The sequence below is a fragment of the Nocardia takedensis NBRC 100417 genome (assembly GCF_000308695.1).
In the GTDB taxonomy this organism is placed as follows: Bacteria; Actinomycetota; Actinomycetes; order Mycobacteriales; family Mycobacteriaceae; genus Nocardia; species Nocardia takedensis.
Genome location: NZ_BAGG01000255.1, coordinates 1 through 51,225, shown reverse-complemented (window position 1 = coordinate 51,225; position 51,225 = coordinate 1). Strand labels below are relative to the sequence as shown.

The following is a 51,225-nucleotide window of genomic DNA, read 5'->3' as shown; positions in this document are numbered from 1 at the left end:
TCATCGGATACCCGTCGGCCGCGTCCGCGGACAAGGGAGCCGCGGCACTGGACGCACTCACCACAGCCTTCGCCCCGCACTACGCCCTGTTCACCACCTACGCCGACAGCAACACGGGCGAGGCCCGCGGCCGCGCTACACCCCGCTGACTTCTCGCCGAGGCGGCCTACCGAGGTTGTGCGGCAGTTGACGGCCGAGCAGATCGGAGACCATCCGACGATGTTCGCGGCCGAACCCTCTCAGTGCATCGGACACCACCCGCAGTCGCATCTCGAGCGAACTCACGACCTGATCGGGGCCGAGGTCGAGTAGCCCGCGCAGCACACGGCAGGCCGCGTCGGGGTCACGGCTGGCGATGTGGGCGAGGGCGATGTCGATGCGGGCGTGGGCGTCATCGAGGTAGTGACCCAGCGGGGCAGCGGTCCAACCAAAATTTTCGACCGCGCAGCGTGCCCAGGCAACGCCTCGTCGGTGGTCGCCGGTGAGGCAGTGGATGCTGGACATGTAGGCGGCCACGCGCGCCGGGGGGAACTGGAAAGCTCCGCCGAAACGGGTCAACGAGTCGTGGTGGCCGGCGGTCCGCAATGCGTCCTCGATCGCTGTGGAGGCCAGGACGCGGCCCCCGGTTCCGGCCGCGCACCGTGCCCGCAGCAATGCGTGCCGGACCCGATGGTCTCCGTGCGTCGACGGCCGGGCGCGATGCAGGAGGGGCAGCGCCGCCCAGGGACCGGTGTGGTTTTCGGTGATGAGCGCCTGGGTGCTCAGGGTCCAGACCTGTAGTGGTTCGTGTTCGGCGCGCACGGCCAGGGTGTGAGCGGCGTGGGCGTGCTGGAGTGCTGCGCTGGGGTGGGCGAGGTCGTTGCCGAGTTGGGCGAGCAGGTCTGTGGTGACCGCGGCGAGAACGAGGAGGTCTCGTGCGCGTCGGGGTGGGGGTCCCGACCGCAGGGCTCGGCGGATGCGTGCGCGTACGGCATCGAGCTCTGCGGCCAGCCCGCGGGGGCCGTGTCGGGCGTATCTGGTGGACAGGGCGGCGATCTCGGTGGTGAGGGAGTCGATGGTGACGCTGGAGTGGTCGTCGGTGCTGATCCATTCGGCCAACGCCAGCGATTCCTCGGCCGAGGCGTCCAGGGGTGTGGGGTTGTGTTCGCGGGCGAGGGTGATCAGGGTGCCGTTGGCGTGGAGTGCGGCGTCGAGTGCGGCGGCGACCTGCTGCGTCGGTAGGCGTTTGCCGGTTTCGATCCTGGACAGCATGCCGGGGTCGAGGTGGATGGCGGCGGCTATCGCGCGCAGTGATCGGCCGTCGGCCAGGCGGAGCCGCCGGGCGGCGGCGCCGAAGTTGTCGGGGATCATCGTGCGGCCGTACTGAGGGTGATGGTGTTGTCGGGCGTTGGCTTCGGTTCGGCAACATCGCAACACTGTCGGGCGCGCCCCGGGTGTTGGCAGAGTGGTGTGTGGCACCCGGCGACGCCACGACGACCGAGCGACCTGATTCCTCGCCGGTCGGAACGGACTGCCACACGGTCGGTCTCGGGTTCGATCCAACCCGAGGCGATGGCGGGTCCCCTTTCGACGCCGGGTGCCGCCCCCACCGCCATCAGTAGAAGGACCCTGCTCGTGTTGTCTGCCGACTCGGCCTGCCGCCGTCGTGCCGGTGCCTGCCGCCGGTCGGAGGCGTGATCGTGGAAACAATTGTTGGGGAGCATGATTCGCCCCGTCGGCGTTGCGAGTTCTATCGGCGGGTGTGTCTGCTGCCCGCGGTGTTCGAGCCGCGGAGCGGGGCCATCACGATGAACGCGGGCCTCGTGTGGGCGGTGGTGTTCGACGCGGCGTTGGGCAGTGCGGTCCGAGACGAACTGCGCGACCGGGATGTGTCGGGGCCGATCATCTCTCATCCCGACACCGCGACCTGGACGTTGCTGACCCGATCCGATATTCCCGTGCCGTTGCTGGTGGAGATCGAGCAGTGGGATACCCGAGTGCGGGTGCTGCGCGGCGGCAGCAGACCACCGCCACCGCCGACTCGACGCCGCGAACCCGTGCGCCTGGACGACGTTGTCGAGCCCGCGCCGGTCGCGGATGTGATCACGCTGCCATCGCCCACCGACCAGGGCCATCGGCTGCGGCAGTGGATCGTGGAGGCAAACGACGACGTCCGGCCTTCGGGCGTCGTGGTCGTCGACGCGGTCCGGGCCGCGATCCGCCGTGCCGATACCACCGCGGATCGCGCGCGGGCGGGCACGCCCTGAACTACCTCCGAAGCGGGTGCGGATGTCGCGGGCGGGGGATGGCGTTTCGGAGGGGAAGCGCCATCCTCCCGCCCGCGCGGGCCGGTGGTGTTCGCGGGTGGTCGACGGGAAGGCCGGGGTAGCGGGATCGGCAGCGTGGCAGTGTTTCCGGTGGTGGCTGCGGTGTTGGGTGGTCATGGTTTGCGGGCGGTTCCGGCGAGGACGAGTCCTTGCAAGGGGGAGCGGTTGTTGGGTGTTCGGGGTGTGTCGGTGTGGCGGTCGAGGTAGGTCAGGCCGGGGGAGGTCAGCGGCCATCCGGTGAAGTAGCGGTGGATCTGGTCGCGGGTACGGAACCATCCACTGCCGAAGTGCGTCAGGAACCCGTTCTGGAGGTCGACGGCGAGGCGGTGGGCGGCCCGGTCCTGAGCGGGTGGGCGATGGTAGTGGCTGATCGCCAGGGCCGATCCGGGGGCGAGCAGGTCACCGTATCCGGCGGTGACGGCGGCGATCTCGCCCGGAGCGAGGTGCAGGTGGTGCACGATGCCGCCGGCCAAGACCGCGACGGGGCGGCGCAGGTCGAGTCCGCCGTGGCGTTGGGCCAGCCGTAGCACGGTGGCGGGGTCGGTGAGGTCGGTGTGGATCGTGCGGCAGGCCGGGAACGCGACCTGGAGGTGCCGCACGCAGACCAGGTCGTTGTCGACGTGTACGACCCGCGGCCGTGGTTGGTGGCGTGCGGCGACGGCGCGCAGATCGTGGCCGGGTTCGGGCAGGCCCGCCCCGAGGTCGAGGAACTGATCGATCCCGGCGCGGGCCAGCTCGGCGACCACGTGGTGGAGCCAGGCGCGGGTGGCGCGGGTCAGCGCGGGCAGCTCGGGCGCGATCGCGAGCAGGTCGTCGAGCGCGGCGCGGTCGACGGCGAAGTTCGCCTCACCACCGAGGAGGTGGTTGGTGGCGCGCGCGACCGACGGTCGGGTCCGGTCGAGTCCGACCGGGAGGTGCGGAGGGTGGTGGGTCATGGGGGTCGACATGTGTCCTTGGTCATCGGGGATAAAGTGCGGCCGTCGGGCGCGGTGTGTGGCAGGGCGGGGATTCGGGGGAGGGTGATCGGGCGTCGGAGGCACGCGTGGTCGATGTCGACTTTCGGTGCGCGCGGGTGGGCCGAAGGCACTGACCGTGTACCGGCCCCTGCCGGCGGGCAGGGGCTTGCGCAGTGGAGCGTCGCGCGGCGGAGAACGTCCGATGTGGTGGCCGCGCGGGGGTCAGAGTGGTTGGACGTCGTGGGCGACGAGTCCTTCGCGTTGGGTCACCACGCGGAATCGGACACGTCGACCACGCGAGAGCGGGGTATCGCCTTTCACCGAGAGTTGGCGAACGAAGATCTCCTGCCCGTTGGAGGCGGTGATGAACCCGAAGCCTTTCTCGGTGTTGAACCAGCGCACGGAACCCACCATCGTCGACGATGCGGGGTTCGTGGTCACCATGTGCTCACCAGGTGATTCATCCAGTCCAGGAAGCCGGGGTAGTCGACCGCGGTGGACACCTGGACCGGGCGCCCGTGTGGGTCGCGATGGATCCGCCCGTCCGCGCCGATGCGGATCGTTTCGGACCCGAACGTCACGAACGGCAGCCCCAAGCTCGCCGACAGGGTCAGTGGATCGTGCATCCAGCTACCGCCTTTCACCCGGAACCAGCGATCGAGCTGGATGCTCAACGTGCGTGCCCAGGTCGGGGCGCAGTCCGCGGCGAGGGCCTCGACCAGCGGCGAGTCGTTCGTGATGCGGATGGCGTCATTGTTCGTGTGTTCGGAGAGCACCAGACGCGGCCGCGGGACGAGTCGCAACGCCAACCCTGCCGAGACCTGATCGATGTGGAAATTGTGGGAGGCGCGGGTGGGGTCGCGGTAGTGATCGAGCCAACCGCCCATCTGGGTGAGGATCAACTTGTCGCCGAGGTCGGGGGAGGCCGACAGCAGCGCCGCCAGCTCGGTCATCGACGCGCACCCGACGCAGCGCACCGGCCCGTTCGCGTTCAGGATCAGTGTGGTCAGCGTCTCGACCATCGCGGACTCGCGCTCGAGGCGTTCCTCGAGGCCGGGATGGACGTAGTCGGGCACGACTTGTCCGGGGTCGGCCAGGTAACGGCGCTTCCCGCCGAGGTCGATGCCCTGCACCACCTGCACGTCCGTACGACCGAGAGAATCGAGGAACCCGCGCGCCCCCTGCGCGCGCAGGCCCCCGACCTCATCGGAGGTCACCACCACGAACCGGGACACCACCCGGGCCAGGATGACCAGCATCACGAGATCGTCGGGGTCGAAGAACAGGTCGGTGAAAGCCAGCGTCAACCCGTCGCCTTCGGGTTCGGCGCGTCCAGGATCGGCGGATGTCAACAGATGCGGCATCGGATAGTTCCTTCATATAGGAGAACGGGTTCTGGTCCCGGGGGTCAGCCGAGTCCGAGGATGCGGGTGATCCACTGCGTGATCGTGGAGTGGTCGGCCGTGTGGAGGATCTGGACGAAGTGACCGTCGAGATCGGTGTGCAGGTGCGCGTCTCGGTCGATGTAGACCCGGGCGGGGATGTCGGTGGGGTCCGGAAGGTTCAGCGCGGCGGCGACGGTGGCGGGGATGTCCACGGGGACCGAGCGGTGGCCGAGGTGCAGCCAGCGGTCGATGTGAACCGTGATGAGTTGCGCCCAGCGCGGCGCGGCGGGGTCGCTCAGCGCGGTGTAGAGCGGGGACGCGCGGGTGAGCCCGTCGTGGTCGTCGCTGTGGGTGTCGAGGACCAGGCGCGGGGTGGTGGACAGGGCGCGCAGCACGAGTCCGGCGGCGGTGGGGTCCAGGCGGAAGTCGTTGATGGGTCGGTGGTTCTGTGGGGCGGTGTCGATCCATCCGGTCCGCATCGTGACGTGCAGTTCGTCGAGGAGATGGGGGTGGGTCGCGGTGAGGGTGGCCAGGGTGGTGGCGGGCCCGGCGTTGATCCAGATGACCGGGCCGGTGCTGTTCTCGCAGAGGCGGGCGAGTTCGGTTTCGGTGTCGACGTGAGGATCGGCGAGGGCGGCGACCAGATCCGAGATCAGGAAACGGTCGTGGCTGCCGTGGAGTTGATGTCCGGGGATCACCGGGACCTCGGGACGGCCGAGCGCGGTCAGCAGAAGGCGCGCGTGACTCGCGCCGGGGCGGTGGGTTGGCTCGTCGCTGGTCGCGACCACCAGATTCGGCACCGTGCGGGCCAGGACCGCCAGCGCGATACCGGCGGCGGGGTCGTAGCCGAGGTTGGCCTCGAACACGACGGTCGAATCCATGATCGGGGGTTCGGGGACAGTGGACTGATCGGGCATCGACGCTCCTAGCGGGGTGACGGAGTGGACGAGGTGGAGGGCATCGGTGCGGCCGCGGGATCGGTGCTCGGCCTGTGGGGTAGCCGGGCGAGCCCGGTGTTGAGGTTGTCGGCGAGCTGGTTGTAGAGCACGGCTTGGCCGCCAAGTGATTGACGGGCCTCGGAGTCGACCGGTGATGCCGGGATGGGGTCGGTGACGGCGATCCAGCATCGACACAGCCGCGACACCTCCTCGCCGAGTCCGGTGCGGTGGCACGCCACCACGTGCGATCCGGTAGCTGGAAGGATCTCGGCGACGTGGTCGTCAATGGCCCGGGCCAGTACTTCGAGGTCACGATGGGCGGCGTGCAAGGCGTCGGTGACGACCTCGATGCCGTGGTGTTCGCCGGATTCGTTGGCGGGGTAGAGGAACTGGCGCAGCGCGTCACGATGTCGACGATGGGCGTCGAGCATGCCCGCCGTGAGCCGCACGAACGTCGACAGTGCGGGGTCGACGTCGGGAGCGGGCGGTGTGCTCCATGCCCGGAACAGTGTGAGCGCGAGCGGGATGGGATCGACCGGCGGCGGGTCGCCGGCGGGTTCCGAGGCTGCGGGGTGGGTCCGGGTTTCCGGCTCGGTGGCGGTGGTGTGCTCGGTCATCGGGGCGCTCCGATCCCTCGCCACCCGAGGGGCAGCAGGATACGGCGCGCTTCGATCGCGGTGACCAGGTCGGCGTAGCCCTGGTAGGTCTGGGCCATGTGCAGGGCGGCTTCGCGGCGGTGCTCGGCGCTGGTGGTGTGGCGGTCGGCCCAGCTGGTGTGGGCGTAGACCCGCGCGAAATGGCTGATCGTCGCGCCGAGGGAATGGGTGTGGCGCGGCACGTTGACCGGGCGCGGAAGACGGAAGATCGCCCAGCCGTCGATCCGTGCGATCGTCTCGGCGACATCGTCGCGCAGGACGCGTTCATCGAAATCCGCAGGGCGACGGGCCGTCGACACCGCGCCGGTCAACAGTGTCGCGTGCAGATCCGCCAACTCCCGCGCCCACTCCGACAGCGGTGAACCCGCCTCCACACGGCTTCCGTTGATCGCCTGCAACAGTCGCTGCGCGTCCAAGAGTCCCTCGATGCCGTCCACGGCCGGGGCAGTGGTCGTCGGGTCGGTGGCCGGGTGGGGTGACGGTGAAGCGACGGCCTCGAGGGGCCCGGTCCGGCGGTTCATCGCGCGCACCTGTCGAGGCCGTCGGTCACCGCGACCGTGGTGGGCAGAGTGGCGCGAGTGACGGTGTGGCCGCCGCTGGGGATCCGCTCGACGTGCGCGCACAACGCCAACAACTGTTGCGGTGGCTGGCCGGTCAGGACGTGGGGCTCGTCGAGTTCCACCACCACCCGCCCGTTCGAGGTGTCGATCAGCGTGCGGATCACCGCGTCGACGGTCGTGGTCGGTTCATCCCACACCGAAGCGGGCGTGACCCGGTGACGGGTGTTGATTAGCACCATGTAGACCGCGTCGACCTGTTCCATCAGGTGCGGTGGCCAACTGCGACTGCTCAGCGCCGTCGCGGCGTCGAGTTGGGCCGCGGCGGGGATCGCGCCGATCCGGGACTCGACGATCACCAGTTCGTGGCCGGTCTCGGGAACCAGCGATCCGGAAGCCGTGTTGTCGGTTCGTTCGAGGAAGTGCATGGTCGCCGAGACTCTGTCGGTGAGGTGAGCCACGGCTGCGCGTCCGGCCGGATCGAGGTGACTCAGGTGTTCGCGAGACGGGACGATGACGTGCAGGTCGGCTCGGGTCGGGATCTCGCTGAGGATCTGCCAGAGCAGGTCAGCGCGACGTGCGGGTGGTGAGAAGATCCGAGCGAGGTCGACCCGCCACCCCTGCGCCAGGGCCTCGAGGCGGGGAACAACCGCCGGGACGGTGGTCCGGTCGAGTTCGCGCAGCATGTTCCGCACGACGATCTCGGGCGCGGGAGGCTCGAACCAGACACGGCCCGAACCCAACTCCCTCTCTCGCGCGAGAGCCTGGATAGCCTGATCCGCCGAAGCGGCGGCGGGTTGAGTCAGCAGGTCAGAGCGAGCGTATCCGATCCACATCGTGGCCCCTTACTGATTCTCCTAGGAAATGGTGGTGGTATTGGCGACCCGCACGCTGTTTCGGACCGAGGTCGCAGGACGCGGTGTTTCCCGTCGTTGCCGGCCGGTCGATCTCGGAATGGTCGGAGTGCGATGTCGAGACCGGTGCGATGCGTTCGGGTCGATCGAAGCGCGATCACGGTTGGAGATCGATGGCTTCGCAGACGGTTTATGTCCCCGCCGGCGGTGGCGGCGACGGCGGAGGGTGGCGTGGAATTCGAGTTGGATGCGTCTCAACTCCGGTCATAGAGAGAGTCAATCGCGATGCGAGATCGGTCACCATGACATCGGACCGGGCACAATCGGGCATTTGTGTATGCCCGCTCATGACAATCTCGGGCACGCGGCGAATTCCGCACGGCCGCCGCGTCTGTGAGCGCTGCATCGGCGATCCTGCTGCGCGGCGTCTACAGAACTAGGTGTAGAGATCCCAGCGTTGGTCGAGCCGGCCCGCTTTGAGTGTGGCGAGGCGGTGGGCGTTCTGGGCTGCCACGGTCGGGCGGTGTTGGAGGTCTGGTAGGACGCTGGTGACCATGACCAGTTCGCGGATGCGGGACAGGATCGGCCAGGCACGGTCTTCTCGGACGTCGCGTCCGTAGGCGGTGACGAACGCGCGGTAGAACTCTTCGCGGTCGAACCGTGTCGCTCCGACGGCCTGCGGGACGAGGTCGTATGCGATGGGGCCGATCCCGGTCTCGTCGAGATCGCACAGTACGACTTGATTCTCGCGCCGCAGCAGATTGCCCGTGTGGGGATCGCCGTGGATGATCCCGGTGGGAAGGTGGCCTTCGATACGGCGGTAGTCGTCTTCGATCTCACTCCACCGGTCGGTCAGCCACGCCAGGTCGGCCGGGGGCAACACGGTTGTGTCGGCCTCTTGCAACCGATTTCGTGCGGTGGAGAACGGGTCCCATTCCGGCAGTGTCGCGTGATCGGCGACTGTGAGGCCGACGGTGTGCAGGCGGCGAAGTGGAGCGGCGAGATCATCTGCGCTCCAGTCCGTTCGACGGATAAGTTCGTGCCAGAAGGTCACAGTGTTGCCGTCGATGGTCAGGGGCTGGTCGACCTCGAGCAGCGTCGCGACGGGCGCACCGTGGGCTCGGAGCCAGCGCCCCATGGTCACGACGCGTTGTCCTCGTTCGATCGCTACGGGGCCGGCGGCGACTCGCAGGACCATCTGTTCGGCAGGAAGTCGGTAGACGGCGTTGACGGTGTACTTGATCAGTTCGGCGCCGCGGGGATTCAACCCGACTCGTGCGCATGCGCGTTCGACGATGCGCTGTAGCTCGGCGGCTCGGTCGGCCGCGATCTCGGTCGCCACGAACACCAGCCTAAGCGGTGGTGGCCCGCTCGCCGGTCGGATGGGCTGCGGCGTTCGTCATCATCGGTTGCCATCGTCGGACCGTGTCGGCCAGGTCGTGAATGTCGGCGCGAGGCGAGACACTGGTGGCACATCGAACCATCTGCTGAAGGCGGTCCGCGACCCGCGCACTGCTGACCTGTTCTGCCCTCGCGATCGCGGCGCGCGCGTAGGGGAGTGCGGCATCTATCTCGCCGACCCGGAAGCAGGCGGTCGCGACGGTGATGTTGTCGAACAGAATGCTGCGGGCGGGGCGTGCAGGAGAGGAGGCTTGCAGCGAGGTTCGGGCGTTGTCGATGGCCGCCAAGCTGTACTGGTCGGAGGCGGGCCTGGGCGCGGTGATGGCGAATTCGTTGTAGATGACGGCCTGGATGCCGGTGAACTCCCCAGGGGTGAAGAAGACTCGGGTCCACGGGGCGACGATGTCGCCGACTCTGGTCATCTCGTCTTCGGCGCGGCTCAGAGCGATGTTCATGCGATTCTGGTCGCCCATCATCGCGTGTGCCCATGCCTCGTTGGCGTACAGGCGAGCGGATTCGCCGCTGTCGGAGGCGTCCTGAGCGGGAAGTTGACCGAGTTGGAACAGGCGAAGCGCGGTCCTGGGATCGCGGTCGCTGAGACTGATCCGACCCAGGACGTACAGGATCGAGGCGACCAAACTGTGCGCACCGGCACGGCGCGCGAACACCAGTGCCAGGGTGGCGAATCGCCGCGCACGGTATTGATCGCCGGCGTCGTGACAGGCCCAACCGACCAGCCTGGCAAGATCAGCCGAAGCGACCAGGATGCCGTGATCGGCGGACTCGTCGCGGCACAGCTTGCGCAGGTCCGCGATCGAACGCAACAGTTCCGTGGCGGGATCGGCCACCCGGAACCCGCCGTGGTGCTGGTCGAGGCTACGCAAGTGGCCGATCGCTGCCTGCACAAGATCTATATTCTTCGAGCCGTCCTGGCCGGGGTGCCACGCAGCGTGCGCCGTGTCTTCGAGGCGAGGAAGCCACGCGAACAACGATGTGGTCGACCCGACGACCGCCATGGCGAGAGCTTCCAGCAGAGTGGTTTCGTTTGCTTGCTCTGCGGCTGTCGTGACGGAACCGACGTAGGGCGCGGTCACCGGCGCGGTCGTCGTGTTCGTGACCGGGTGCGGCTTCGGCGCTTGGTGGGCGTCGAGGATGGGAGCGCCGATCGCGGTCAACAGTCGGCGGTAGTGTGCGGTCGGGCGCTGTACGTCACCGTCTTCCCAGCGGGCGACGTGTCGCTCCGAGCATGCGACATTCATACTCTGTTCGCGGCCTTGGGTGTTGATCAGTTCGGCGAAGTCCCTGCGGCTGATGCCGAGAGTCATCTCGCGGAACGACCGTAGACGCCGGCCCCAGGGCGTCGACGTTCCCGAGCACGCGGTGCCGTGAGCCGATTCCGTCACGAGGTCGCAATTGTCGATCGATGGGTCCACTGCCACCCCTAACGTTCGGTCACCCGCTTGTGGATCCCCAGGAGAGGCATCGTTCGCGGCGCGGAGCACCTCGCAGGGGGCGGTGGACTGACTTCCGACCGTTCCTACGACGTAGCAGATAATTATGCCTGATAATCTAACCTGATAATCGGCATTGAAGGCGGTAACGTCCGATCGGGCACAGACAACCGAATGGGTGGGAATGGCGAGGACCGCACGAAAAGTACTGCTCGGACGCGAAATCGATCACCTGCTCCGACAAGCTCGGGTCACCCAGGCCGAAGCCGGTGCCATGATCGGTGTCGGACAGTCCCGCATCGCCGCCGTCATCGCGGGCACCGGAACCCTCAGCGCTGACGCGCTCGGAAAACTCGTCACCGGCCTGCGCATCGGCGATGACGACTATCTGACGATGCTGCTCGAACTGCGCGAGGACAACCACCGGCGCGGATACTGGACCTCCGGCTACCGACGCGCCTACATCGAGGAACTGCGACTGCTGGTCGACCTCGAAGCAGTGGCCGATCGAGTCCGCGAAACCGCGGCCGAGATCATCCCCGGCCTGCTCCAACATGCCGACTACATCCGAGCTCTGCACCAGCCGTTCCAACCGGACGACCACGACCCCGACGCGATCACCGTCGATGACTACGTCGAAGCCCGCGTGGCACGACAGCAGATCCTCTTCACCGCTGACCCGCCCGAAATGCACGCCATTCTGTCCGAGTCGTGCCTGCGGCGAACCTACGGCGGCGACCAGGTGATGGTCGACCAGATCCGTCACCTCGTCGAGCTGTCCACACGACCGAACATCCAGATCCAGATCATGCCGTTCACCCACCAGGCCCCCGGCGCAGGCATGGAAGACCGCTACGTGCTGCTGCGCGCCCCCTCACCCGGCGCTGCCGGCGATCTGGAAATGGCCGTCGTCGAGGCACAGGGCGAGATCCGCTACATCGACGACAAACCCGCTGTCGCCATCCGCGACAAGATCTTCACCCGGCTGACGATGACAGCGCTCGGCCCCACCGATTCGAGGCAATTCATGCAACACCTACTGCGCGGACTACGCAGCAGACCGACCGTCTCGCGATAGCCGCCACAACAACCGAATAGGAACACCGTGATGTCCAGCCCCGACTTCGAACCGCGCCCGCTCGACACAACCAAACCCAGTTCGGCGCGTATCTACCACCACATGATCACCGGCGAAGTCATCTTCGAAACCGACCTGCCCTACATCCAGCAGCTCTACGACGCGATCCCCTTCTACCCGATCTGGGCCAGACACAACCGCGCCTTCCTCGCCCGGGCGGTACGTCACATGGCCGGCCACGGAATCCGCCAGTTCCTCGACATCGGCTCAGGGCTACCCACAGGCGGCAACACCCACGAAATCGCCCGCGAAATACTCCCCGATCCCCACGTCGTCTACGTCGACAACGACGAAGAAGCCATCAACCGCGCCCGCGACCTACTCGCCGAACAGCGCCTGCTCGACACCACCACGATGGTCGACGCCGACCTGCGGCAACCCGAACGAATACTCGAACACCCCGAGACCCGAAGACTGCTCGACCTCGCCCAACCCGTCGGCCTTCTGCTGATCTCGGTACTTCCCTGGATCAGCGACGCCGACCACCCCCAAGAACTTCTCGACCGCCTCCGCACGGGACTGCCATCCGGCAGCCGGCTCGCGATGACGCACGTCTCCCTCGAAGACGCCGGACCTGAAATAAAAGCACAGGTCGCTGCCGGAGCGTCGGTGTTCGCCGCGGCAAGCACCCCCGTCACACTGCGAACCCGGCAACAGTTCCACAGCTTCTTCAACGGGTGGGTACTGACCGAACCCGGCATCAGCTACGCCACCGACTGGCATGCCGACCACCCCACCGACACCGACGACAACTCCCGACCCTGCAACTTCGCCGCTATCGGAACCCTGCCGTAACGTGAAACGGTGCGCGCCCGGCCTGCCCCAGCCGGGCCCCGCACAGCTCGAAAGGAGTCACCCTATGCTGCCGACACCGACCGTGAGTCACTTCCGGAAGGCAGCCGCCAGCTCTCCCCAGCAGGCATGCGTCATGATCTATCGCGACGCCGAACACACCATGATCTGGGACGACAAACTCGCCGGCCCCGGCGACCACGAAGTACCACGCGACGAGTGCCTGGCATTCGACCACCACCAGTTCGACGCGATCCAACACGCCATTCGCGAAGGAAGAACCTTACCTGATTGGCTGGTGATCGACACACGTGCCGACGGGTTCTACGAATTCCGCGCCACCTCCGAGTACATGAACACCGTCGGCAGTGCGCGCCTGTACTTCGACCGCACCGAGTACGACACATTCACCAAGGCAGTCCACAAGCAAGAATTTGAGCGGTCGGCGTTCGGGAGTGATTGAGTGCGGGGGTTCAGAGCTCGTGGCGGAATCTCAGATTGTCTGGCGGTGGCCTGGCGGATCCGGTAACAATCTGAGATTGCTTGCCTACCGATCGGTGGCGTTCAGGTCGTGCGGCCACCGCAACAGCCGTCCGGTAGGCTGCGCTGACCCGCGCTCCAGTTTCCCGATATGTGGGCCGCAGCATCATCGTCGACTGCGCCTGAGTAGCCGACATCGCGCGCGGTTCAGAACAGCCCTTCGAACCACGGGGTCGGCCGACGCCGCTCTCCCCGTTCAGCTGTCCCCCACGTAGCCCAGCCAGCGAGCGCGGTGACCGGCACCATCCCACCGTAGCCGACTGTGAGTCTTCGTCCATTGCCGCATCTCTGCCGCTTACTAGGGGGCTGGCCAGGGCGCTCGCCGACCTCTAGAGACGACGGAAGAGGTGTCGATCGTCGCAGGGCGGTACCAATCGGTCAGTCGTCGCGTTCCATAGCCCGGTCGAGATGGGCGTCTACCGCCATCTGCTCGGCAACCAAGGCGGTGCGCTCGTACGAGCACACCCAGCAGTGCCCGACACCGATGGTCGCGGTCATGCCGTCGAGGCTGCGTGCCACGAACGCGGTCTGCCCGCATACAGGGCAAACCTCCACAGCCACTGGTTCATCGGGACGCTCGAACGCCTCTACCTCGTAATCCAGGGCAGTCCGCCGCTCGAATTCCGCCGAGTCATTGTGCGCTTCGAGGTAGCGACGCGCACGGTCTAATTCCATGTCGTCGTCGGTGCGGTTGCTCTCCCAGTCCCTATCGATCTGCACCCAGGTGATCCCACCCAGTTTCGGATGACGGTCCAGCGCGGCGAGCGCGGCCAGATGCTCAACGGTCAGCGCGGTGTCGGTGTCGGAACCGGTCTCACGTGCATGACGGATCGCCTGCGTCGCGACGACTGCGGCCTTCAACAACGCGACGTCGACCTCAGTGAACGGCAGCACCACAAGCGGGTCGTGTGTGTCGGGGAGGTCGGTGACCGGGTTGCCCGTGTCGTGCGGGACACGGCCGGTGCCGCCGGTCTTTTTCTTGATTACCTCTAGTAGCTCGCTCGCCGACTTGATCATCGCCATCCCGCGCACGGACTTCTTTTCCTCGCCCGGCCACGTATGCGCGACCAGGACGGTGAGCCCGTTGGTCAATGCCTGATCGAATACGGCCTCGCGACCGTCGAGATTGGGCTGGTGGGTCAACGTGTATGTGCACTTTGCATACTCGTGCGCCCGCCGGTCGGCGTCCATTTCATCGCTCCAGTTCATAGTCGGCCAGCAGCGGGTGCCGCCCCGGATCCTGTTCGCCCTTGCGCATTTGGCGCGTGAAAGCCTCTTTCCCAGGACCCTCCGCCACCAGGTTTCCGCCCTACCCCGCCGACCCCTTGGCGCGCCGCGCCGTACCCACGAAGTCCTCGAACCGAAAGCGTCTGCGCCAGATCGAATGTGAGACCAGCCTAGGGGGAGATCGCTGGGTCCACTGTCTGAGGCCGAATGTCACGATTACGTATTCCCGCAGGGACCGTCCCCCTACTATCGTGTTGCATGCGGATTCGCCCAGTGGGAGCGCTCATCCAATGCACGCATCAGGCTGGTCGCGACCATCACGGCCAAGACCGCGTTCTCCGGGGTGAAGTGATCTGGATGCGCCTGGTGCACGGTGACGTGGCGCGAGTACTCCGCTGGCCGCGGAAGCTGGCGGGGATCTTCGGGGCTCCAATCGGTCAGAGCGCGAACCACCGGCGCGACAGCCAGAACGTAGCGCAGCCGGTCCTTGGCTCCCGCGGAAGCCAAGTTCTGTACGCGACAGCGGGATCGCGCCTTGTTGTGCTTGCCGAAAGCCCCGCCAAGGAGGGTGTCGAAAACACATGTGGCGAGCGCCATCGCCGCGCTGTGGTGGCCCTCCCGCATCGTGGCGATGGACTCAAGCAGTAGAGGCGCGACCGCAGAAACGGCCGGAGCCAACTCCCAATCGAGGGCGTCGAAACAGTCGTCAAGGATGGCGTCGGTCCGGTTCACCAGAATCGCCGCACGCTCATGCCGGTTAGCGGCCTCCAACAGCTCGGCGACGATCGCGGCCCGGGGGACATAGACAATCGGGATGCCTTCGTCCTCCGCGATCTCGCGCGCCCGCTCCAAAGGGAGGGCCATCGCTTCGCTGTCCGGCCAATTGTCGGGGATCCGGCGGGACAGGGCCCGCAGGATGAGTTCGTCGAAATCTGGCGGCAACAGGTTGGGCGGCAGCGGGACGCCAATACCCCCCAGGGTTAGAGGTTCTTCCAATACTGGCAGGATCGACGTTATCGCCGACATGTCGATGAACCGAGTTGCATCAAAGGCACGAAACGCCGCCGCAGGATCGACTGCGGGTGTGAGCCATGAGGGTGGGGCGAGGTGAGCGAGCTGCGGTAACCCGTCGACGTACTGGCGGAATGCGGCTGTCGCGGCAAAGCTGTCGGCTGCTGGCAGCGCCCAATCCGGCGGAAGGTACCGCGTGAAGTCGGGGAGCATTCTGATGAATCGCCAGGTCTGGTTGGCCTGCCTCAGTACCTCAAGCCTCTGAGCACGGGTGATGGTAGTCATTGTATGAAGCGTAAGGCCAGGTCAGAACGACTTCGAACGATTTATCCGCGCTGCGAGCGCCCCTGAGAACCGGCGTGCGCCGGAACGACCGAGGTGCGCTGGCCCTGACCGACCTAGAATTCGGCACAGGTTGGGCCCGTGACGCTGTCGCTGGGAAGGTTTGCGGTCAGAACTCGACCTCAGGACCTACCTGTCGCTGGGATGGTTACTAGAGCTGCGGCTAAGTCCGTCGAAAGCTTCGCCATCTCCAGAAACAACCAGGAAACTGGGCCTACTCGAACCCCTCAATCGTGGTCGACCAGAGGTAACCGAACGCAGTACCCAGCGGACCGAAGCGGTTGATCGGCAGGTGTCGGTGAATCGCAGGACCTGTGCTCGGGGCGTCGGTGGGATCTGCGGCTCTCGGGGCGGGGTGTGTGACGATAGGGATGTTGCGCAACAAATGCTCGGAGCTGGCGAGGGCGTAGTCGCGGCCGGACGCCGGTGAGTGTTTCCTCCTCTCAGGATGGCCCAGCCGATGGCGGGTCTGAGCACAACGCGCCGTGACTGTTCGAGGCTCGCGTCAGGCTATGCCGACGCCGGGAATCGGAGCGTGAGGCTTTGCCCACGTGGCCGGTGACAACCAATCCCTATCCCACGAGGCGGCCGGATTTCGGCCGTCCGGGTTGGTGCCCGGCCGCCGCAATCCCTGAAAGGCCATGACGATGGGAAAAGAGTCCGGTACACCGATGGATCGCGAGTCCGCCGACCGCATCGGCGAGGCCGCCGAACGCGACCCCGACAGTCCCACCGCGGTCAGCGGGTTCGCTGACCGCGCGGACGAGGCCGCTAGTCGCAACGAGGCCGAGGACTGATCGAGTCGGATACGACCACCCCGCCGTGAGGAAAACGCTCCCGGCGGGGTGGGCTCTCTCGCAAACAGCGACGGCCTGGGAGTTCGGCTTCGCCGCGGCGCGGGAGCGCTAGTCGATCCCGAAGTCAGAGCTCGACGTCGGGACTGATCGTCGGACTGGGCGCGGCGGGATCGGTTTGGTCTGGGCCGGCGTGGTCCTCGGCTGTCGGGCGGTCGCCGTTGTGGCGAAGCGCGAGTTCGTGGTCCGCCTGGGCCGGAGTGAGGTCGCGTCGTCGTTGTTGTTCGGCGTGGAGTCGTGCGATGTCGCTGCGTGTTTCGGCGGCGAACCGTTCGGCAACGTCGCCGTTGGTGGAGGCGGCGCGGGTGGTGCTGGTGGCGAGGGCGTCGGGAGTGGTGTCGAGGATGTCGTCCCACGCCTCGGGTGTTCCGGCGTGGTTGACGGCGTTGCGGTGGGTGTCGCGGGCCTGGGTGCGGGCGCGGGTGTGTGCGCGTTCGAGGTCGGCTTGCCGGGTGATGAGTTCGTCGATGCGGGTTCGCAGGGCATGGCGGACGTGGCGTTTGTGGGTGGGGGTGGTGTCGAGGTTTCGGCGGTGGGTCGCGAGTTCGGTCCGGGTGGCGTGCAGCGCGCGCGTCGCTTCACCGAGCCGTTGTTGCGCCTCGACCGCCGCGCGGATCGTGGTTTGTGCGTCGCGGTGCCGCTGTCGCAGGTCCTCGATGTCGGTGCTGTCGGGTTGGTCGGTGGGGGCCGGGGCGTAGGCCGCGGCGTAGGTGTCGGTGAGGGCGAGCTGCTGGTGCAGTCCGTCGAGGCGGTCGGCGAGTTCGGTGTCGGTGAGCGCGAACAGCGGATCGGTGAGTGGTGGTTGGTGGTCGGGTTCGTCGGTCGGCACGACCAGTGGGTGGGCGGTGATCCACGCTTCGATCTGGGCACGGAGGTGGAGGTCGGTGACGGCTTTCCAGTCGCGGCGCAGGATGGCATGCACCGCGGGAAGGGGTTTGGTGGCCGCGAGATGGTCGGCGCGCGCGGTCAGGTGCCGGGTCGGGGCGTGGTCGGGGATCCCGGGATCGCCGTTGTCGCGGCACTCGCCGCAGAGCCCGTCATCGGAGTGACGCGGTGGTATCGGTGTCGCGTCGTGGGGGCGGCGTTCGATGCTGCACGCGACGCATTCCAGACCGCGGACGCGGCGGGTGGCGGCTTTGTCGTAGTCGAGCGAGTACGCGGCGGGGGTGGGGTCCGGGGCTTCGTCCCGTCGGTAACTGCGCCCGGCGAGATCCGTCTCGCGAGGCGTCGGTGTCGCACGGCCGGGGTGGGGTGGTAGGTGCGAGTGGGATAGTCGAGGGTCGTCGGTGAGGCCGCGGACCTCGTGCGCGTCGGGACGCGCCCAGGGCTGGTCGTCTGTTCCGGCGCGGGTGTCGTGGTAGTCCTGCTCGTGGCGGCGGGCGCGGACCTGCGGGTCGGGCAGTGGGTCGTGGACGAGGTCACGGTCGACGCGGGCCTCGTGGTCCCGAGGCGTTCGGTGGCGGTGTGTCCGGTCGAACACCGGGGTCGGTGGTGTGCGGTCGGGGCGGTCGTCGTGGACACCGGGATCGGTGGTCGGGGTGCAGGCGTCGATGAGCGCCCGATGTTGGGGAAAACGTTGTCCGGCATCGCGCAGGCGAGCGGTGGCGACGGGGTAGGCGTAGCGGTAGAGCGTCTCGGTGACCGCGCCCAGTACCCACCGTTGTTCGTCGGTGAGCTGGTTCTCGAACTGCCGGAATCGGTGGACCGCCGCCCGGATTCGACCGTCGCGATACAGCTGTGCGATGGCCTCGAGCTGTGGATCGAACCCGGACTCGGAGACGTCCGCGGGGGCGGCCGGGTCCGGGGCGGGTTGTTCATTCCGGTCGTCGGGCGGTTCGAGGTCGGGGGGATGCTCGCGGGAGGTCGACGCGGAGGGTGTCGGGCTGGGTGTGTTGTCGTTCATCGGTGGTCCGTTTTCGTTGGGGTTGGTGGTGGGGGTGTGGTGCAGGAGGGCGTCGATGCGCCACACGAGGGCGGAGGCGATCTGGTCGGGGCGTAGGCCGCTGCCGTCCTCGGGTGTGGCGGCGGTGAGCAGTTCGTAGGCGGTGGTGAGCAGTTCGCGCGGTGTCCAGGTGGTGTGGGTGGCGCGGTCGACCGCGGCGACGACGCGCGGCCAGGCGGGGTCGTCGACGACCCGGGCGGCGGTGTCGGGGCCAAGGATGTCGTGCAGGTCGGTGATCCAGTCCGGGCGCAGGTTGTGGTCGTGGCTGTCGAGGGCGGAGGGGTCGAGTTCCAGGCGGGACCAGAGCGCGGCGGCGGGCATCTCGTCCGGCAGCGGGCGCAGCGCGGCGGCGGCGCGTAGTCGGGTGGTGATGTCGATGCCGGCGCGGGCAGCGAGGTCGATCCGGTCGGCGATCACCGGCCAGTAGGGGTCGTCCACGACGCGGGGCTCGATCCCGGCGACGGTGTCGGCCCACTGGTTGACCGCGCGGGCGGGATCACCGAGCGCGGCTTCGACGCGGGTGTCGAGGTGTTCCTGGTGGGCGCGTTCGCGCACCGGATAGCGGGGTGCTCCGGTGGGGCGCGGGTCGGTGTCGGGAACGTGCAGACTCGCCCGCCACACCGCCAGATCGGCCAGCAGGTCGGGGGCGGCGGCGAGGAGCGGGCGCGCCCAGACCGGCGCGGTCTGCGGCGTCCATCTGGTGGTGTCTTCGCGGATCTGGGTGGCGAGGTCGGTGAGGATGCGGGCGCGCGCGTCGGCTTGGGTGCTGGTGGTGTCGAGTCCGGTGGGGATGGTGGGGGTCCAGGGCAGCGGCCCGGTCCCGGTCGAGTGTTCGCCGCTGGGGTCGAGGCGCCAGTCCAGCACGGCCGCGGGATCGGCGGCGGTGGAGAGTTCGCGTTCGTTGATCGCGTCGCGCAGGGCGGTGACGGGGTCGATGCCGGTGGCGGCGAGGGTGGCCAGGTGTAGGCGCAGGGTGGGGTAGGCGGGGCTGTCGGTGAGTCCGGGATGCAGTTCTTCGGCGGCGGCGTCGAGGTCGGCCAGCGCGGTGTCGCCGAGGGCGTGTTCGGCGGCCAGACCTACGGTGTCGAGGTAGATGTCGAGGGCGCGGCCGATGCGTCGGTGGGGGTCGAGGGCGTCGCGGAGTTGGGTGTGCGCGGATTTTTGGGTGCCGTCACGGCCCAGGATCGCCACCATGTTTTCCACGGCGGTGTGCGGGTTAAGGGCTTGTTCGGTGTAGAAGGAGCCTTCGTCTCCGCTCAATGCGGAGGGGATGTAGGCGTGGTTGGAGTGGATGCCGCGGGTCATCGCGACGTAGAGCTGTTCGCGGGATTCGCCGCCGGTGAGCGCGACATGACACGTGTCGGCGGTGATTCCCTGCGCGGAATCGATCGTCGCCGCGTACCCGAGACGCACATTCCGCGCGACGTAGTCGCCCGGCAACCGCACACTCGCACCGGTTCTACTGTGGTGTCGGGCGGTGATACTGCCGTCGGAATGGACAGCGGTGACGGTCCAGACGTAGCCGTTGCGCACCCAATCGTGGGCACCTGAACGCAGTTTCTTCGCGTTCTGTCGGGTGCGGATCGTGTCACCGACCGAGGCTGCGGTGCCGTCGTCGAGCACCACTTCCGGGCCGTCGAAGCCACCCTCGCGTAGCAGTCGGTCGGCGCGGGCGCGTTCGTTGAGCGCGGTGACGGTGTCGTGGGAGGCGGCCAACATGATCGCGTCGCGTCCGGCTGCGTGGTCGTGGGCCCAGGCGGTGTAGGCGTCGTCGTGGGTCGCGCCGGTGTGTCCGCCGTGGATGCGGTCGTTGTCCAGGTACCAGCCGAGCGCGGCCGGGTCGCCCTCGCGCAGCATCAGACTCGCCGACGCCTCCGAGGTGGAGGCGAAGCGTACGACGTGGGTCAGGGTGAGAGTCTGCTCGGGGGCCGCGGCGGCCATGTCGGCGTCGACGCCACCGGCCTCGATCGCGGGAAGCTGGCGGTCGTCGCCGAGGCAGCGGATCGTGGCGCCGCGATCAGCGAGGAAGCGCAGCAGTTTCAGGCGTTTGAGGGTGCCGATCTTGACGTGTTCGTCGACGATCACGAGCGTGTCGGCGTCGATATCGAGGACCCATTGCGGCAACGGCGGGGGATGCTCGCCTTCGCGAACCTCGGCTCGGCCGGGTGTGTGCAGGTCGATGACCGTGAGAAGCTGGTCGACGGTTTCGCAGCGCGCACCGATCGATTCGCCCAGCACGGCGGCGGCCTTGGCGGTGGGCGCGAGCCCGAGCACCGTCCCTCCGCTGGTGTGCCAGGCGGCCGTGAGCACCGCCATGGCGGTGGTCTTGCCCGTGCCGGCCGGGGCGTTGGCGGTGTGCACCCGCAGCCCCGAAGTCGCGAACGTTTCGACCAGGGTGCGCTGCCCGGCGTTCAACGGTCGGTCCGGGTGGGTGGTGTCGTTCTCGCGGATCGCCGCGCCCACCACCTCGGGTTGTAATCGGTGGGCCCCGGGCTGGACCGACAGCTCGATCAACGCTTCCTCCGCGGCGAGAACGCGAGTGCAGGTGTAGATCCGCGACCCGGCCGGGGTGTAGATGCTGGAGCGATCACGGCGCGCCAACGCCTCGGGAACGGTGGCGAGTTCGGGTTCGGCGGTCATGTCGGGGTCGCCCATCGCGATCGACCGCGACGGATCCAACGCCGCCCCCAGTACGGCCTCGGTGGCGGTGTCCCAGTCCCGGGCGTGGATTTGGCCGCGGATCTGGCGTTCGACTTCGGCGCGGATGTTGGCCGCCCGCCAGGTGGAGCGGTGCTCGGCGACCACCTCGAGCACCCGGTCCGCGGTCTCGGCGACCCATTCCGGGGTTACTCGAACCCGTCGTGCGCGTATCGGATTCAACGCCGCCGACACCATCGCAGCGACGGCGTCACGGCCTCCGAGCAGCGCGATGGCCTGCTCGCGCCAGCTGCGACGTTGCTCGGCGAACGAGCGTAGGTCGTGTTTGGCGGGCCGGGTTTGCAGGGTGGCTTGCTGGGCCAGGTGGCGCAGTTCGATCGCGGTCGGTTCGCGACCGTGCGTGTTCTGGAAGTCCGCGGCGAGTTCACCGACGCGGGAGCGGATCTCGGTTTCGCGCCGCGACCACGCCTCGATCAACCGCACCGGAACACCCAGGATCTCCCGGATGGGCCGCTTGGACGGGTCGGTGCCGGGGCGCTGCCCGAACTCCACACCCACCGTTTCCTCGAGATGGTGTTCCAGTCGGGTGTTGTATATCTCGGAAACTGTGACCACGACCCGATACAGCGCCGCCCCGTCGAGAGTGCGCCACCGCCCGTCCGCGGTGCGGACCCTGTTCGCGATCAGCACGTGCGTGTGCGGGTCGGGGTCTCCCGCACGCGAATCCCTGTGAAAAAAGCAGGCCGCCACGATGCCCTCGACGTCGACCTGCCGGATCCCGTTGCGCCCCAACCGGGTGTAGATCCCGTGGCCCTCCAACCACCCCAGAGCATCCGCGGCCGCGGCGCGGTGGGCGGCCTCGATCTTGTGCGCGACCGACAACGGCGCCACCGCCCAGAACGCCGACACCGACTTCACGGGGGAGAAGGTGATGTCGAAACCCGCCACCGCGACCGAGGCCGGGCGCGAGTTCTTCGCGATCCACCCCGACAACTCCCGCTCATTGATCGGTGCACGGCCGTACTCGTCGGTGAACATATCGAACGCGATATGCGTCCGAATCCGCGCACGATCCTCCTCCCCGATAGACGCGTCGGCAGGTAATCTGCGCTCGGTATTGTGGTCGGCGAAGGCGTGCGCGCACCGTTTATAAAATTCGGAGTCGGGGGCGTAGACGCGAAAAGGGCGACCCAGTCGAGACGCTTTTTCGGCCGCGTCGACGGCCTGTCTCGGTGTCTTCCCGGCCGCGATCGCGGCGTCGTAGGCGGCGTCCTCGAGCAGTTCGGCGTCCGGGTGTCGACCCATCCCGAACAGGGATTGCATCTGCGACTCGGTCACTTCAGTGCCGGTTTCCAGGCCGAGACCGGCCAGGCCGGCGCCGTGCCAGACCCCGGGAGCCTCCCCGTGCGCGGAGTAATAGTCCGACAACGACGAACGGCCGCGCGAGTCGGCGTCGTTCGCGGCGATGTTTCGCAGGTAGTACTGATATCCGGTACCGGCGGCGACTTTATGAATAGTCGCGGTCATAACTCCATCGAGCACTCGGAAACAGGAAAAGTCGAGGGGGTGGATTGCCTTCTTTTTCGTCACCTCTCGCGTTTTCCCTGGTCGTTACCCGACCGGAATGTGAAACTATCTGGGCTCAGATTCCTGAATGCAAGAGGTGTGCTGTAGAGAAGGAGGAGGAATGAGGGGGAGGAAGGGGGTGTGGGAGGGGGAGAAGGTGAGAAGGGGGTGGGAAGTGGAACAGGTGCGGTGGCAGAACTGGTGAGGGTGGAGAGAAGGTGCGGGTGGAGAACGGGTGGGACACCGTGTGGTGTCCCACCGTTCGGTGATGTCCGAGGGACGGTCAGGTGCTTCCCGGCTCGGGTCGGGTCGCGAGTGCGTCGAGCGGGGTGAGTCCCGGGTCACGAGTGAGCGCCGCGAGGGTGTGACCGTGGCAGCGCTGGGGTGCGCACCAGCAGCCCAGGACCCGGCCGGCGAGTTCGCCGCGACGCAGGCGGGCGAGCAGCTTTGGCCGGCGGGGCAGGTGTTCGGCGTGTAGGCGGATGACTTGTTCGCGGTTGCCGTGGCGGCCGAGGATGTAAGGGTTGCCCCACGCTGTGGTCCGGTCGATCGGGACGAACAGATCGTGGCGGCGCGCCCAGTCGATGAGTTGGGCGTGTCCGGCGGCGGCGCGCATGGACACCACGAGCGCGCGTCCTTCGGCGAGCAGGTGATGCGCGTCGGTGATGTTCAGGTGCGCGGGGTCGGTGTGCGGGTGGTGAGTCATGTTGACGGGTGGCCCCTTTCCGGTTCGGGTGGTGCGGATCGGGGGTGTCGTCGTCACGGGCGCGGTGTGGAGGTCGAGGGTGGGCGTCAGCCCATCACGTAGTGACGCCGCAGGCGCTCTCGACCTCCGCGCGGTGACCGTGCTACCCCTCGGGTCGGTTCGCGCCGGGCGAACCGGGGCGTGACTGTCGCGGCGGGGTTGGGGATAAGGCTGTGGATGGCCCGGCGGTTCTTGGGGATAACGTCGGCGCGGCGGGACAGAGGTTGTGGGGTGGGCGGGTTCGGATCAGAGGCTGGAGCTGGTCGGCGGTCGGCGGGGCGCGGAGCTCGGGGGAAGGGACAGCCAGCCGAAGGTGGAGCGGGCGTAGACGAGGTCGTCGTCGAGGACGATGACGTCGCCGACCGAGAGCGAGCGGTGGCCCTGGGAGTACCAGGCGCGGGTGTGGGCGTTGTCGAGGTCGGTGTCGGGGTGACCGTTGAAGGCGGCGTAGACCCGGTCGAGGAGTTCGATGGCGTCCGCGCCGTCGTCGGGGTCGATCAGCAGGCGGCAGTGGTAGGCCAGTGTCAGCGGTGCACCGGTGCGGTACCCGCGCAGCATGGCTCCGGGGTCGGCGTTGAGGTACACCCGGACATCGACATACGGAGGAAAGCGGCGGAGCAGGATCCGCCGCAGTGCCAGGGCGAGAGGGCGGATGATTCGGTGTCGCACGTTCGCGCTCCTGAGGGTCGGTGGGCGTTGGGGTCCGGTCCGCCGCGGGAGCGACACCGCGGCGGACCGGCGAACAGGGGTGGAGCGGGGCGAGAGGGTCAGGCCACCGCGGCGCTGCCGGTGCGGCGGGCGGGGACGAGTCCGAGTGCGAGACGGCAGTCGGTGCAGTAGTTGTCGGCGTGGACTACCCCGTTTCGGGCGCAGGCGTCGCAGCGCCCGATGCGCTGGCCGGCGCCGAGGGCGGACCCGCCCCGGCGCGGCCGTCGCGCGGTCGCGGGTCGGGGTGTGCGTTCGGGCTGGCCGAGGTTCATGGCCATCCAGCGGGTGATCAGCCGCCAGGTCGGTCCGGTGCACGCCGCGGCGGTGCGGACGCGGTCCAGCAACGCCCGCGCCTGGTCGGGATGGGTCGCGGCGATGTGCGCGCAGCGCGACTCGACGTAGGCGTAAGTGCGGTAGGCGTTGGTCACCACGACGGCGGGAATGGCGGGGACGGGAGGGATGCCGGGGTGGCCGTCGGCGCGGCAGACGTCGCAGAGCCCGTCGTCGCTGACGGTGTGTCCGTCGCGGGTGTGGCGGGGGCGGCGGTCGGTGGCGGGTCGGTCGATCCAGCAGCCCACGCACGGCCAGCCGAGGTAGGGAACCATCGCGGCGAGGTCGTAGTCCAATCCCGAGCCCTGCCAGGTCGGCTCGGGGACGTCGAGTTCGCTGTAGGGCAGGTAGATGTCGCGGTCGCTGGGGATCGGGATGCCGGTGCGTCGCGCGGCGAACCGCATCTGGTCGGCGGTGGTGAGTCGGCGCGGGAAGCGGCGGGGTGTGCGTGGCGCGCGCCGCTCGCGCTGCGGGCGGGTGTCGGTGTCGCGTTCGCGCAGGAACTCGGTCGCGGCGTCGTCGAGTCCGTCGTGGCGGGCGCTGGTGCTGATCCGGCGTTCGGGGGTCTCGGGTGCGAGCAGGTAGCGGTCGGCCTCGGTGTAGCAGCCGGCGACGTGCAGGAAGTAGGAGCGGTCCCACAACTCGGCCTGCACGTGCGCCCAGATCAGGTGCGCGGGCTTGCTCGGGTCGGGCACCGGCGGGGTGCGGTCGTCATCGTCGTCGACTGCGGTGTCGATGCCGTAGAGGCGGGTGCGCGCGTATCCGGCCCACAGGTCCTCGCGTCGACGTTGCACCGCGAGGTCGCGGCGACGATGCCGCAGGCTCACCTTCCCGACCTCGGGGGCAGGGATCAGGGTTCGGCGCGCGGCGATCGCCTCGGGGCGCAGGCGCGCGGTGTCGGTGGCGGCGCTGGGGCGGGCGGTGAGCCGGTCGCGGTCGTCGCGACGGTCGCGGATGGAGCGGCGCACCCATTCGGCGGCCTCGATCGAGGTGTCGGGTTCGCGGGGGATCTCGGGGCGGTACAGGCCGGGATCGCCGTCGGCGGTGGCGTCGAGGATCAGCGCGCGCAGTTCGGGGCGGCTCTTGGCCATCCACCCGATCTGGCGGGCGGCGACCTTCCACGGGGAGCGTTCCATCACCGCGGCGACGCGGTCGAGGAATCCGCGCTCGGCCTCGCTGGCCAGGGGCAGGATCGCGGCGAAGCGTTCGCGCGCGGTGTCGGGGTCGGTCGCGAGCAGGTATTCGATCTCGCCGAGCGCGGCGAGGAACGGCGAGTCGCCCGTGGCGGTGGAGTCGGTGTCGAGAACTGCGGCGGGAGAGTCGATGTCGGTATCGGTGGGTGCTGTCAACGTAGCGGTCATCGTCGAGTCCTGTTCTGTGTCTGGATACGGCACAGCCCCGTCCGGAACGCGCGCACGATGCACGCAACCCGATACGGGGCTGGGCGGCTGGTCGTCTGACCCGCCTGAGTGCGACCGACCAGGGTGGGCGCCCGACGCGGCGGGAGGGAACGCGCCGAAACGGCCGGCGCCGAATTCGCGGGCGCTGAGCACCTACCTGCCGCGTCTGAACGTGGCGGGGCGCGGGCGAATTCGGTGACGGACGGGCGCGGGCCCGGAGCCGTGGCGGGCGCCCACCCTGGTAGCACTCGGGAAGGCGGGGCAGATGACCGGACGCTCAGCCCTCACCCACCGCCACCCTTCCCACCTCGAGCGCCCCCGCCCACAACGAAAACCACGCGAGCCCGCGAAGGCTCGGTGGGCGGCAGTACTCAGTAGCCGGTCGCGGCGCGCAACGCGAGCATCAACTCCAGCGGGTCCGGGCGTCCGGAGTCGGTCCCGGCGCCGTCGCGGACCTTGCGCAGCTTCAGGTAGGGAACTCCGCGTATCAGGACTCGCGGTTCGGGTGGCTGGTCGAGGTCGGGGTCGGGGTGCGGGTCGGCGACGACGCGGTAGGCGGTGCGGCGCAGCCACATCTGGTACCAGGCGTCGGCGGGACGGCCCTGGCGGGCGGAGTCGGTCTGGGGGATCCAGAACCGGCACGCGCAGTCGGGATCCGCGCAACGGGTGTAGCGGGCGGCGGTGTTGGCGGCGTGGTGGTGTTGGGTGCCGTTGAGCATCGGGCACCCCCGCGTGCTGTAGTGGGCGCATTCGGGGTGGCACCCGGGTTCGGCGGCGTAGCCGTGCAGGTAGTCCAGGGGACGCACGAACACCACGACCGGGTCGGTCAGCGGGTCAGCGCAGATCTGACACAACTGTTCACGCCAGATCGCTTCCGCCCGCCGCGCGTCGTGCGCGCCCCAGATCGGACGCGACCGATCGCGGTGGGTCAGGGTGATCTCGGGTATGACCAGCCCCGCCGCGCGCGGAGGTCGGTCAACCGGGTGGGGACGGGGACACGGTCGGGCCTGTCGTTGATCAGGATCACCTCGCGGAAACTCGGGCCGCCCACGTGAGAGGGGCGGCGAGGACGGTGAGCACGAACCGGGCGCTCGCGGCGCTGCCGCGGTGGTGGTGTCACCGGTGGGCGGTGGCCGGTTCGTGCGGGTGAACGGATGCGATGAACCGCAGCGGCACCAGCACCGGCCGGTCGGCGGCGGTGCGCACGACGGTGTGACAGCGCCCGACAGCGCCGATGTGCACCGGTTCGTGGCGGTGTCCTCCGTGCAGGGTGAGGGTGGCCGCGGTCGCGACTCGTCGCAGCCGATGCAGCTCGACGGCGAGTAGACCGACCGTGCCCGTGTCGGGGTCGATCTGCTGGTCGGCTTCGGCGGTGGTGTCGTGCTCGGTCAGGACCGACAGGCGTGCGGCGATCACCGCGCGCAGCCGCCGTAGCCCGTCCCAGGGGGCGGACTGCTCGGCCAGGACGTCGAGGCGGGCGATCAGGTGGCCCAGGAACCGGGCTTGGAGCGTGTTCGCCTCCCGCGCTTCGGGTCCGCTCATCGCGACCCCCTTTCTCGGTCAGGCCGCGGCTTGACCGCGTTCGAGCGGGGACGCGACCGGGGCGCGGTGGGCCTGGATGGTGCGACGGTGGCGGGCGCGCCGGGCCAGGGCATCCGGGCTGGTGCGCCTGGCCTCGGTCTCCGCGCTCGGCTCGGCTTCCAGACGCAGGTCGTAGCCGGGCTCGCGCAGCGGCCGACGCGCCCACGCTTCGATCTCGACGCCGGCCTCGACGATGTCTTGGCCCGGCACCGGCTCTTCGGATGGGTGATGGAGTTCGGCGCGCGGGCAGGCGTCGCCGAGGGCCAACACCCGCGCCAGGGCGGCGACCGGGGAATGCGCGTGAGCGCGATACACCAATCCCAGATAGGCCCACTGCGCCGAGGACAGCCCGGACAGTCGCGCGGCCAGCTCGGCGCTCGCGCGACGCGGCTCGACCGCACCGAACGCCGACAACCCGATCGCCGCGACCGCGGACGGCAGGAGCTCGGACAGAGGGACCGGCGCGGGGCCGAAGGCGACTGGGGCAATGGTCATGTCGATCTCCAGGAGGGGTGAGGGCGGACAATGGGCGGCTTACGGGGAACGCGGCGGCGGAACTCGGTGCACGGCCGCGTGTTCGGCGCGGGGAGACGGGGCGCGGCGGTGGCGGTCGCCGGATCTACGGGGCCGGTGCTGCCGGGGCGGGGTTCACGCCGTTCGATTCAGGGAGTTTCTTCACTCATCACCGACACGTAGTGGATCCGCTGCCAGGTACGCGCGAGTCGATCTCCGGGTGCATCGCCTCTACGGCCTCCGCGGTCGCCGTCCTCGCGCCACAGCCGCCCGTCCGGACCGAGCACGGTGTACCAGCGGATCGGCTCCCAGTCGCCCTGCTCGAGGACATAGGTTAGGTCTCGGAATCGTCGACTCGACGGTCGACGTTTCGGGCATCGCGGGACCGCTGCCGGAGTCGGCATACCGGACCGGCGAAGGCCCGACGGTCGTGTCGGTGGACCTCGCCGAGGGAGCGACGCACGGACCGGGGTGTGACCGTGGGGACGCCCTCACCCGAGGGCTCTGTCCGCGAGGTGAGGTCATCGCCGGGGGCGGCTCCACGGTGTCCGCGCGCGCAGCCCGACCATCAAACGGGCGGAACGCGCCAATCCTCGGGCGAGGTCTCTAGAACGGGGGCTCGCCATCGCCGCCGAAACCGCTTCCGAAGCCGCCACCGAAGTTGCCGCCGAAACCGCCTCCGGATGCGCCCCAGGGATCGTCGCCGCCGCGGCTTCCGGCGGCAGCGCCGACCAGATCGCGGGAGCGATCACCGCTGCCGTTGTCGTTGCTCGTGGTGGCGTGGTTGGGCTTTCGCTTGTTGACCTTGGCGGTGGCGTAGCGCAGCGACGGACCGACCTCGTCGACCTCAAGTTCCACGACGGTGCGTTTCTCGCCCTCGCGGGTCTCGTAGGAGCGTTGTTTGAGCCGGCCGCTGACGAGCACCCGTGCGCCCCGGGTCAGCGACTCCGCGACGTTCTCCGCGGCCTCGCGCCAGACGCTGCACCGCAGGAACAGCGCCTCGCCGTCGCGCCATTCGTTGGTGTTGCGGTCGAAGAACCGCGGGGTCGAGGCGACGGTGAAATTCGCGACCGCCGCACCCGCCGGTGTGAACCTCAGCTCCGGGTCCGCGGTCAGGTTTCCTATCACGGTGATGACGGTGTCTCCGGCCATGGTGGCACTCCTTGCAGGTCGATGATCAACAGGGACAGAACAATTCGCGTGAGCATGTGTCGGCTCGCCGAACGCGGCCTTCGCGCTGACGGTCAGAGCACCGCTGGGCCGCGGTGTCGGAGGGGTTCGGGGTCGGCGGTTTCGTCGAGCGCGGTGAGCACGTCGGTGACCGAGTGGACAGGACGGGCGTGGCCGTCGGCGATGAGCCGATCGCAACCGCTGGAGGTCGCGCCGGGGCCGGGCACGGCCAGCACCGGGCGGTGCAACCGGTGCGCCCACCGCGCGGTGGACAGGGTGCCCGAGCGGATCCCGGCCTCGGGGATCACGAGCTGGCGCGACATGGCCGCGACCAGACGGTTGCGCGCGAGCAGGCGTGTCCGGTCGACGCCGAATCCGGGCGGGTACTCCGACACGACCGCCCCGCTCGCGGCGACGGCGTCGAACACCTCGGCGTGCGCGGCGGGATAGACGCGGTCGATCCCGGCCGCGGACACCAGCGTGGTCGCGACGCCGTGGTCCAGGGCGGCGCGGTGAGCGAAGACGTCCACCCCGAACGCGCCGCCGCTGACGATGTGCACACCTCGGGCGGCCAACGCGCCCGCGATCTCGCCGGTGATGCGGGCACCACGGGTGGAGACCGCTCGCGAGCCGACGACACCGACACGGGTCAGGACCGAGACCGCCTCGACCGTGCCGCGCACCCACACCGCCACCGGCGCGGCGGAACCCTCGGACCGATCGAGGTCGTGGAGCCCCAGTCCGGTCCAGCCGGGATCCTCACGGGTGAGCAACCACGCCCCGGCCTGGTCGGCGCGGTCGAGATCGCGGGCGGCGAGGTCGGCCACCGCCACCGTCGACCCCGATCCACCGGTGAGCGCCGCGATCCGGTCCGCGGCGTCCTCGATCCCGGGACCCGCTACGCGGGCGGCCGCGAGCGCGCGGGCGGCGGTGCTCTCGGTGAGCGCGGCGCGGGCCAGAATCGCCCACGCCCGCAACCGCCTATCGCTGAGTGTGGCGTGGGTGTTCATGGCAGCCTCCTCGAGGGGCGGGTGGGTGTGTGGTGGCCGGAGGGCGTCGCGGGCACCGGTGTTCGGACATGCGCGCCGCGGCGGGCCGCGACACCCGAGCGGTGGTGCTGGGTGTGCGGTCCGGGGTGATCGCGTGGTGCTCACACCTGCTCGGGCGTCCCGGTGTCGAACGGGCGCGCGGTGTTCGGTGCCCGGTGGTGTGTCAGGAGGCCCACGGCGTGGTCGTACACGGTGCGGGGGCTTCGCCGGTCGGAGCCGAGCAGGCGGGTCAGTGTCGGGTCGGCGGGGCGGTCGGCGCGGGCGATCCGTAGCCACCGGTGCGCGAAGAGCTCGCGGTTCTCGGCGATCTGGTCCAGGGCCAGCATCAGTGCGGGCAGTGCCCGGTGTCCGGCGGGCAGGCCGTCGACCAGTACCCGCCACAACGGCATCGTGATCGGGCCGGCGTTACCGAGGGTCGTGCGCAGCAGGTGAACGCGCAGGACCGGGTCGGTCAAAGCGACGGTGAGGTCGGCCGATTCGACCGCGGTCAGCTCACGACCGGAGCCGACCGCGACGATCGCCTTCTCCACCAACAGGGCACGCTCTGCGGTGGCGGCCGGGTGGTCGGCGGGGTGTGTGGCGGTGGCCCGGGTCGACAGGATGGCGGCGATCTCGGAGGCGCGCACGAGCTCACGCCTGGACCTGGTGGTGGCCCGGCCGGGCCGCGGAGGTGTGTCGGCGGGCAACAGGTCGGTGCGGCGGTCCACCTGGGTGGGGTCGGCCAGCAGCCAGCCGAGGGTGCATTCCCCGCCGGTGACGGCCAGGCGCAGCCGCAGCCGTTGCGCGAGGTCGCGGTACCAGGCCGAGCGATCCGGGTCCGCGGCAGCGGGATCGATGATGATCATCACCGCGAAGGCCGGCGTGATGTGGTGGTAGAGCTGTGCCATGTCCGCGACGTATTCGAAGGCGGTGGTCTCGTCGAACCCGGTCGGCAGCGCGGTCGCGAACTGTCCTTCGTCGCTGGTGTAGAGCACACCATCGCGTAGCTGGGTGCGCATCATCAACATCCGGATCTGCCCCTGCGGCGGACCCGGATTCGACGCCAGGACATCGGCGAGGAACAGGCCATGGTCTTGCGACATCGAATACTCCTCACTCGAGATGATCTACCGACATCCACCGCCCCAGTGGCCCGGTCCTCGGCGAGGACCGCCGATCCGGCCGGGGGTTCGACGGTCGCGGGTCAGGGCAGTGGCAGGTCGAGGCGTTCGGCGCTGAGCGGGCCGCGACGGCGGGTGATCTGTACGAGCAGGGCGGGGTCGTCGCCGAGACCGGCCAGCAGCAGCGCCGGGCCCGCAGACACGCAGCGGTCGGTGCGCGCCACGGCCAACGCGGCACGGGCCCGCCGCGGCCGGGCCTCGACGTGATGGGTGATGGCCAGCAGCATCGCCGCCACCGCGCGGTGCCCGGCGGGCAGTTCACGCACCAACACCTCCCACAACCCCACCCACCGGCGACGCCCCGAACCCGAGGCGAGGGCGTAGAGGTAGTCGCGCAGGTCGGGATCACCCAGCGCTTCGGCCAGGGCCGCGAGTTCGCCGACCTCGAGGCGTCGCGGTGTGTCCAGGGCAGCGGCCGCGTCGCGGATCCGACGCCACCGGGCCCGGGATCGGCGCGGTGACCGATGCTTTCGCGCGGTGTCGATGGCGGGGATCCGGTGGGCGGCCAGCAGCGCCGCGACCTCGGCGGCGCGCACGGCATCGGGGGTGAAGTCGTCGTCGCCTTCGGGCGCCGAGTGCTCGATGACGCCACGGGTGTTGACGCTCAGGCCGATCCATGGTGATCCGGGGCGCAGTCCGGTCACGATCCACAGATCGACCAGGGTGAGGTCGTGGTCGGGCAGGCGTGTTCGGGCTCGTTCGGCGAGCAGTCGATATCGGTGGCGAAAGCCCCGGAACGGGTGGGCGTCGACGACGATCAACGCCACCGTCTCGGTCGGCTCGCCGGCGACCGCGTCCAGCACCGGCGCCAGCACGGCGTCGATCGCCGCAGGTATCTCGGCGGTTTCGGTGAACGCGTCGAGGGGTAGCTCCACGGTCCGGTACGAGCCGAGCCCACCGGCCGCGTCGCCGGTAGCCCAGAGCAGCGCGAGCAGCCTGGGCTCCGCGCGCTCGGTGAGCGTAGCCGCCACCGCGGCCAGCAACGCCCCGGGATCATCGATCATCACGACAGACCGCCGGCGCCGAGGAAACCGGAACCGCCCCGGCGCCCGGCGTCCGGCGTCGGGTCGGGCTGCGGGGGCGGGTGGTTGGGGACGGATGTCGCGTGCGGCAGGTGTTCCATTACGGCCACGGTCCTTTCGAGAAGAGGGTCTCCACCTCGCCAGGCGGGGTGGGGGCGTGACCGGCCGAGGATGTTGTGCGGGAACCGGACACGATGCTGTGAGCTCATTGCGGGGTGGTGACGGCGATACCGGTGAGTGCGTGCAGGGCCTCGCGCCAGTCGCCGTAGCGGGCATGCACCTGCTCGTCGGCGATCCGGTGTCCGCAGTCAGCTGCGCCGTAGCGCCACCCGTCGCGGTCTCGGACGATCGCGGCCAGACACAGTTCACCGTCCCAGAGACGGACCTCGCTCGCCTCGCTCTCACCGCCGGGGTGAGCGGTGAGATCGTCCTCGCCGCGGCAGAACTGGACACGCAACACCGCCTCGGCGGGAGCGTCCGGGCATACCGGTGACGGGACAGTGTCCGGGGTCGACGGATTCGAGGGGTGATCGTGCATGCGGAAACCTCCAGGCGCGCGGGTCGTGGACGGGAGAACGCGACTCGCTTCGGCCTGCTTGAGCAGACCGGTCGGGTCGGCCCGCGGTGACGTGTTCGGTGTTTCAGGACGGGCCGGTGTCGCAGATCTGGGCGTGGGCGCCCTCGCTGCGCACGATGAGGACGAACCACGCACCGGGGTCGGTGTCGGTGTCGCGGATCAGGTCGAGGAGAGTGGGTTCGGCTCCGTCGAGGGTGGTGGTCAGCCGCATGTGATCGAAATGGTGGCCGGCCAGCAGGGGGTGGTAGTGGCGAGGCCGGCCGGGTCGGTGGCCGTGGGCGTAGACGACGTGCATCTTGTTGGTCGGGTCATCGGCGGCGGTGGGTGCTTGTCGGGGCAACCCGTTGCTGACCAGGTAGATGCCTCCCATGTCGTGGATCCAGATCAGCGCTGGCGCCTTCGTCCCGGTTTCGTCGTAGGGGTCGAGGTCGTGGTCGGGGGCGGCCATCGCGTGCTCGGCGAGGTCGAGCACCTCGGCGCGCGGGAACCACAGGCCGGCAGTTGCGTGATTCATCGTGCTCAGGTGTCCTTCCCGGTATCCGGTGGTGTCGCGTGTTGCTGGACCAGACGCCGCCACCACCGCGCCCGGCCTCGGCCGGCCGGAGTCAGGCAGGCGAGCAGGCCGGCGTCGAGCCCGCGGTAGAAGGGACTGCCCTCGATCTCGTGACGGTGGGCCAGTTCGACCCGGAGCCGCCCGAGGTCACCATCGGGTTCGGTGGCGTGGCGGTAGAGCAGTTGGTGCGCGGAGACCTCGCCGGTGGGATCGGCGATCGCGGCGGTCAGCACCGTCTCCCAGTGCGTCGTGGTCCCGGGCGCGACCGCGTCGGCGGCCGGGACCCGGTGGTGGTCGAGCAGACGCTGCCCCTCGCGCAGGTGCTCACGCAGATACCCGCGCGCGACGGCGTCGATGTCGGCTCCGGCGGGCACGCCGACCACGACGGTGCGCGCTCCGGTGAGCCGGTAGCGCGAAGGGAACCGGTCCTCGGGGTCGACGCCGTCGAGCCAGGGCGTGCGGTCACGGCCCAGCATGGACTCCCCGCCGGGCGGATCATCGAAAACGTCGAGCAACTCCGCGCGACACGCGGGACTGCTGGGAGACGACAGGGCTTCGTCGCGGAACTCGCGCCAGTCTCCCCATTCCCACCCCGCACCGGCATCGATCACATACGACGTGGCCGCGACCGGCACACCGTCGAGATACACGCTCACGTGGGGCTGCGCGGATATCCCGTCACACACCACCACGACCTCGACCGACACAGTCATCTCCTTCCGATCACAGGGATTTCGCGCGCCGACTCGACAGCCGAGCGACAGGCAGATCGCCGCGGGTGAAGCCGGGGCGAGGGGCAGGTTTTGAGAACAGGGCCGAGCGACCGACCTCACAGTGCGTGGCGCGCGCAGATCCCCGTGCCGAGAGCGTTCTGGGTTGTCACCGACCGCGCGGGCAGCGGAGCGGCAGTGGCGCGCGGCTGCGCGGTAGGCGGTTGGGAACACTCGAACGCGCGCGGGGCGGGGGTCCCGCTGGTCGGCGGTCAGTCGTGGAGCGGCTGGCCCCATTGGTTGGTCGGGCGTTGCGGGAACTCGGTGTCGTCCTCGCGGGGGGTGACCGCGTCGGCGGAGGTGACGAAGTCGAGGAACACCCAGTGGTCCCCGGTCCGCACCGGCACCTCGACGCTGGCGACCCACGCGCCGGTCGAGAGCCGATGCCAGGCACGCAGCAGACCCGGCATCGGTCCGCTCAGACGCAGACCGTGTTCGGCGACACGGCGCGGCACCGCCCTGTCCGGGTCCGGGGCGGGAAGCACCATGTCGATGTCGACGTAGACCGGACGCATGGGCGAGAACGGTCGCCACACATCCCAACCACGCCGTTTATCGAACACCTGTTTGAGTATGCCGGAAGTTGGCTGGCGGCGTACACCGCAGCCCGGGTGTGGCTGATCAGCACATTTGCCACCTGATCAGCGTTCCTGTCACCGCTGGGCGTGGTCGAGCGCATCTGGTGCGGCGAGAAGCAGCTGTTCGGACGCGTCTTGCTGCTCGAAGGGGTGTTCCCAGAACGCCTGCGGTCGCGATGTGGACGCTGATCATGATTTCTCCGAGCGGGACCCTGTGGACTGCCGAGCCACTGCCGCCGAGGTTCATCGGTCTGGGGGCGAGGCGAGCTCGGGGTAGTACTGGGCGGGCACCGGCTCGAGGCGGAGTTCGCGGCGCGCGGCGATGATGTAGGTGGCGAACGCGGCGTGGGTGGGTCGGCGGCTCGACGCCCATTGTTCGCGGGTGTGTTGGTGCTGTTGGGCTGTGTCGAACAGGTCGGTGATCGCCGCGTCGAGCTGAGCCGCTGCGACGACGACGGGGCGGGAGCCGATGAGCCGCACGACCGCGTAGGCGTCGTCCCAGCCGGCGGTTTCGGTGCGTGCGGTGGTGACCAACTCGGCGAACTCGGCGGGCGTGTGGTCGGCGAGGGCGACGGTGCGGATGTGTTCGCAGGTGGTTCTGAACTGTTCGACGAACCGTTGGTAGCCGGCGATCTTCTGGTCGCGACGCCAGCGTGAGGCTTCGGAGCGGTGGTCCCACATCCGCCCGAGAACGACACCGAGAACTCCGGTGATGGCCGCTATCAACGCAACAGTCACATCGTCCCCCTGCGGCGCATCGGCTGCGCACGCCGTTCCGACCAGCCTAACCGTGTCCCCGAAGCCCGCGGCCACCTACTACGAGATCGTGACCGGCGCGATGGACGCGCTACGCACGATGCGCTCCTGACCCCTGTGCGGTCTGGTCGAGGCTTCCGACGAGGACCGCCATCCGGCCGACACACGGAGTCGGAACCCCGTAGGGCGCGGGGGAACTCGGTCGGTGCATCCGTGGAGGCGATAGGATTTCCCGTGGCCGCCGATGCGCGCGGCTACGGGGCCCGTCGCAATACGTTGTCGGGCCGTGAGTTGTCGGTGCCGCCGGACCACCCCCTCCGGTCCGGCGGCATCACCATCCCCGGCCTTCCTCAGCGGCGGCCGGTTGAGTTGCCCCCGCCTCAAACGCAGCCTCGGGCCAGGGGGCTGGCGGTGGTCATCGTCGTAGGTGTCGGGGGCGGTTGCGGGCGTAGCGCAGTCCGTTGTCGATGGTGCGGTCGGCCTCGGCGGTGGTGAAGCCCTCGATGCCGATGTGCCCGGCGGCGGCGTCGGTGAGCACGGTGCGGGCGTGGTGGTCGGTGATCTCGTCGGCGGCGACGAGTCGGCCGAGGACGAGTGCGGCGCGGAACAGGGTGTGGTTGCGCAAGCGCACGGGTGCGGTGGCGACCCGGTGGGCTTCGGCGTTCAGGATCGCGGCGAGGTAGGCGTCGGGATGGGTCGGTACGTCACCCTGGGTGTTGCGTGGGGGCGGTGGTGGTGGGGTGAGCAGGGTGAGCAGGGACGGGGGCAGGTCAGCGACCTGGTGGTGGCCGGTGAGGGTGTAGTCACCGGCGGGGGTGCGTGATCCGGCGGCCAGGACGTAGCCGCCGTGGGCGCGGGTGTCGATGCCGTCGCCGAGAAGCCCGATGCTGCACCGGAGTCGGGGGGTGTCGGGGGCGTGGTAGTAGAGGTGCCAGCCGTGCGGGGTGGCCACGGTCCGGGTGATCGGCACGGGCGCGTCGAGTCGGCGGGCCAAGCGCGAGAGCGCGTCGGAGAACCCGTCGGCGGGCGGGGTCATGTGGCGGGGGTCGAGGTCGATCACGCAGAGCCGGGCGGGGCCGGTGGCGATCGCGATGTTGCGGGCGGGGTCTCGGTCCCACCAGGCGTGGATGCGGTCGGGGTCGGTGCTGGCGTGTTCGGGCCAGCGTTTGAACACGGGTGGTTTCTTGGCCCAGGGTCGGACGGGGAACACCGGCCATCCGTGGGCCGCGGCGGCCAAGGCTGCGGCGCGCGGGTCGGTGATCGTGGCGGCGCTGGGAGGATGTTCTGTGATGGTCACCGGCGCGGTCCTTCGAGTCGGACGGTGTGGAGGGCGGGTCGGTCGGGGGCGGTCACTACGGACTCCTCGGTGGATGCCGCGAAGCGGGCCGGGGGGTTCCCGGCGCGCCCGCGAGGGTGTGCGGGCGCGCGCCGGGAACCCGGGTGCGGGGCGGGCGGGTCAGGCCGCGGCGGGCAGATTCTGCTCGTCGGGGTCGGGTTCGTCGGCGTCGCGGGAGGCCGTGTCCGGCTGGGGCTGGGTGCCGGTGGGGTTGTCGATGTCGATGCTCTCGGCCTTGATCTCTCCGAGTGCGGCGAGTTCGACCTCGACGAGGGGGTAGCCGAGTTCGCGCAGGAATTCCAGGTAGCGGCGCACCGCGGAATCGGCGTAGCGCCACAGGTCCTTGTCGGCGCGGTGTTCGTAGCCGCCGAGCAGCAGCGCGAGCGCGATGACCTGGGCGCGTGCGGGTTTGGTGGTCTCGAGGGTGGCGAGCAGGTCGTGGCGGGTCCGATACCCCTCGATGCCCAGCAGTTTCAGCGCGCTGCCGAAGGCGTGGTATTCACCGGTGAGGGCGGGGTCGGCGAGCAGGGACCGGGTCATGAACAACGAGGCTTGGGTGGGCGGGGTCTTGCGGGCCAGCAGTCGGGTTACGAACTCGATCCGGGTCGCCTTCGCGGCCAGACCCAGCTTGTTGAGTTCGCGCGTGCGCCGTCGCGCGATCCGTTCGATCTCGGCCGCCGCCTCGGCCGCCGCGGCGCGGCGTTCGGCGTCGGCGCGGCGTTGGGCGGCGGCCTGCTCGTCGTCGACCGGAGCGAAACGGGAGCCGCTTTCGGTGCCGGTGCCCTGCCCGGCCTCGCCCTCGCCCTCGCTCTCGGCGTCGGTGGTGTCGGTCTCGGATTTCAGGTCGGCGAGTGCGTACAGGCCAACGGTGTCGAGGTGTTCGCGGGGCAGGAAGTACTCGGGCGCGACCTGGTCGCGTTCTTCGACCTCGCGGGCGTGGCGCAGCCCCTCGGCGGGGTCGGTGTCGGGGTGTTCGTGGGTGTTCCAGTCCACGGTGTCGGGGTCGATGCGGTGTCCGGTGGCGATCTCGACCCACACCGGCTCCTGATCGGTGTCGAGCCACACCAGCCACGGTTCGGGGTTGGTGGCGATGTGGGCGAACTCGATCGCTTGGCCCTCGGCGGTGACGATCTCGGCCGCGCACAGCAGCTCTCCGTCGTGGTGGTAGGTGTCGGGGTAGTCGGTGAGAACCGCGAGGCCGGCCTGGGCATACGGGAGGGCGTCGGTGAGGTAGGCGCGGGCTTCGGCGCGTTCGACCTTGATCTTGTTGGCTTCGTAGTCGAACACGCCCTTGCGGGCGTTGAGCAGTCGGGTGACCGCGTCGGCGTCGCCCACGGCCTCGTAGTCGGCGATCACCGCGGCGTGAGCGAGGTCGTACTGGTCGTCGTCGATGAGCCTGCGCGCGGTGGCCGACGCGCCGACCTTGCCGACGAGTCGCACCTGCTCGCGTTTGGTCTGCAATGCCTTGGCCACGCGGGTGACCGAGGCACCGAGGTCGAGGGCCTGGGTGATCCCGGCGGCGCGGTCGCCGTTGGTGATCGGGATCCGGCGGTCGTTGAGGGTGATCTGTTCGAAGATGCGCTCGATCTCGGCCTCGGCGGGGTCCACGCTCGGGTCGAAATCGCGGATATAGATGGGGACCTCGGGCAGCTCGAACGCCAGCGCGGTCAGGGTGCGGACCTGCCCGTCGCGAACCAGCAGGCGTCCGTCGGGCATGCGGATCACCAGGATCGGATCCTTGACGCCGTGTTCGCGTATGGATTCGGTGACCTCGGGGTGGTCCTCGAGTCGGAAGTCCTTGCGCACGTTCTCGGGGATCTCGAGCTCGGCGGGGTCGATGGTCGGCCCCGTGCACAACCGGCCGGTGTCCGGGGTGCTCTCGGCGTCGGCACCGGGTACGCCGGGATCCGAGCCTCCCTGATCGTCCGGGGCGGTGACGGGTTCGGGACCGGGGCGCGGGTCGGCGTCGGCGGCCTGGCCGTCGGCCTGCTGGTCGAGGTCGGGGTCGGTGATGGGTGTGTCGGTGTCGGTGGGCATCGAGATGGGCTCCTATCGTGAAAGAGGCAGGGGCCAGCCGGTTTTGGACCGGCCGGTCCCTGCCTCGGGGGAGGGGACTTCGATGAACGGCGTCGGGTGGGCTCGGTCACCCGCGCTCGGGATCGGCGGTGCGGGGTGTCTCGAGGGCGATGTCGAGGTCGTCGCGGGCGACGGCGATCTCGGCGTGGATGCCGCCGTGTTTGGCGGGCACGGGCCGGTAGCAGGCCCGGCACACCACCCCGGAGTACGCGTCGCTGCTGCCCTTGCCGCTGGCCTGACAGCACGGGGTCAGGACCGCGGTGTACTCCCCGGCGAACCGGATGATCACGCAGCCCTCGGCGTCGAGACCGAGGATGTCGGTGACGGCGTCGAAACCGGCGGGCAGGAGAAGTTTCCGCTTGGCCGTGGTCACCGGTGCTACTTCTTGGTGCGGGTGGCCACGTTGATCGGTCGCAGGCGCCGCGCGCCGTGCGGGGCCTCGGGGTCGGTGTAGCCCCAGTGCTTGGCCTTCCAGTCCGGGTGCTGCTCGCGCCAGCGGATGACGGTCTGCTCGTCGAGCGCGTCGACCGGTCCGGCGGCGCCGAAGTGCTCGGCGGTGGCGAACTCCTCGCGGGTCAGGGTGGTGGTGGTTTCGGCCATGAGGCACAACTCCTTCGAGACATGTAGGGGCAGGGGACAGGGGTGGGGCGAGTGACCGGGGGAGGCGTCGGGGGTTAGACGAGGGTCATCGCGGTGAGAGCGAGGTCGTCGAGGGTGTCGGCGCGGTCGGGGTCGGGGATGGTCTGGGAGTAGCTGGTGACCGCGTTGGCGATCCCGGCCGCGGTGAGTTGGCCGCCGGCGATGAAGTGCGACAGGATGCCGGAGCGTTCGTCCTCGGTGAACCCGAGTTTCTTGCCCATGACCTCGAGGGTGCGTTCGGGCGCGGTGACCGGGGTCCCGGCGTGGCGTTCGAGCTCCTGGACCCGGGCGTCGAGGAATTCCGGGGACATCCATTCCGAGACCTTGTCGCGGGTCTCGGCGGTGATGACGGCCAAGCGTTTGCGCTGGGTGTCCTGCGACCAGGAGCCGGTGGCGCCGATCTCGAGGCGGTCCCCGACATGGCGTTTGGTGTAGGCGAACATCGGCAGCGTGAGCCCGTTGTCGCAGATCTGGACCACCAGCTCCGGTTTCAACGTGACGGCGTGGTGACCGATCTCGGAGTTGGAGAACCGCAACCCCGCGAACACGACCGGCTCGGCCCCGGGGCGGTAGCCGCGTCCCTCGCGGGCGGCCACGCGCCGCCATCGGTCGATGTCCCCGGCGGCGCGGCGGCGTTCGGCCTCGAGTTCGGGGTTGGCGAACGGGGTCCGGTAGTTGTCCAGGAACGTCGGCGCGAGCGCGTGGATCTTCGGGGAGACGACCTTGCAGTGCATGGAGGATTCCGACAGGTCACACGAGCGCACGGTGACGTCGGTGTCGGCCAGCCGGATACCGTCGAGGACGGCGGTGAGCACGTCGAGGTTGTCGATGATCCCGTAGCGGTCCGAGAGCACCGCCCGCAACAGCCCCGGCTCGCCGCCGGTGCCGGGGGTGAACAGGCGCAGCAGGAACGAGCGCTCGTCCGGGCCGCCGGGCAGGCGCGGGTCGGTCGGGCCGTGCAGCAGGCCGTTGACGTTGGCGTCGTAGAGATCGGTGCGCTGCATCTCGCGCAGCGATTTCAGGTAGCCGGCCGGGATCTTCAGCTTCGACCCCAGGTGCGAGTCCGCCGCCCCGGTCGGCCGATACAGGCCGTCCACGGCGGTGAATCCGCGCTCGTCGAGGACCGGCTCGACACCGGCCAACTCGATCAACCCGTCGGTGGCGCGCAGCGCGGAGGCGGGGGCCAGGACGTCGAGTTTGGCGGCCTGCTGGTCGTTGAGCAGGCCGACGAGGTCGCCCAGGTCGGTGTGACGGACGGTCGAAGCGATCGACATAGCGATGTGTTCCTCTCTCGGACAGACGGATACGACACGCCACACCCCTGTCGAATGGCAGGGGTGCGGCGTGTAGAGGTTGGGGGTGGGACAGGTCGGTGCGAGCTCGCGTGCGTACTCAGGCGCGCGGAAGGACAGTTCTGTCGCTGTGGGGCCTGGGTGATCGCCCGATAAGCGTTGGCCTGGCGCGCGCACCGGCCAGATGCCGCTAGCAGTGCTGCTGGACATCATTCGACGGTGGCGAGGCGGCGCTGGTTCAGCACCGGTAGCGGTGCCACATGTTCGCCTAGATCGGTAATGCGATGCCGACCGGCGGACGAATAGAAAGTTGTCGTGTCCAGCGCGAAAGGAGCCTGGGCCACGGCGACCGCACGAGTCACGTGCGCCGCGGCCAGCGGAAAGTCATGAAGGCCGCGTTGTTCGGTAGGCGGTGAGATCGTCCCAATTCGCCCAGGTCACCGAATATTTGCCAAAAAAGTGAGGTATGTCATACTCCATGCGCTATTGCTCTGAAGGGCTCACGGTGGCGTGACCTTGGTCGCAGGGAGGTGTCGATCGAACCGGCTTTGATCCGGTTCAGATTCGCTTGAGATTCGCTTGAGATTCGCTTCCAGTCTATCCCTAACTGGATCCGCCTCCATCACCCCTTGTAATAGCTATGTGCTCTGTTTATGTAGTCCCTTGTTGTTGATCTATGAGTAGAGCCAGCTTTCGGAAGCCGCCTGGATGGCCACTTCCTGGGGGTGTGTAGCCAGGAGTGTGCAGTGGGGGTTGTCCGTGCTTGGATGGTCGGCCTGTCGGTGGAGTCCCAGTAGAGTTCTCGGGCAGTGGACCGGCTTCGGGTGTCGGGTCGGTCCGCCGTTCGACTCGCTCGTTTCGCTTGTCTCCGTAGAGGATTCGACGCAAGCGCGGCGGATTGGGGCGTCCCGACTGTCGGCGGTCGGTGCGGTCCCTGTCCGCGGCGATTGGCGCGGATGTCGAAGGCTCTAGAAGCCGGAGCGAGAGGGCGCAGTTCATCGATGAGTTGGTCCATGGGCGGGTTCGAACGCGGTCGCGAGATCGCTGGCACCCTCGCTAGACGAGGCGGGCAGGCAATAGTGATCGGCCTGCGAGTTGTATCGATCGCTTCGATCCTGGCGAACGTCATCGGAAACGATGACGCCGCCAGCGCGGTGGTGACCGTGCTGGCGGCAATCACGAAATTGGGCGGGATTCTGGCTAGCCTAGGAAACTGACAGGATCCGGCCCCTGGTGAGGAAGACCCTCGGGTGAGCGCCGTGCGGCACTCGAGCCCGAGGGCTCTTTCTCCGCCTCAAGTCTACGGACAACGGGATAGACCACGAAATCCCGTGCGTGAAGTTGCTAACCGGGTCCGGTGTCGGATCGTTGTCCGGGGTGCTACTTGTTGCGTGCGCCGCCCTGCTGAATGTAGGCAGAGGATCTTCTCCGCCGTTGGGGCGCTGTCGAGCCACTCGACCCCGGCCTGCTCGATCGATCCATCGGACGTGTGCAAGGTGGTGGCGGGGGCCGGGATGTCGAGTTTGGCGGCCGGCTGGTTGTTGAGCAGAGCGACGAGGTCACCCTGCTCGGCGTGACGCACTGCCGAAGCGATCGACATCTCGGTGTGTTTCTCTCTCGGACAGACGGATACGACACGCGACACCCCCGTCGAGCGGGAGGGGCGTGGCGTGTGCGGGGACTTGGGATGCGGCGCGGGCTCAGGCGGCGGCGGGTTCGTTCTCGCCGGTGCGGGCGTGGGTGAGCTCGGCGAGCTGCTGGATCAGTTCCTCGACGGCGTCGAGCTGGTCGCTGGTCAGGGCGGGGATCGTTACGATCGCGGTGGTGCGGTTGTCGCCCGCGTCGGCGCAGTCACGGCGCGACTTCGGCTTCGGCGGCGGTGTCGCAGGAATGCAGGTAGAACTCGGTGCTCGTACCGCCCTGCTGGATGTAGACGAACGACCGCGGCGCGGGCGGCGCGTGGTCGAGCCACGCGGTCAACCCGCGGATGGGGTGCAGGATGTGATGAGCTCGGGCGTGGTGGTCGCAATCCTCGTAGTCGCGTTCCTCGCCGACCTCGGCGTAGGCGAGCACCGAGCGCAGGTCGGCCAGCAAGGCGGGGGTGAGTGCGAGATCGAGCTCGGTCATCGTCGAACCTCCCTCTCGGAGGGTGTGATCGGGCGGCGGGGAGGGCGTCACCGCTGCTGCTGTTGGGGCAGGGTCTGCACGAGCGCCCAGGAGGCGTCGGTCTCGGCGCGGGCGGCGGCCAGGCGTCGGTATCCGTGTTGCTGGAGGACATCGAGGGCGGCCAGGGCGTGGGAGGCGTCCTGGCGGCGCTGATCAGCGCAGTGATGGCGGTGTCGTGCGGCGCGTTCGTCGGTCAGGAACTCAGCGACGATCTCGAGGACGGTGTCGGTGATCAGCTCGCGCACATCGGTGTCGGCGGCGGCCAGGGGGTGGCCCAGAGTGATGTGCAGGCGTCCGGGCTCGCCCAGGCACACCGCCGCGGCCGCCCCGCTGCCGGGTTCGCCGGGGAAGAACTTCGCCAGCACGCGCGGATTGCCCAACGCTTCGCCGCCGGTGTGCAGGCCGAAGAACCGCACGACGACCATCGACCGGCGTTCGGTGATCCCGTCGACGGTGACGAGGTGTTCGCCCATGTCGGTGAACACCTGCCCGGTCAGCGGGGCGTCGTCGGTGGCGAACAGGGTGTAGGCCGCCCCGTAGTCGGTGGTGTTGGTGTGGATGCTGAGGCTGAAACCTGGTGTGGGCATGACGAATCCAGACTCCTGTCCGAACGGCAGGGTAGAAGGGGGACCGAGCATGACGGCACGGGGCGAGGCCCGGTTTTTCAGCCGGCGCGGGTGTGACGTTCCCGCGGCGGTGTGAGCGCGCCCGGGTGCCGGGCGCGGGCGCGGCGTCGACGCGCGAGGGCGGTGTCGGCGAAGTCGGTGGTGACGATCTCGGTGCGGACCGGGCGTTGATGCCAGTACGGGTCGTGGTAGGCGGTGTCGACGCTGCATCCGGGCTCGAGGGCGATGCCGGTGCCGGAGGAGAACCGCTTGTACTCGGCGTCACCGAGCCCCTCGCGCATCCGGTGGCCGCCGCTGTAGCGGAACGGGGCCGAAGGTTGCGGCACGAGGAAGACTCCGTGGCGGGCGAAGTGCGCTGCCAGCGCGATGACGTGGTATTCGAAGCGGGGGCCGCGGTATCCGGGGGCATTGGCGGTGCGGGGGTGGTTGCCGAAGGGCGGGTTGGCGATCGCGGTGTCGAACATCCGCCACCGCTGCCGACTCGCCGCGAACACGTCCGCGCACATCCAGGTGGCCTCGGGGACCAGCTTCATCCCGACGGCCACGAATTCGGGATTGGCTTCGACACATACGATTTCGCGGGCCGGTAGCCCGTTGTACTGCTGGTGGGTGTTGCGGCAGGCGAACGCGAGCGCGCCGATGCCGGCGCACAGGTCGATGACCCGGTTGCCGACCACGTCCAGGGACATGCAGTCCGCGAGGTCGGTCGGGGTGAAGAACGCGCCGCCGGGCTGGTTCTGGTTCGCCGATTCCTGGTAGTGGGTGAGAACGAACCGTTTCTCGTCCTCGTCCAGGTCGCGGTGCAACTCGGTCAGGGCGAGGGCTTCGCGATGCGCGGCGGCCTCGGCGCGGGTGAGTCTGCCCATGACGTATCGACCTCCGAACAGGGAAAGGTCACCGGGCCCGAGGGCGCGGGGTTCGGTGACGGGGATGGATGTGGAAGACGGAATCGCCGCCGTAGTGCGGCGTCGGCTGGATGGATCCGAGGGCGAGGCCGCGTGGGTGTCAGGGGCGTGTGGCGGCGGGAGCAGGAGTCTCGGGTGGGTGCAGGATCTCGTATTCGCGCATCGCCCATCCCGGGGCGGCGCACAGTGGCGGCCCTTCGGGCAGGATGCCGGAGTCGGTGATCTGCGCGCGCCGCCACCGCGTCGGGGTGTCGACGAGGACTTGTCGGACCTCGCCGATGCCGCGCGGGTAGGTGTAGGGGCGGTCGAACCGGATGACGGCGCCGACCGCTGTTGCCGCGCGACGGCGGGCATCGGCCACGGCACGGTGGTGGCGGATCGCCGCGGCCCGCCAATCGGCGGCCTCCGGGTAGTCGGTGGTGGTGAGCGCTTCCAGGACCCTGCGGGTCACGCCTTCGTGGTCGGCGGGGCCTTCGGTCTCGTGTAGATGCTTGACGATGATCTCGGACTCGTTGCCGCGGCGATGGCGCGAGTAGAGCAGCACGTGCGCCGACACCGTCACCGGTGTGGTGGTGGTGTCGGCGACCGCGGCGTAGAGGGCATAGGACCAGCCCCCGCGACGTCGCCGGCCGAGCGCGTGGCGGCAGTGCGCGATGACGCGATACCCGTCTCGCAGGTTCTCGCGCAGCGCATCCAGGACGAAGCGGTGGGTGTCGGTCGAGGACGTCACGTAGTAGCCGGTCGAACCCATGTCGATCTCCCTTCGAGGACCTTCGCAACCCGCCGGGCGCGAGAGGACTCAGCTGTTGTCGCGGAGGAAGTCGCTGAGCCGTTGTTCGGCGGCGTCGATCGGGTCGACCCGCAGCGGGTCGATGCTCTCGAACTGCCGCAGGATGGACCGCAGTTCGTGCACGTGATCGGGATGCAGGGTGGGGACGAGGTCCTGGGGTCCGGAATCCACGGGGTGGTCGGCGTCGGGTGCGTCTGGTGAGGGCGGACTGTGGTCAGGGGCGGTCAGGTCGGGGTAGCGGGCCGGCTCGTGCGCGGGGAATTGGCGCAGGTGTTCGATCAGTTCGGCGTTGGTGAAGCCGTGATCGGTCTCGGGTGCGGAGAGCACGGTCACCACCCGGTGCGCGAGCGCGACCGCCGGGGCGAGCCGGTCGTGGATGTCGAGGCAAGCAGCGTAGTCGTAGTCGTCGAGCTCGGTGGAGAACTCGATCGCCTCGTGCAACTCGACCGCGGCCCGCCCCAGCTGCCGCGACCGCAACGGATCAGACCCTGCCGCGGCTCGGTTCAGGTCGTCGAGCAATCCCATGACGGCCGTACCGGCGTCATGGACAGCCGTACCGAGCGCGACATCGACCTCGTCGACGCCCTCCCACCGCTGGTACAGGTCGTTGATCTCTGCGTCCCAGTGCGCGATGGCCGACCGCAGATTCTCCAGCGGCTGCGGGGAATCGGTCACGGCGGGCTCGATCCGGGTGTGCGCGATCGGATCGGAGTCGCCGGTGACCGTTGGCGCGGTGACACCGACGCTGTTGTGTGCTGCCCGCAGGCCGGTGATCATCTCGGGACCGTACTGGTGGGCGATGCGCATGCCCAGCGCGTCCGGTCTGGTCGAGGCCGGGATGGGTCGGCTGCGGCTGATCGCGTCGAGCCAGTTCAGGACGCCTTCCAGATCGGCGGGTGTGACGACGGTGAGGGCGTCGAGTCGATCCAGTGCCTCGGTGTCGGCGGGGCGGGCGGTGACCACGTAGCGGAATTGCGCCCGTTCGGCGGCGGCGATGACGCCGGCCAGGGCCTCGGGGGTGAGCCGGGGGCGAAGGCTGCCGTCGAGGTTGAGTTCGGCGATGAACAGCATCTGGTCGAGCAACCCCTGCCAGGGCGGGTCGGTGGCGAGTTGGTAGACGGCCAGCGCGGCGGCGAGATCGTGAGACGCGCTGTAGGCGGAACCGCCGACACGGTAGAGGCTGTACGGCTCGTTCGGATAGGCGGCGTCGCTGTTGTACAGCGCGGCACGGACTCGGTCGCGGGGCTCGCGCAGCATCGGGTGCGCGGGCACCGTGGTGGCAACGGTGTCCAGGGCGGTGGCGGCGCCGGTGGCGATCAGGGCCAGGTCAGCGCTGCCGTCGTTCGTAGGGGTGGCGGTCCAGGCGAAGGTGTCGATCACGGGTTCTCCGTTCGGTCGGTCAGTCGGGGGCGTCGGAAAACGGTTGGTCCCGGCAGGTCCCCGGGGGTGAGGTAGACGTGGCGGGCCGAGAGAGCGGCGGTGACGCCGTGGTCGGCGATGTGATGGTTGGCGCCCCAGGAATTCGCGGAGGTGATCGGTCCGGGCAACGGCGTAGGTGTTGCGGGCCAGCCGCTGGGGCCAGGGGCGGTGTTCAATTTCTCGCTCAGAACCCGCCCTGACCCCGCACCAATGACGCCCGAATTCACGCTGAAACACGTCAGAATTCGCCCTAACCAGCCGCGGCGCGGTCGGGATCGGAGCGAGCCAGCACCGCCGGGTCGACCTCTCCAGTGACCGCGCCGGTGCTCAACACGGTCGCGGCCTGTTCGACACCGAGCTCGTCGACCAGGTGCCAGAAGGTCTTCGACGGGCCGCGCGCCGCGGGCGGCAGCAGCGCCCACGCCAGCCGCCGCGGGTCGGTCACCGCCGCGAACGGGCACAGGTCAGTGTTGGGCATAGGGAATCCGTTCTGCTGGTGGTGAATCGGCGTGTGATGGCCGCTCGGTCGGTGTGGATGTGAGGTGTGGTCGGCCGGTCAGTGGCCCATCGCCGTGACGGGGCGCCCGGCGCGCCAGTTGGTCCAGGCGTCGGCGATGTTGGGGCGCGAGCCTCCCGCGGCGACCGCTACGGCGTAGGCGTGGGCGAAGTCGACCGCTTCGCCGGAGCCGACTCCGGCGGCGTCGCACCAGCCGCGCACATACCCGAGCGCCTCGGCACACAGCCAGGAGGCTGTCCGGTCGCGCAACGCCTTCTCGTATTCCTCGAATCCCGGCACCCGCCTGGCGATCGTCTTGGTGGGGGAGAGGTCGGCGGTCAGGTCGCCGGTGGTCTGCCACGCGACCCACGCCTGCGCCGGACCCGGCACGAAATCCGGGTCGTTGTCGAGGCATTCGGTGAGGCGGTCGGCGTAGGCGATGGCGAACGCGCGGGCGATATCGGCTTCACGGGCGTGGGGGTGGTGGATGCCCAGCGCGCCGAACACGAACCCCTCGGCCATCGCACGGGCCCGCTCGATGCGGGCGCGGCGATCGATGTCGGTGTCGGTGTCGGGCGGGTCGACGAAAGCGGGTGTGGACATGACAAAACTCCTCGACTGGGCCGGCAGATGGTGGAGCGAACACCCTGGCGCTGCGCGGTGTGTCACGGCCTGGTGGCGCCGCGCAGGTGCAGGGCTTCGACGATGTCGTGGGTGCTGGGACGGTCCGCGCCGCGCAGGTCGGCGATGGTCGCGGCGACCGCGAGGGTCTGGTCCGCGCCGCGGCGGGTGATCGCGCCCGACCGCAGCGCCGCCTCCAACGGGGCGGCCTCGGTGCGCGACAGCGGGAACCGCGCGCGCAGCAGCGCGGCGGGGACGTGCGCGTTGAGGGTGTGGCCGTCCTCGCGCCAGCGTCGGGCCGCGCTCTGGCGGGCGGCGGTGACCCGCCCGCGGACCTGCGCGCTGGACTCCGGCGGTTGGTCACCGAAACCGGTGCGTTCGTCGGGGTTGTCGCGGATCGTGATGGCGACCCGCTCGGCCAGGACGCGAGCCAGCCGGTCGCGGTGGCGGGCCTTGGCGGCGGGCGGACACGCGCAGGCCGTCGCGGAGCTCGCGTAGCACAAGCATTCGTGCGAGGTCAGGACCGCGATGGTGGCACACGGCATCCGCAGTAGGTGGTCGCGGTCGGCCACGACGACTTCCTCGTCCTCGAGCGAGGCACCCAGCGCTTCGAGGGTGCGGTCGTGCAGGTCGGGGTAAGACTCCAGGTGCAGCACACCCAGATGCGCGCGGGCCAGCGCGCCGGGCCGGGCGGCGGTGGCGCTGCCCGACAACGCCCGGGCACTGGCGGAGTGGTGGACCTCGACGTAGGGGCGGGCGGCGATCGAGGACAGCGGCCCTGCGGGGAGGGTGCCGGCCAGGGACGCGATCGCCCGGATCTGGAGCGATTCGGCTTCGGTCGGGCGCGGCAGCAGGCCGGGCAGGCGTCGGGCCAGGGCGCCGAACCCCGCGGTCAGTGGTCCGATCAGGCGCAGGTGGTGTCCACCCGCGGCGGCGACCTCGAGCGCCCATCGCGCCCGGTACCGTCCCCGGACCGCGCTCAGATCCACCTCAGCGCTGCCGGTGTACTCCGCTGCGGCGGTGACGAAGGCGGGGCGAGTGACAGCGTTGTCGGCCCCGCCGAGCCAGGCCGCGACCGCGCGGAGGTCCTCGGCCCCGACAACGTCGATTCCCGGTGCGAGGGCGGCCTCGGTCAGGTTCGCGCGCGGCACGATCGCCAGCGACCGTCCGTGGTCTCGGGCGGCCAGGACCGCGGGCAGGATCCCGCGCAGCGGACGCAATCGCCCGTCGGGGGCGAGTCCGCCCAACAGCACCAGTCCGGCCAGGCGTGAGGAGCTGATCGCGGTCGGGTGAGCGGCGGCCAGGACCGCCACCGCCATCGCGAGGTCGTGGGCACCCTCGATCGACGGCGCCGTCGACGGTGTGACGATGATCCGCACCCGGCCCGACGGCCATGCCCACCCGCACGCCGGGACCGCCGCGCGGACACGGTCGACCCCGGCGGCCAGCCGGTCACGCTCCGGGCCGAACACGACGACCGAATCCAGTCCCGGCGCGACCCGCACGTCGATATCGGTCAGTATTCCGGTGAGCCCGCGCACGAGCACCGAACAGGCCACCGCGCCCCTCACCGGACCTCCCCACCGAGCCGGTCGACGAAGAAGGGCGAACCGGGCATCGACGCCTCGGCGAAACGGACAGGACGGAAACCCATTGCTGTAACTCCGATCTGGTGCGGACAGGGAACAGTGCGCGCCGCCTCGCGACACACCAACGCGGCGGCGAGAAACCGGCCGATGACCGTCGAAGGCGGCGCACGCGCGTCGTTGATTCGACAGTGGGACAACGGATTACGCATGTGGTCTGCGATGTGTAGTGGGCGGGTCATGCCGGTGTAGCCCGCGGTGCCGGTGTCCTCAGGCAGCAGGAAGGTAGGTGCGGGCCTCGACCAGGGCACGGACCTGGTTGTGGACTTCTTCGGGCCAGCGCACCGGCCCGGCGATCGGGAACTCGGTGACGGGCAGTTCGACCGGGTCGCCGTGCACGAACCTGTCCTCGCGGCGGCGCGCGCGCAACCGCACCGTGCCGGGTTCGGTGATGGGTTCGGGTGGGGTGGCGTACCAGTAGGGCGGGTGCGGCCAGGCCGCGTCGTAGTCGACGCCGTCGATGCTCCAGGACCAGTACTCGGCCTGGAGTCCGTGGCGGTGCTCGAGTTTGGTCCTGCCGGGCTTGCGTTTCGGGCGCGCCGGCGGGTCGGTGGCGTCGAGGTCGGCGAAGATGTCGGGGAACCGTTCGCGGGCCTGGGCCTCGGTCATGACGGCGGTGACGTCGTGGAAGCGCACCGTGTCGTCGGTGGTGATCCACCGGTGCCCGGTCATCTTCGCGGTGATCGTGTGCAGCAACTGTGGTGAGAGCGAGAGGTTCACCACCGACACCGATTTCGGATTCACCCGCGTGATCTGACGCCAGCTCGACCCGTGCGCGCGCACGAAGTCCCCGACCGTGAAATCCTCGCGCCCCCAACCCGGGGTCAAGCCTTCATCGATCTGGGCCTGGCGGATCTGTTTCCAGTAGGCGATATCGCGTTCACGCTGGGTCATCCGGGCAATCACCCGCTCCCGATACTCACCGGTCGCCGGGCCGGTGGTCTCGGTCTGATAGACCTCGCCGCGGCCGTCGAGGAAGCGGCGAGTGTGCCCGTCCAAGACGCGTTGATCCCCGCGCTGCTCGGCCTCGAGGGTCTCGATGCGATTCGCGACCGTGCGCGGGGAATAGCGCAGGTCGGTGGTGTGGGCGGCGGACTCGGCGCGCTGGTGGGCACGCTCGGCGTCACGACCGGCCTCGACCACACGCCCGAACGCCTTCCACGACCTGTCGAGCGCGTTGCGATGCCGGCGTTCGGAATGATGACCGATCTTGACCGGCTCTCCGAACGGCGGTAATTGCTCGTGGGCGCGCTGATTCGCGGCCTCCGCGGCCGCAGCGCGGGCGTCCTTGCGTGACGCCTTGTCCTGCAACGCCTCCACTCTATCGGCCTGGCGTGCGGCGCGGGCGGCCTCGGCGTCCTCGGTCGCACGCGCGGAACGGTCGATGTCGAGTTCGACGGTGTATCCGGCCTCGCGCAGCTTCTTCGCCGCGTAGTCGATGTAGAGCTGCTTGGGCTGGCGATCACGCGAGGACAGCACATACCAGCCGTCCAGATTGCGCGACCACCGCCAGTGCCCGATCGCCTTCCGTACGGCCTCCATGAGCTCGTAGGTGCCGTCGCCGCGGGCGGTGCCGGTCAACAAGGTGCCCTCTTCGGCGGTGTGGGAGATCGTCAGCGTCGACATCGGACACCACCTCCTTCCATGAGATGTCGACATGCGCAGGCATGCATGCGTTGTGGGTGGGGTGCGGCTCGGTCGGAACCGGGCTCGGCGGCCACGGCCGC

48 protein-coding genes are annotated in these 51,225 nt (G+C 69.3%); 6 read left to right on the top strand and 42 right to left on the bottom strand.

The annotated features are described in order from the left end of the window. Positions 1-135: 135 nt before the first annotated feature. Positions 136-1,350, bottom strand: coding sequence for a helix-turn-helix domain-containing protein (locus ON30_RS31340; RefSeq protein ID WP_040713420.1), 1,215 nt, complete (start codon positions 1,348-1,350; stop codon positions 136-138). Between the two features lie 407 nt (positions 1,351-1,757). Here ON30_RS31340 and ON30_RS31330 point away from each other — a divergent pair, with 407 nt between their 5' ends. Next, positions 1,758-2,246: a hypothetical protein gene (locus tag ON30_RS31330; RefSeq protein WP_157183986.1), complete on the top strand. Its 489-nt coding sequence runs from the start codon at positions 1,758-1,760 to the stop codon at positions 2,244-2,246. Between the two features lie 173 nt (positions 2,247-2,419). Here ON30_RS31330 and ON30_RS31325 read toward each other — a convergent pair whose 3' ends face one another. From ON30_RS31325 to ON30_RS36685, 9 genes are all read right to left on the bottom strand, one after another. Beyond that, positions 2,420-3,253, bottom strand: coding sequence for an SAM-dependent methyltransferase (locus ON30_RS31325; protein WP_063719983.1), 834 nt, complete (start codon positions 3,251-3,253; stop codon positions 2,420-2,422). Between the two features lie 231 nt (positions 3,254-3,484). After that, positions 3,485-3,706 (bottom strand): cold shock domain-containing protein, encoded by a 222-nt coding sequence (locus ON30_RS31320; RefSeq protein ID WP_083911835.1) that lies wholly within the window; start codon positions 3,704-3,706, stop codon positions 3,485-3,487. Next, positions 3,700-4,626 carry a nucleoside hydrolase gene (locus tag ON30_RS31315; protein ID WP_051030241.1) on the bottom strand — a complete coding sequence of 309 codons (927 nt, stop codon included), beginning with the start codon at positions 4,624-4,626 and terminating at the stop codon, positions 3,700-3,702. The genes ON30_RS31320 and ON30_RS31315 overlap by 7 nt, the downstream gene beginning before the upstream one ends. Before the next feature lie 44 nt (positions 4,627-4,670). Next, positions 4,671-5,564, bottom strand: coding sequence for a hypothetical protein (locus ON30_RS31310; RefSeq protein ID WP_157183985.1), 894 nt, complete (start codon positions 5,562-5,564; stop codon positions 4,671-4,673). Between the two features lie 8 nt (positions 5,565-5,572). Beyond that, positions 5,573-6,202, bottom strand: a complete 630-nt coding sequence (locus ON30_RS31300; protein WP_157183984.1) for a hypothetical protein — start codon at positions 6,200-6,202, stop codon at positions 5,573-5,575. Beyond that, positions 6,199-6,762, bottom strand: coding sequence for a hypothetical protein (locus tag ON30_RS31295; protein WP_157183983.1), 564 nt, complete (start codon positions 6,760-6,762; stop codon positions 6,199-6,201). Before ON30_RS31295 ends, ON30_RS31300 begins: the two co-directional genes overlap by 4 nt. Continuing rightward, positions 6,759-7,541 carry a hypothetical protein gene (locus ON30_RS31290; RefSeq protein ID WP_040713409.1) on the bottom strand — a complete coding sequence of 261 codons (783 nt, stop codon included), beginning with the start codon at positions 7,539-7,541 and terminating at the stop codon, positions 6,759-6,761. Before ON30_RS31290 ends, ON30_RS31295 begins: the two co-directional genes overlap by 4 nt. Before the next feature lie 547 nt (positions 7,542-8,088). Further along, complete coding sequence (locus ON30_RS31285; protein WP_040713450.1) at positions 8,089-8,994, bottom strand: phosphotransferase enzyme family protein; 906 nt, start codon at positions 8,992-8,994, stop codon at positions 8,089-8,091. Positions 8,995-9,004: 10 nt separating this feature from the next. Then, on the bottom strand, positions 9,005-10,456 hold the full coding sequence (locus tag ON30_RS36685) for an NsdA family TPR-like regulatory protein (RefSeq protein ID WP_505805307.1): 1,452 nt from the start codon (positions 10,454-10,456) through the stop codon (positions 9,005-9,007). 232 nt (positions 10,457-10,688) lie between these two features. Between ON30_RS36685 and ON30_RS31275 the strand changes: the two genes are divergently transcribed. The 3 genes from ON30_RS31275 to ON30_RS31265 all read left to right on the top strand — a co-directional run bounded on the left by ON30_RS31275 (position 10,689) and on the right by ON30_RS31265 (position 12,897). Further along, positions 10,689-11,582, top strand: coding sequence for a helix-turn-helix domain-containing protein (locus ON30_RS31275; RefSeq protein ID WP_040713408.1), 894 nt, complete (start codon positions 10,689-10,691; stop codon positions 11,580-11,582). A 30-nt stretch (positions 11,583-11,612) separates the two neighbouring features. Then, a complete protein-coding gene (locus ON30_RS31270; protein ID WP_040713406.1) occupies positions 11,613-12,437 on the top strand; it encodes an SAM-dependent methyltransferase in 825 nt (274 codons plus the stop codon). A 64-nt stretch (positions 12,438-12,501) separates the two neighbouring features. Beyond that, the gene (locus ON30_RS31265; RefSeq protein WP_157183982.1) at positions 12,502-12,897 is read left to right on the top strand and encodes a hypothetical protein; all 396 of its coding nucleotides are present in this window, start codon (positions 12,502-12,504) and stop codon (positions 12,895-12,897) included. 455 nt (positions 12,898-13,352) lie between these two features. On the opposite strand, the gene ON30_RS31260 is transcribed toward ON30_RS31265, so the two are convergent. Both ON30_RS31260 and ON30_RS31255 read right to left on the bottom strand, forming a co-directional pair. Then, positions 13,353-14,183, bottom strand: a complete 831-nt coding sequence (locus ON30_RS31260; RefSeq protein ID WP_157183981.1) for a hypothetical protein — start codon at positions 14,181-14,183, stop codon at positions 13,353-13,355. A gap of 264 nt (positions 14,184-14,447) precedes the next feature. After that, positions 14,448-15,497 carry a hypothetical protein gene (locus tag ON30_RS31255; RefSeq protein WP_040713400.1) on the bottom strand — a complete coding sequence of 350 codons (1,050 nt, stop codon included), beginning with the start codon at positions 15,495-15,497 and terminating at the stop codon, positions 14,448-14,450. Positions 15,498-16,225: 728 nt separating this feature from the next. Between ON30_RS31255 and ON30_RS41885 the strand changes: the two genes are divergently transcribed. Beyond that, positions 16,226-16,351 carry a hypothetical protein gene (locus tag ON30_RS41885; protein ID WP_281004776.1) on the top strand — a complete coding sequence of 42 codons (126 nt, stop codon included), beginning with the start codon at positions 16,226-16,228 and terminating at the stop codon, positions 16,349-16,351. Between the two features lie 124 nt (positions 16,352-16,475). Here the strand turns inward: ON30_RS41885 and mobF are convergent, their stop codons facing one another. The 21 genes from mobF to ON30_RS31150 all read right to left on the bottom strand — a co-directional run bounded on the left by mobF (position 16,476) and on the right by ON30_RS31150 (position 40,811). Then, positions 16,476-22,535: a MobF family relaxase gene (gene mobF / locus ON30_RS31250; RefSeq protein WP_051030237.1), complete on the bottom strand. Its 6,060-nt coding sequence runs from the start codon at positions 22,533-22,535 to the stop codon at positions 16,476-16,478. A gap of 322 nt (positions 22,536-22,857) precedes the next feature. Continuing rightward, on the bottom strand, positions 22,858-23,337 hold the full coding sequence (locus ON30_RS31245) for a DUF4326 domain-containing protein (RefSeq protein ID WP_218006331.1): 480 nt from the start codon (positions 23,335-23,337) through the stop codon (positions 22,858-22,860). Positions 23,338-23,565: 228 nt separating this feature from the next. Then, complete coding sequence (locus tag ON30_RS31240; RefSeq protein ID WP_157183980.1) at positions 23,566-23,988, bottom strand: hypothetical protein; 423 nt, start codon at positions 23,986-23,988, stop codon at positions 23,566-23,568. A 98-nt stretch (positions 23,989-24,086) separates the two neighbouring features. Beyond that, a complete protein-coding gene (locus ON30_RS31235) occupies positions 24,087-25,718 on the bottom strand; it encodes a hypothetical protein (RefSeq protein ID WP_040713394.1) in 1,632 nt (543 codons plus the stop codon). Between the two features lie 410 nt (positions 25,719-26,128). After that, positions 26,129-26,611, bottom strand: a complete 483-nt coding sequence (locus tag ON30_RS36680; RefSeq protein WP_051030235.1) for a hypothetical protein — start codon at positions 26,609-26,611, stop codon at positions 26,129-26,131. Between the two features lie 262 nt (positions 26,612-26,873). Then, positions 26,874-27,299 carry a hypothetical protein gene (locus ON30_RS31225; protein WP_040713393.1) on the bottom strand — a complete coding sequence of 142 codons (426 nt, stop codon included), beginning with the start codon at positions 27,297-27,299 and terminating at the stop codon, positions 26,874-26,876. A gap of 18 nt (positions 27,300-27,317) precedes the next feature. Further along, positions 27,318-27,833: a hypothetical protein gene (locus ON30_RS31220; protein ID WP_040713392.1), complete on the bottom strand. Its 516-nt coding sequence runs from the start codon at positions 27,831-27,833 to the stop codon at positions 27,318-27,320. 624 nt (positions 27,834-28,457) lie between these two features. Further along, the gene (locus ON30_RS31215; RefSeq protein WP_040713391.1) at positions 28,458-29,003 is read right to left on the bottom strand and encodes a single-stranded DNA-binding protein; all 546 of its coding nucleotides are present in this window, start codon (positions 29,001-29,003) and stop codon (positions 28,458-28,460) included. A gap of 92 nt (positions 29,004-29,095) precedes the next feature. Beyond that, positions 29,096-30,031 (bottom strand): DNA-processing protein DprA, encoded by a 936-nt coding sequence (locus ON30_RS31210; RefSeq protein WP_051030233.1) that lies wholly within the window; start codon positions 30,029-30,031, stop codon positions 29,096-29,098. Between the two features lie 140 nt (positions 30,032-30,171). Next, complete coding sequence (locus ON30_RS31205; RefSeq protein ID WP_040713389.1) at positions 30,172-31,152, bottom strand: DUF4192 family protein; 981 nt, start codon at positions 31,150-31,152, stop codon at positions 30,172-30,174. A 101-nt stretch (positions 31,153-31,253) separates the two neighbouring features. Continuing rightward, complete coding sequence (locus ON30_RS31200) at positions 31,254-32,234, bottom strand: DUF4192 family protein (protein ID WP_040713388.1); 981 nt, start codon at positions 32,232-32,234, stop codon at positions 31,254-31,256. Positions 32,235-32,457: 223 nt separating this feature from the next. Then, positions 32,458-32,790: a hypothetical protein gene (locus ON30_RS31195; protein ID WP_157183979.1), complete on the bottom strand. Its 333-nt coding sequence runs from the start codon at positions 32,788-32,790 to the stop codon at positions 32,458-32,460. Positions 32,791-32,893: 103 nt separating this feature from the next. Continuing rightward, a complete protein-coding gene (locus tag ON30_RS36675; protein WP_051030230.1) occupies positions 32,894-33,343 on the bottom strand; it encodes a hypothetical protein in 450 nt (149 codons plus the stop codon). 5 nt (positions 33,344-33,348) lie between these two features. Beyond that, positions 33,349-34,095 carry a hypothetical protein gene (locus tag ON30_RS40460; protein ID WP_051030229.1) on the bottom strand — a complete coding sequence of 249 codons (747 nt, stop codon included), beginning with the start codon at positions 34,093-34,095 and terminating at the stop codon, positions 33,349-33,351. A gap of 269 nt (positions 34,096-34,364) precedes the next feature. Further along, positions 34,365-34,715 carry a hypothetical protein gene (locus ON30_RS31180; protein ID WP_157183978.1) on the bottom strand — a complete coding sequence of 117 codons (351 nt, stop codon included), beginning with the start codon at positions 34,713-34,715 and terminating at the stop codon, positions 34,365-34,367. A 258-nt stretch (positions 34,716-34,973) separates the two neighbouring features. Next, positions 34,974-35,468: a hypothetical protein gene (locus ON30_RS31175; protein ID WP_157183977.1), complete on the bottom strand. Its 495-nt coding sequence runs from the start codon at positions 35,466-35,468 to the stop codon at positions 34,974-34,976. A 433-nt stretch (positions 35,469-35,901) separates the two neighbouring features. Beyond that, positions 35,902-36,783: a bifunctional DNA primase/polymerase gene (locus ON30_RS31170; RefSeq protein WP_218006330.1), complete on the bottom strand. Its 882-nt coding sequence runs from the start codon at positions 36,781-36,783 to the stop codon at positions 35,902-35,904. A 159-nt stretch (positions 36,784-36,942) separates the two neighbouring features. After that, entirely contained in the window at positions 36,943-38,859 is a 1,917-nt protein-coding gene (locus ON30_RS31165; protein ID WP_040713382.1) for a ParB/RepB/Spo0J family partition protein, read from the bottom strand. A gap of 106 nt (positions 38,860-38,965) precedes the next feature. Next, on the bottom strand, positions 38,966-39,271 hold the full coding sequence (locus tag ON30_RS31160; RefSeq protein ID WP_040713380.1) for a hypothetical protein: 306 nt from the start codon (positions 39,269-39,271) through the stop codon (positions 38,966-38,968). Positions 39,272-39,276: 5 nt separating this feature from the next. Beyond that, the gene (locus ON30_RS31155; RefSeq protein ID WP_040713377.1) at positions 39,277-39,498 is read right to left on the bottom strand and encodes a hypothetical protein; all 222 of its coding nucleotides are present in this window, start codon (positions 39,496-39,498) and stop codon (positions 39,277-39,279) included. Between the two features lie 74 nt (positions 39,499-39,572). Beyond that, positions 39,573-40,811 carry a hypothetical protein gene (locus tag ON30_RS31150; RefSeq protein ID WP_040713375.1) on the bottom strand — a complete coding sequence of 413 codons (1,239 nt, stop codon included), beginning with the start codon at positions 40,809-40,811 and terminating at the stop codon, positions 39,573-39,575. Positions 40,812-41,842: 1,031 nt separating this feature from the next. Between ON30_RS31150 and ON30_RS31145 the strand changes: the two genes are divergently transcribed. Next, entirely contained in the window at positions 41,843-42,046 is a 204-nt protein-coding gene (locus ON30_RS31145) for a hypothetical protein (protein ID WP_040713374.1), read from the top strand. Positions 42,047-42,680: 634 nt separating this feature from the next. On the opposite strand, the gene ON30_RS31140 is transcribed toward ON30_RS31145, so the two are convergent. The 9 genes from ON30_RS31140 to ON30_RS31100 all read right to left on the bottom strand — a co-directional run bounded on the left by ON30_RS31140 (position 42,681) and on the right by ON30_RS31100 (position 51,124). Beyond that, positions 42,681-42,956, bottom strand: coding sequence for a hypothetical protein (locus ON30_RS31140; RefSeq protein ID WP_040713372.1), 276 nt, complete (start codon positions 42,954-42,956; stop codon positions 42,681-42,683). 47 nt (positions 42,957-43,003) lie between these two features. Further along, positions 43,004-43,582, bottom strand: coding sequence for a hypothetical protein (locus ON30_RS31135; protein WP_040713371.1), 579 nt, complete (start codon positions 43,580-43,582; stop codon positions 43,004-43,006). 77 nt (positions 43,583-43,659) lie between these two features. After that, positions 43,660-44,487, bottom strand: a complete 828-nt coding sequence (locus ON30_RS31130; protein WP_051030228.1) for an N-6 DNA methylase — start codon at positions 44,485-44,487, stop codon at positions 43,660-43,662. 139 nt (positions 44,488-44,626) lie between these two features. Beyond that, a complete protein-coding gene (locus ON30_RS31125; RefSeq protein ID WP_040713370.1) occupies positions 44,627-45,277 on the bottom strand; it encodes a hypothetical protein in 651 nt (216 codons plus the stop codon). Between the two features lie 48 nt (positions 45,278-45,325). Next, positions 45,326-46,696 (bottom strand): magnesium chelatase domain-containing protein, encoded by a 1,371-nt coding sequence (locus ON30_RS31120; RefSeq protein ID WP_040713367.1) that lies wholly within the window; start codon positions 46,694-46,696, stop codon positions 45,326-45,328. A gap of 289 nt (positions 46,697-46,985) precedes the next feature. Beyond that, positions 46,986-47,213 (bottom strand): hypothetical protein, encoded by a 228-nt coding sequence (locus ON30_RS31115; protein WP_040713366.1) that lies wholly within the window; start codon positions 47,211-47,213, stop codon positions 46,986-46,988. 78 nt (positions 47,214-47,291) lie between these two features. Then, the gene (locus ON30_RS31110) at positions 47,292-47,834 is read right to left on the bottom strand and encodes a hypothetical protein (protein WP_040713365.1); all 543 of its coding nucleotides are present in this window, start codon (positions 47,832-47,834) and stop codon (positions 47,292-47,294) included. 62 nt (positions 47,835-47,896) lie between these two features. After that, a complete protein-coding gene (locus tag ON30_RS31105; protein ID WP_040713364.1) occupies positions 47,897-49,423 on the bottom strand; it encodes an ATP-binding protein in 1,527 nt (508 codons plus the stop codon). A gap of 285 nt (positions 49,424-49,708) precedes the next feature. Next, the gene (locus ON30_RS31100; RefSeq protein ID WP_063719982.1) at positions 49,709-51,124 is read right to left on the bottom strand and encodes a DUF3560 domain-containing protein; all 1,416 of its coding nucleotides are present in this window, start codon (positions 51,122-51,124) and stop codon (positions 49,709-49,711) included. Between the last annotated feature and the right edge of the window lie 101 nt (positions 51,125-51,225).

What these genes read in the sequence shown, in the direction of transcription:
- ON30_RS31300 (WP_157183984.1), bottom strand. Translation starts at nt 6,202, where the DNA reads ATGACCGAGCACACCACCGCCACCGAGCCGGAAACCCGGACCCACCCC.
- ON30_RS31275 (WP_040713408.1), top strand. Translation starts at nt 10,689, where the DNA reads ATGGCGAGGACCGCACGAAAAGTACTGCTCGGACGCGAAATCGATCAC.
- ON30_RS31195 (WP_157183979.1), bottom strand. Translation starts at nt 32,790, where the DNA reads ATGCACGATCACCCCTCGAATCCGTCGACCCCGGACACTGTCCCGTCA.
- ON30_RS31100 (WP_063719982.1), bottom strand. Translation starts at nt 51,124, where the DNA reads ATGTCGACGCTGACGATCTCCCACACCGCCGAAGAGGGCACCTTGTTG.
- ON30_RS31110 (WP_040713365.1), bottom strand. Translation starts at nt 47,834, where the DNA reads ATGTCCACACCCGCTTTCGTCGACCCGCCCGACACCGACACCGACATC.
- ON30_RS31145 (WP_040713374.1), top strand. Translation starts at nt 41,843, where the DNA reads ATGGGCGGGTTCGAACGCGGTCGCGAGATCGCTGGCACCCTCGCTAGA.
- ON30_RS31215 (WP_040713391.1), bottom strand. Translation starts at nt 29,003, where the DNA reads ATGGCCGGAGACACCGTCATCACCGTGATAGGAAACCTGACCGCGGAC.
- ON30_RS36675 (WP_051030230.1), bottom strand. Translation starts at nt 33,343, where the DNA reads ATGAATCACGCAACTGCCGGCCTGTGGTTCCCGCGCGCCGAGGTGCTC.
- ON30_RS31125 (WP_040713370.1), bottom strand. Translation starts at nt 45,277, where the DNA reads ATGGGTTCGACCGGCTACTACGTGACGTCCTCGACCGACACCCACCGC.
- ON30_RS31235 (WP_040713394.1), bottom strand. Translation starts at nt 25,718, where the DNA reads ATGACCGCTACGTTGACAGCACCCACCGATACCGACATCGACTCTCCC.
- mobF (WP_051030237.1), bottom strand. Translation starts at nt 22,535, where the DNA reads ATGACCGCGACTATTCATAAAGTCGCCGCCGGTACCGGATATCAGTAC.
- ON30_RS40460 (WP_051030229.1), bottom strand. Translation starts at nt 34,095, where the DNA reads ATGACTGTGTCGGTCGAGGTCGTGGTGGTGTGTGACGGGATATCCGCG.
- ON30_RS31310 (WP_157183985.1), bottom strand. Translation starts at nt 5,564, where the DNA reads ATGCCCGATCAGTCCACTGTCCCCGAACCCCCGATCATGGATTCGACC.
- ON30_RS31155 (WP_040713377.1), bottom strand. Translation starts at nt 39,498, where the DNA reads ATGGCCGAAACCACCACCACCCTGACCCGCGAGGAGTTCGCCACCGCC.
- ON30_RS31255 (WP_040713400.1), bottom strand. Translation starts at nt 15,497, where the DNA reads ATGACTACCATCACCCGTGCTCAGAGGCTTGAGGTACTGAGGCAGGCC.
- ON30_RS31135 (WP_040713371.1), bottom strand. Translation starts at nt 43,582, where the DNA reads ATGCCCACACCAGGTTTCAGCCTCAGCATCCACACCAACACCACCGAC.
- ON30_RS31340 (WP_040713420.1), bottom strand. Translation starts at nt 1,350, where the DNA reads ATGATCCCCGACAACTTCGGCGCCGCCGCCCGGCGGCTCCGCCTGGCC.
- ON30_RS31210 (WP_051030233.1), bottom strand. Translation starts at nt 30,031, where the DNA reads ATGAACACCCACGCCACACTCAGCGATAGGCGGTTGCGGGCGTGGGCG.
- ON30_RS31270 (WP_040713406.1), top strand. Translation starts at nt 11,613, where the DNA reads ATGTCCAGCCCCGACTTCGAACCGCGCCCGCTCGACACAACCAAACCC.
- ON30_RS31295 (WP_157183983.1), bottom strand. Translation starts at nt 6,762, where the DNA reads ATGAACCGCCGGACCGGGCCCCTCGAGGCCGTCGCTTCACCGTCACCC.
- ON30_RS31165 (WP_040713382.1), bottom strand. Translation starts at nt 38,859, where the DNA reads ATGCCCACCGACACCGACACACCCATCACCGACCCCGACCTCGACCAG.
- ON30_RS41885 (WP_281004776.1), top strand. Translation starts at nt 16,226, where the DNA reads ATGGATCGCGAGTCCGCCGACCGCATCGGCGAGGCCGCCGAACGCGAC.
- ON30_RS31115 (WP_040713366.1), bottom strand. Translation starts at nt 47,213, where the DNA reads ATGCCCAACACTGACCTGTGCCCGTTCGCGGCGGTGACCGACCCGCGG.
- ON30_RS31205 (WP_040713389.1), bottom strand. Translation starts at nt 31,152, where the DNA reads ATGTCGCAAGACCATGGCCTGTTCCTCGCCGATGTCCTGGCGTCGAAT.
- ON30_RS31260 (WP_157183981.1), bottom strand. Translation starts at nt 14,183, where the DNA reads ATGAACTGGAGCGATGAAATGGACGCCGACCGGCGGGCGCACGAGTAT.
- ON30_RS31140 (WP_040713372.1), bottom strand. Translation starts at nt 42,956, where the DNA reads ATGACCGAGCTCGATCTCGCACTCACCCCCGCCTTGCTGGCCGACCTG.
- ON30_RS31315 (WP_051030241.1), bottom strand. Translation starts at nt 4,626, where the DNA reads ATGCCGCATCTGTTGACATCCGCCGATCCTGGACGCGCCGAACCCGAA.
- ON30_RS31225 (WP_040713393.1), bottom strand. Translation starts at nt 27,299, where the DNA reads ATGAGCGGACCCGAAGCGCGGGAGGCGAACACGCTCCAAGCCCGGTTC.
- ON30_RS31320 (WP_083911835.1), bottom strand. Translation starts at nt 3,706, where the DNA reads ATGGTGACCACGAACCCCGCATCGTCGACGATGGTGGGTTCCGTGCGC.
- ON30_RS31150 (WP_040713375.1), bottom strand. Translation starts at nt 40,811, where the DNA reads ATGTCGATCGCTTCGACCGTCCGTCACACCGACCTGGGCGACCTCGTC.
- ON30_RS31220 (WP_040713392.1), bottom strand. Translation starts at nt 27,833, where the DNA reads ATGACCATTGCCCCAGTCGCCTTCGGCCCCGCGCCGGTCCCTCTGTCC.
- ON30_RS31265 (WP_157183982.1), top strand. Translation starts at nt 12,502, where the DNA reads ATGCTGCCGACACCGACCGTGAGTCACTTCCGGAAGGCAGCCGCCAGC.
- ON30_RS31325 (WP_063719983.1), bottom strand. Translation starts at nt 3,253, where the DNA reads ATGTCGACCCCCATGACCCACCACCCTCCGCACCTCCCGGTCGGACTC.
- ON30_RS31200 (WP_040713388.1), bottom strand. Translation starts at nt 32,234, where the DNA reads ATGATCGATGATCCCGGGGCGTTGCTGGCCGCGGTGGCGGCTACGCTC.
- ON30_RS31130 (WP_051030228.1), bottom strand. Translation starts at nt 44,487, where the DNA reads ATGGGCAGACTCACCCGCGCCGAGGCCGCCGCGCATCGCGAAGCCCTC.